Below are 57671 nucleotides of genomic sequence, written 5' to 3'. Positions count from 1 at the left end.
ACCGCCGTTCGCGCCCATGTGTCGGCAGCGGGCGGAAAAGGGGGACTCATCGACGCGCTCTTGGCCGCTCGCGGGGCGGGTTCACCAGTAAACTTCACTGCCTGGCTGATGCCCTCGGGCGACCACTCGTCTTCCATCTGACAGTCGGTGAGGCGGCAGACTGCAAAGCCTATGACGCCCTGATCGGCCTGCCCGAGCGAACGCCGGATGCTCTGCTTGCTGACAAGGGCTACGATGCCGACGCAATCCGCGCGGACCTTGCCGAACGGAAGATCGAGGCCGTCATTCCCGGCCGCTCAAACCGGCGCGTGAAAATCGAGCATGATCGAACGCTCTACAAGCAGCGCAACTGCATCGAGCGCATGTTCGGCCACCTCAAGATCAACCGCGCCATCGCCACCCGCTACGACCAGCTTGCCAACAGCTTCCTCGGAATGGTTCACATCGCCACGACCAGATATTGGCTCAAATTTGTCCACGCCGCCTAGCAGGCGATACGCAGCGGGGCCATCATGCGCCTGCCCGGCAGTCAGGTTGAGCCGGATCGGGAGCCCTTGCGCGTCGACGACCGCGTGGATTTTGGTCGTGAGCCCGCCCCGTGAGCGACCGAGACAATGATCTCGATCCCCCTTTTTGCCGTCGCGGCCTGCTGATGGGCGCGAACAGCGGTGCTGTCGATCATCTGGATCTCGCCGTCATGGGCGGTGGTGATGGCGTCCATCATTCGATCCCACACACCTGCTTTTCGCCATCGCGCGAAGCGTAGCAGGTCGTGCGCGGGCCATAACGATCGGGCAGGTCACGCCGCGGCGCACCGGATCGCAGCACCCAGAAGATGCCGTTCAGCACACGTCGGTCATCTACGCGGGGCACGCCTCGCGGCTTGTTGGGCAGCAGCGGCTCGATCACGCGCCATTCGAAGTCAGTCAGGTCATATCGGCTCATGCCGGTGCTGAATCAGTGTTCCGCTTGCGGGTAAAGCCTGGACTTGCCAAAGGCCGTGTCAGCCGGCAGCTTCAGCGCAGGGACCCTACTGCCTTCGTCGCGCGAATATGCGACCACTATGTCGATCAATTTCGCGCCTTCGCCGAACAGCAACGGGCAAGCTGCACTCGTGGGGCGTCCGAGGTAAAGATACAGCTAAGCGAGCAGAGTGAGTTGTTCGATAGGCTCTATTGCGTCGACTTCATCAAGAACGACGGCGCCCAAGAGATCGTAGAGCTTCAACCAGAGAACATTCTCACCTTCGAGCCGATCGTCGGCACATTCAGTAAAGCCTCTTTATCGATCGAGCATCTCCGGTGGGACGATGTGTTGATCCGCCATGATGTTGACGCCATCCCTTGCGATCCCCTGTCCCACTGGTTCCAGCTTTGGTTCGACCCCGAGGATGAACGTCACGATCCCAACGCCGAGTTGTCAGGGATCATCCATTCGATGCTCCTCCAGGCCCATTGCGTCAGCATCGATTTCGGTAGCGCCAGCCCAGATGCCTTTTGGGACATCCTCCAACTGCTCGAAGATGCGGAAGCATCACGGATCGAGGTTAGCAGCTCCCGAGCCGAGGCACCGACCGGAAATTAATGGGTTCACGACCTAGCAGGATGGGTCAATGCGCCTTAAAAATGGCGATAGTCCATTTGAATAGGTAAAGAATTCCGCGAATGTTGCGACATCCTGACAGCCATTTTCTACACAAATTGGCCGATGCAGCAGACGCGCAAACCCTGCCGCGGTTCAAATCCAGCTTTGTGGTTGACTGCAAGAATGATCCGAGGGGCGGCTTCGATCCAGTTACGGAAGCGGATCGCGCTGCTGAGGCAGCGATGAGAGACATTATCGCGCGCGATTTTCCTGAGCATGCGATTTTGGGTGAGGAATTTGGCGAGACCGGGAAAAGTGATGCGCAATGGGTCCTGGATCCCATAGATGGAACGCGCGCTTTTCTTTGTGGCATGCCAATGTGGGGCACGCTGATCGGCTTTATAGAACGTGGCCGCGCGATATCCGGCATGCTCAGCCAGCCATTCACGGGCGAACGCTTTTGGGCGGATGAAACAGGTGCATGGTCGGGTACAAAGGCCAAGCCCATGTCGTTAGCCACGAGCAAGGTCGATGACCTGTCTATGGCGATACTCCATACGACTTCGCCGGAGTATTTTGACGATACAAGCCGAGACGGCTTTACCCGGTTATCCAAATCCGTTCGGATGACTCGCTACGGGGGCGAATGCTACGCGACCGCCATGGTTGCAGCAGGCCACATTCATCTTAATTTCGAACCTGTGTTAGAATCCTATGACGTGGTGGCCTTGATCCCGATTGTCGAACGCGCTGGTGGCCTGATCACACGACTGGATGGCGGCCGTCCGGAAGTAGGGGGGGCCATATTAGCTTCGGCCAATGAGGCTCTTCACTATGCAGCCCTAGAACTGCTGAATTTTTAAACCGCCACCGACGGCATTAGATTTTTATGTCTATTACGTTATTCACATCGAACGTTCGAACATCGTGACCAGCGAAGATCACACCATTGAATAACGGGCATATGAAATAAATATCGCGATATGTCTGTTCATGCCGGTTGCGGATAGCGTGACTAACCGCCATCGAATAAACTGATGCATCCCGAAAAAAATATGTGCCTGCCGATGCGTTAGAAGAGATTATGCTCTTCTCTGCTGTTCTTATTGCTTTCCCATCAGTACCCAACTCAACGTAGCTGTAGATCGGATTATCAGCCCAAAATACGGGAACCATGCCTCCAAGATTGGGATCGACAGCGAAGATGCTTTCAGGCTCGCACGCCTCATCGTAAAGGATATCGGCAAGGTCGACACAAAGAAGTTTGGTGGGGTCGCAGACGGCTACCCCGGCAATAGCTGAAAACGCCGCCCCGGCAGTCGGATGGGAAAGGTACACTACACGAGCACCGGGGAACCATTTGAGCAAGCTGCGGGCAGAAAATGCTCGGCTGCATTCCGTATCTTTGAGCACAAAGATCAAGTCAGAGGCTGAAACTTCCCCGCGCCGCCACCATGAACGCGATGTCAGCGCGCGTACCAGCAGTGGCATGCCGTCAATGGTTATTTCAGCCTTCGTAAAGCCATCAGGACGCTCAAAGTCGGGACCGGCCAAGGGGACGACTATTTCCATGAGATCAAGCTGGCGCGTGCATTGATCGAGCGTTATCGCCCACAGTTCGCGTCAAATAGCTATCCAGATCCTCTGGTGTGCCCAATCCGGACATTGCCGCCGAAGGCACTTCGTAGACACCGATTTTAGCACCATTCTTGATCAAGTAGTTATAAACCGGGCAGGTATAGAACTCATTATTGACGCGATCATTATGAGCAATCATATCAACAGCGGCTCTGACAAATTCCGTTCCGTTCATGAACAGATAAATGCCGACAGTCGCCAAATCAGATATAGCCTTTTTTTCGGCCACTTCTGTCACATGGCCGTTTTCATCGAGCGCTGCGAATGACCATTTCGGATTGCGTTCAATATCCCGAAAAACAAGAATTGAACCATCAAGGCCCCGCTTACGGGCATCGTCAACAAAATCCTGACAGTCAAACTCAACCAACTGGTCCGAGTTCGCCACCAGCAGCGGCGCCGCCGTGTCAAAGTGCTTTCGCGCCAAAAGTAACGTACACGCTGTCCCTTCGGTAAGCTGGACTACTGGCACAATGGTAAGATCAACATCTCTTCCACCGCTAATGGTTCCGGCATATTGCGCCAGATGGTCTTCGCGGAGGAGCAACGTGAATTTAGCGTTCCGTACAGCGACATTTTCGATCACATGGGCGAGCATCGGCTTGCCAACCACATCAATGAAGGGCTTTGGCGCGGTATAGCCGGCCTTGGCAAAGCGTGAGCCTTCGCCAGCGGCAGGGATCACAACATTGACCATATTTGCTCCCCCCTCATCCCTGGCCTTGGCGGCAACGCCTTCAACTTGCAGCTCTTGCTCAAAGGCCTGAATACGAGCAGGCAGGAAGAAGCTATGCATTTTCGAATTGTCGCGCATCGGGATAGCAGCCACCCGCTTCCCTGCCAGCACTAGCTGGTTCAGCACTGGTGCGATGAAAAACTGCTCATCCACGCTATCATTGACGCGAATTGTTTCCAGCGCAGCAGCGATAAAGTCAGCGCCTCTAGCGAACCAATATACGCCGGCTATTGCTTGACGTGAAATTACCCGCTTCTCGGCAGCTTCAACGACCTCGGTGCCGCTCGTCTTCACATAAGACCAACGTGGATGGGTAGCATCGAAAGTCAGCACCCCTGCGTCTGCGCCCAGTTCCTCGAAGCGAGAAATCAGATCATGGAATTCCCCGTCAATAACCTGGTCGTAATTCGCAATTACTAGCGGCTCGTCTGGAGCGATATGCTCAATAGCCATAAGGCAACTGCACAAAGCGCCTGCCGTCCGAGCTGAGAGCTTTACAACCTCAGCATTATCTCCTGCCAAGAGGCGCAAGACATGTTCATATGAGTATTTGACGGCTTCGTCTTGCATAGTGACGAAGATAAACTTGCCCTTACCTTCCAATGCTTGCAGATTTTCAACCGCCCAGGCGATCATCGGCCGATTGGCAATTTCAATAAGCGGCTTTGGGAAGGGGAACTCCTCACTTGAAAAATAAGGCGTGGCACCAGCGACGGGGACAAGAATATTCACATTAATTTCCTTGAATGCTGGTTATAGCTGCGTTGATCCTGTCGAACGTAACATCTTCCGTTGTTCCGACGCGCATGACATGCCCGCCGCTGGCTTGCGCGGCCTGGAATCCATGATCATTATCTTCAACAATCAAGCATTCGTGGGGAGCCAAATCAAGGCGGCGCATAGCCTCCAAATAAATATCCGGGGCTGGCTTCGCCTTTTCAACATCCTCATTAGAAAGTTGAAAATCCAAATAGTGATCCAGCTTAGACAATTTCATCATCAATGAGACGGTAGCCCTAATCGAGTTGGAGCATACTGCAATCTTATACCCGTCCGCCTTTAATTTGCTAAGCGCGTATTGATGATGAAATGTAGGACGACAGCGCGAATAAACCAGCGTTTCAGTAAAACTTTGCTTCATTTCGTTAATAAAGCCATGAAGCCGGGCCGGCAATCCGTGAGTTATCCCAAGAATTTCCAATTTTCTTTTCGTTGGAAGCCCGTCGAAAGTGGCGAGGTGCGCATGACGATCTATCGGCATCCCAAACAAATCCAGGGCTTGATTCAGAGCCTCATAATGCCAATCTTTAGCTTCGATGAGAACACCGTCCATATCGAATAGTATTGCTTTAATTGTCATCACAAATCCTTGAAAAATTCCGCAGCTTCCCGTGGAAAATCTGTACATAGCATCAAGTTACTATTCAATATATCTGCGCCAAAATCGGATTTCTTAATCCAATCTTTTAAAATTTTCCAAAACCTTTGATAAATTTCGCGCTTGTGGAGTTCCGGAGAGACAATGGCTACCTTTTGCCCCTTTCTCACCCGCTCCATGATCGCATCAGGATCAACCCACGCATTTACAAAACAGTCCATCCACACGCCTTGGGACTGCATTTCAAGCGGCGGCAAGGGTTCATATTCACTATGTCTGGTAAAAACCTGCAATCCCTTGCCGAGATATTGAATAGTATCTGGAACAGACATATCAAATACGAACGCGTTTTGGCGCATGCCCGCAAAAGCGTCCAACTCCTCGATCAAGGCCGCGGTAAGACCGTCTGCCTTGACGTTTAGAGCCAACGGGCCCGGCCTTCCAGCAGTATCATAGTCAGCAAGCATGACGGACAGCGGAAGCGAATCCGGAGTAGCCATGTCATGGCTAATCACCAATCGCCCATCGAAATCACGAATGTCGGTTTCAACTCCGAAACCCAATTCGAACGCTGCCTTTAGAGCGGACCGACTGTTGCGCTCATCCAGCGCAGTCCATAAGCCACGATGCGCAAGAAAGAGCATTGAAACCCTTCACAAATTCGAATTTCAGTTACCTAACGTGTCAACCGCCCCCTTCTCAGATCACGATCGGAACGGCGGTGCGGAGGCATATACGCAAGTTCCGGTGGCGGCAAGAACATAGTCTGCACCACCTGCTCGCTCACCTCAGGTGAAGATTTGATCCGTAAATTGAAAGCGTCCAAGTCACAGGCCTAGGCGGCGTGGACAAATTTGAGTCAATATCTGGCGGTGGCGATATGAACCATTCCGAGGAAGCTGTGGGGCAGTTGGTCGAAGCGGGTAGCGATGGCGCGATTGATCTTGAGATGGCCGAACATGCGCTCGATGCAGTTGCGCTGCTTGTAGAGCGTTCGGTCATGTTCGATCTTCAAGCGACGGTTTGACCGGCCAGGAATGACGGCCTCGATATTCCGTTTTGCAAGGTCGGCACGGATCGCGTCGGCATCGTAGCCCTTATCGGCGAGCAAAGCGTCGGGTGCGCGCTCAGGCAAATCGATCAGCGCATCATACGCCTTACAGCGACGACGGACTCGCCTTCGATATCGAAGCACTCGCGGCGACGGTCATCCGAGAGGAAATGGAATATGGCGGCGTCCGTTTGAAGACTGCGGCCTACCGCGAAAAGACGCGCATCCCCGTCACAATCGACATCGGCTTCGGAAACGTCATGGCCGACGCGACGCAGCGGCTCGACTATCCAACCTTGCTGGATCTTCCCGTTCCGCGGGTACGTTCCTATCCACCTGCAACGGTGATCGCCGAGAAATTCCAGGCGATGGTGACGCTCGGCGTCCTCAACGGACGTATGAAGGACTATTACGATCTATGGGCGATCCCGCGCGCAATCGACATTTCTGGTGACGATCTGGACGCAGCCATCCGTGCGACGTTCGAGCGCCGTGGAACGCCGATCCCGAATGAACGTCCCCCAGGCCTGTCGGTCGAGATGGTCGGTGACGAAGGGAAGCAACGGCAGTGGCGTGCCTATGCAGCATCGCTCGGACTCGACAATGTCTCGTTGGAATCGATCATCGACGCGGTTTGGGAACTGGTAAGCCCGTCGTGTGCGCGGATCGTTGAAAAAATCGGGGATAAAGGATGGCGTAGGCCAATCCTCCCGTGAAGCATCACTATATCCCGTAGTTCCTGCTCGCTCATCGGGCGGTGAACCTCGGCAAGCTCTGACGCTTGGTGCCAACAAAGAATTCGGTGCTCAGAGCGGCGGTCAAAACGCGAAACTGGGCTTTCGGCTCGGCTGAAGGAACTTGCCGACATACTTGTGAAAGCCTTCCCTCGGCATCGCCCGATGCGCCCGAGGAAGCGTGGACTCTCACTACTTACGATGCATCAGTCATTCATATCCGGACGATCAGCGTTCCGGCATTGCGCCCGTTGAAAATGTCGACGAAGGCATCGGGGATGCGCTCGAACCCGTCCCGCACATCATAGCGATTGCGCAGCCGCCCTTCAGCTTCCCACCGCCGTATCGATGCGATTGCGGACGCATAGTCGTCGGCATAGTCCCCGACGACAAAGCCCTGCATCCGGATCCGTCCGTAGACCAGCTTCATCATATCCCTGGGGCCAGCGGCCGGGCTATTTGAATCATAGGCGGCCAGCTGACCGCAAAGCACGATGCGGCCATGGGGCGCCATCCGGTCGACCGCTGCCTGCAATATGTCCCCGCCGACATTGTCGAAAAAGATGTTGATGCCGTCGGGACTAGCGTCCCTCAAAGCCGCCGGAAGGTCTGCCGAGCGATAGTCGATCGCGACTTCCGCCCCGACCTCGTCTTCCAGCCCACGACATTTGTCCGGACCGCCCGCCACCGCAATGACCCGGCAGCCCGCGATGCGGGCCATCTGGCACACCATCGCGCCGACCGATCCCGCCGCACCGGACACGAGCACGGTCATGCCGGACTTAATCTCCCCCACCGCGAAGAGACCGAAATAGGCGGTCAGGCTATTGGGCGAGTAAAGCGTCATCGCGTCGACCGGGTCGATGTCCTCCTCAATAGCCTTGACGGGCACGGCCGCCGCATCCGGCCGCAGAACCGCATAGTCCTGCCATGGCGCGACTGCCGTCAACCATTGCCCCACCGCGAAATGCGCGTGACGAGACGCCAGCACTTCGACCGCCGCCATGCCCCGGATCGGATCACCGATGCCGATCGCGCCGCGATAGCTGCGTTCGGGTGGGTTCAGCCAGTTGCGGATCGTCGGCGCGCAGGAGATGATCCGCGTACGGACGAGAATGTCGCCTTCCTGCAGCGTGGGCGGATCGAACGCCTCCTCGCGATAGGCGAAGTCGCTGGCCCGCACCGCGCCTTCAGGCCTGCGCGCGAGCAGCCAGGCGCGGTTGAGGGTCACGACCTGTCGCCAAACCGCCGCCCCGCCTCGGCCAGCCGCACGAGCAGCGGCGCAGGGCGGAAGCTTTCGCCATGCACCGCTTCAAACCGGCGCATGTCCGCGACGATCCTCTCCAGCCCGACCTGATCTGCCCAGAAGAGCGGCCCGCCGCGATAGACTGGCCAGTTATAGCCAAGCACGGCCGCTATATCGATGTCGGAGGCGCGCAGCGCTATGCCTTCATCCAGTATCTTCGCGCCCTCGTTGACGACCGGATAGAGCAGCCGCGCGAGCAGCGCGTCGTCGCCCGACGTGGGGGCATGCGCAATGCCGTGGGCCGCGGCGACCTCCTTGATCAGGCCGTCTGTCACGTGCGAAGGACGCGAACGCCGCTTCTCGTCATAATCATAATAGCCCGCGCCGCGCTTCTGGCCCAGCCGACCGGCGGCGACCAGATCGCCCATCACGGTTCGCTCCGTCGCGTTCCGGCCGATGACGTCCAGGCCGACCAGATCCATCATCTGGAAATGGCCCATGGCAAAACCATAATCGACGAGCACGCGGTCGATCTCCGCGATCGGCGTGCCTTCCAGCATCATCGCTTCGGCCTGCCCGCCGCGAGGCGCCAGCAGCCGGTTGGCGATGAAGCCGTCGCATACGCCGCTCAACACCGCCACCTTGCCGATCCGCTTGGCGAGCCGCATAGCCGTGGCGACCACGGGCTTTGCCGTTGCCGCCCCGCGCACCACCTCCAGCAGGCGCATGACATTGGCCGGCGAAAAGAAATGAAGGCCGACGACCCATTCGGGCCGGCTGGTCGCCGCCGCGATGCGATTGAGGTCGAGGAAGGAGGTATTGGACGCCAGGATCGCTCCCTTTCTGGCAATCCGGTCAAGCCTGGCGAATATGTCCGTCTTGACGTCCATGCTCTCATAGACGGCTTCGATGATGAGATCGGCCTCGGCAAGCGCTGCGAGGTCGAGGCTGGGCGAGATGAGGCCCATCCGCTGCTCCATCTGCGCCGCCGTCATCCGCCCCTTGGCAGCCGTCGCCTCATAGTTGCGGCGGATGGTGGCGATACCGCGATCCAGCGCTTCCTGGCTGGTCTCCACCAGCGTGACGGGGATGCCGGCATTCAGGAAGTTCATCGTGATGCCGCCGCCCATCGTGCCCGCGCCGATGACGCCGACCGACCGGATGTCGATCACGGATATGTCAGGACCAATGTCTGGAACGCGGGCCGCCTCGCGTTCTGCAAAGAAGACATGGCGCTGGGCGGCCGATTCGGGACTGGCGACCAGCCGCTCGAACAGGGCGGTTTCCTTTGCCAGCCCTTCCTCGAAGGGGAGGGTCACTGCTGCCTCGACGGCCTCGATGATGGCGGCGGGCGCGGCGAACCCCTTGAACCGGCGCGCGTTCGCAGCGGCGAAGGCGGTGAACAGTTCCGGGCGATTCCGATCGCCCTCGAGTGTGTCGGCCCGGTCGCGTATCCGCGGCTTCGCACCGCCATCGGCCACGATCCGGCGCGCGAAGGCCAGCGCCTCTGCCTGCAAGGCCGCATCGTCGACCACGGCATCGACCAGCCCGAGCGAAAGGGCTTCGGCAGCCTTGATCTGTCGCCCCGAAGTGATGATCTCGAGCGCAGCTTCCGCGCCTACGGCCCGGGGCACGCGCTGGGTGCCGCCCGCGCCGGGAAGCAGGCCCAGGTGGACCTCCGGCAGGCCGACCTTCGCGCTCTGCGCCGCCACCCGATAGTGGCAGGCGAGCGCCAGTTCGAACCCGCCGCCCAGCGCCGTGCCATGAATGGCGGCGATGATGGGCTTGGGCGCGTCGTCCAGCATGGCGCACAGGTCGGGCAAGGATGGCGGCTGCCAGGGTTGGCCGAATTCGGTGATGTCCGCGCCGGCAATGAAGGTCCGTCCCGCGCAGAGCAAGACGATGGCGCCAACCGCCTCGTCGTCAAATGCCGTTTCAAGTTCGGCCTGCAGCCCTTGACGAAGGGACGCGGACAGCGCGTTTACCGGCGGATTGTCGAGCGTGATCAGAGCGACGCCGTCGGTGACGACGCTGGTTGCGGTCTGCTTCATGTCATGCATCCTGTCTGTTGGGCGGCGCCGCGCGTCTGCGGGCGACTTCGTCCACGGCGATGGCGGCCATCGCCTTCTTGTCGAGCTTGCCGGTGGCGGTGACGGCCATCGCCTCCACCAGCACCAGATGTTCGGGCCATTTCTTGCGGGACAGGCCCTGCTGAGAGAGATGGTCGAGCAGGGCGGGCAGGCCGATGCTCGCGTCGTCCGTTCGCAGACGACATACGGCGCAGGCCTGCTCACCCAGCTTGCGTTCGGGCACCGCGACCACCGCCACCTCCGCAACGGCGGGATGGCGCAGCAGGGCCGCCTCCACCTCGGCCGGGTCGATGTTGAAGCCGCCGCGAATGATCTGGTCCTTGATGCGGCCGACCACGCGGACGAAGCCCTCGTCATCCCGGATGATCTCGTCGCCAGTCAGGTAGAAGCCGTCGGGCGTCATGCGCTCCTGCCCCGCGCCCATGCCCTGCGCATAGCCCAGGAACAGCGAAGGTCCCCGCACGCCTGCCTGACCCCGGCTGCCGCGCGGCAGAGGGCGCAATTCGCCGTCGAAGGCCTCCTCCTGCGTGCCGGGAAACGGCATGCCGTCGAAGAGCTGGCGGCGTTCCAGCGAATGGGCGGGATTGGTGGAGGCATGGCCCATGCATTCGGACATGCCGAACATGCGCAGCGCCTTGAGGCCGAGCAGCCGATCGGCGTCCTCTATCAGTTCCGGCGTCATCGCGCTGCCGCCGACTGCCATTGCGCGCAGCGGCAGGCGACCGGTCCATTCGCCAAGCCGGGCGGCCTCCACCATCGTGAAAAGATGCGTCGGCACCGCGATCGCCCAGCCGCAGCCATAGCGTTCGGCCCGCCGCAGCGCCTCGGCGGGCACCCATGGATCGACCAGCACCAGGGGATGCCCCAATGACAGCGCGAAATGCGCCGTGAAAGTGAAGCCGGGCGCGCTATCGAGCGGGACGATGCCCAGAATCGCGTCGTCCGGTTGCAAACCCGCAATGGCCGCGCAGGCACGGGTCGCATAGTTCAGGGCTTCGGGTCCATGCATCACGCCCTTGGGGACGCCTGTGCTGCCTGAGGTGAAGCCGATGAGCGCGGTGTCGCGATCGCGCGGATCGGCCGACCGGTCGCCGGCGACGGCGGTCACCTCCGGCAAGGCGCTGCCGGCGCCACTCACTTTGGCGGCATGACCAAGCACGGATTCAAGCAGAGCGAGGTCGCCTGCTCCAAGCTTTGGCGATATCGGGCAGAAGGTCGCCTGCAGCGATGATATGGCAAGCGCCGTGGCGATCGTCGCGGGGCTTTTGTGCGCAGTGACGAGGACGCGGTCACCCGGCACGACACCCGCCACCTTCAGCAAGCCCGCGATCTCGCCCGCCTGCACGCGCAACTCTTCCCGGCTCCAGAGCCGGTCGGCGCAATCCGCCAGGGCAAGGGCGTCAGGCTCGGCCTCGGCAAGGCGGGCGAACTGCGGCCAGAGCCGCTCGGCATTCCATTCGAACGTCGGATGGCTTTGCTCTTCAGGCAAGGGATTGCCCTCCATCGACCAGAAAGGTCTGACCGGTGATGAAACTGCCCGCGTCTGACGCCAGCAAGGCCAGCGTGCCTGCCACTTCGTCCGGGCGACCGAAGCGGCGCATCAATATGCCCGCCCGCGTCTTTTCCTGAATGGCGGGATCGAGCGTTTCGGTCATCCCCGTCTCGATCGATCCGGGCGCGATGGCATTGACGCGGATATTGTGCCCCGCCCACTGCGCGGCGAGATCGCTGGTCAGGTGAACGATCGCCGCCTTGCTGGTGGTATAGGGAACGACTTGTCCGGCGTCCGGCTGGTAGGACAGGAATGCGCCCACCGACGCGATGTTGACGATGACGCCGCCGCCCGCCGCGATCATATGGCGCGCGGCGTGGCGGCAGGCGAGGAAGGTGCCGGTCACATTGACATCCATCACCTTTTGCCAGCCTTTGAGCGGGATGTCCTGCGGCAGGCCCCACCAGGAGGCGCCTGCATTGTTGATGAGGATGTCAAGCCCGCCGAGCCGATCGACCGTTCCAGCGATCGCCGCCTCCACCGATGCCTCGTCGGCGATGTTGCAGGAAAGGCCGACGGCCGGAACCCCGAACCGCTCGGCTATGCCGGCCGCAAGATCGGCGCAGTCGGCCTCGGTGCGGGACGCAAGGGCGACGGCGCAGCCCAGGTCCGCCAGCGTCGCGGCCATGACCTCGGCCAGCGCGCCGCGTCCGCCGGTTATGAGCGCGCGCTTGCCGTCCAGACGGAATTGCGCGGCGGTGAAACCGGGGTTCCAGTCAGCCATGTTTGTCTCCGGCAAGCAGATCGACCTCATCGGTGATGAGAATGATGCGCCGACCGCCCATGCCCTTTGTCTGGGCGGTCGCCGCCTTCCATTCGGGCGAGGCGAAGGCGGCGTCGAGCGCCGCCTGATCGGCGAAGGTCAGCACGGCGTGGCCGTCCCAGCCCGGCGCTTCCGGATTGTCATAATCCTTCGTCACCGCGCCGTGCCGATAGGCCCGAAGGCCCGGCAGCACCCTGGCGGCGTCGGCATGCGGCCCACGCCACCAGGTGGTGAACTGCTCGTGCGTCCAGTCCTGCGGCCGGCTGGCCAGGACGACCATGCTGACCGCCATGGCTTACTTGCCCGTCCAGACCGGCTGGCGCTTCTCGAGGAACGCCGCGACGCCTTCCTTCGCATCGGCGGAGTGATGCACCACGTTGCAGGTCATCGTCTCCAACGTGATGAGCGAGTTGGTGTCGGCATCCATGCCGCGGTTGACCGCCATCTTGGTCATCCACATGCAGAAGGGACTCTTGTCGATCAGCGGTGCGCAGAAATCCTGGATCAACTGCTCCAACTGGTCGCTGGGCGCCGAGGCATTGCACAGGCCCCATTCGACGCATTCCTTGCCGGACAAGAGCTTGCCGGTCAGCATCAGCTCCTTCGACTTGCGCATGCCGATGTAGCGCGGCAGACGATAGATCGGGCCGGCGCCGCCGAACAAAGCGCGGCGGATGTGGAAATCGCCGATCTTGGCGTCATCGGCGGCAATGCCGAAGTCGCAGGAGATGAAGAGCTCGAACCCGCCGGCGACGGCATAGCCCTCGACGCAGGCGATGGTCGGCTTCTTCATATTGTAGATCTTGTCATAGGTGCGCGCCGAGTCGATCGCGAGCTGAAGCGAGGTGCTGGTTTCATGCAGCACCGGACCCACGAGCTGCCCGAGGTCCGCACCGGCGCAGAAGGTGTTCCCGCGACCGCGGAAAACGACCGCCAGCACCGAATCGTCCTCGGCAGCCTTGTCGACCGCCGCTTCCAGATCGCGCAGAAGCTGGGGGCTCACGCAATTCTTCACATGGGGACGGTTGAGCCAGATCGTGCAGATGCCGTTGTCGGCCACTTCATATTGGATGACGTCCTTTTCCGGTTCCATGTAACTCTCTCCTTGGCAAAGATGTGAAAAAATTGGTCGTTTCAGCGGGCGATGCCGCCTTCTTCGGGCGGGGCAAGCATGCCGCCCACCGCCATCCAGGCGGCGATCCCCGCCGATGGAACGGCGCAGAGCACCGCTTCGGCAATTTCCTCGTCGGTGGCGCCGGCATTGCGCGCACCGCGCACATGGGTCGCGGCCATGGGGCTGTATCCGGCCGCCAATATGGCGAGCAGAAGCAGTTCGCCATATTTGGCTGATAACGGGTTGGCGTCGATGCTGCCCCGCCGCATGAGGTAGTAGGCGTCCGCCGCTTCGGGCACGAGACGCATCAGCGCGCCGAGCGGCGCCGGAATGCTTCCCGCCCAATAGGCCCGAAAATTGGCCTCCGCCTCTCCCTCCGCCGCCGTGGGCAGGGGTTGTGGGTCCGGCGCCTGGACGTCGCCGAAACTCTCATCGATGATCTGCGCGAAATCGAGCGCCGCAGCCTCGCCGCGGAGGCTGGACAACACGATGAGACCTGCGGTCGCCTCCTTGGAGGTCAGGCCAAGCGTCACGCCGCGTTCCAGCTCTCGGCGCGCAAGGGGCAGATGGCGGCGATCGACGGCAGCCACCGCTGCGAACAGCGCTTTCAGACGAGCGGGCACCGCACCGTCCGACTCGATCACCGATCGGAAAATGTCATATCCCGCAAGCGTATACGGCGCACAGCCCCGCAGCAGGGCGACTTCCATGATTGGGCTATTCGTCATCGCTTGCTCTCCTGCGATCCAGATGATCGACCGACTGGTCGGGCGTCAACCAAAAATTTCTCCCCTGACCAATTTGACAGCCGACCAGTCGGTCGACTATTTATCACTCGACCGATCGGTCGGGTGAGTATTAGAACAGGTGCAGGCCGGCTCGAATCCGGCGGCGTAATTGGAGCGGATGCGTGGATTTCGAACAGTCGGCCAAATCCAGGGAATGGATGGAGCGCGTACGGGCGTTTATGGAGGAGCACATCGTTCCTGCCGTTCCCGTCTATCACCGGCAGTCCGCCGCGATCGATCGCTGGACCGAGATTCCGCCAGTGTTCGACGAACTCAAGGACAGGGCGCGCGAAGCGGGACTTTGGAACATTTTCATGCCGCCATCTGAGCATGACGACGAGTTTTTCACCAGCGTAGGCCTCACCAACGTCGAATATGCGCCGATCGCCGAGCTGATGGGCCGGATTTCCTTTGCCAGCGAGGTGTTCAACTGCATGGCGCCCGACACCGGCAATTTCGAGGTGCTGCATCGCTATGGCACGGCCGAGCAGAAGCAGCGCTTCATGGTGCCGCTGCGTGACGGGAAGACCCGGTCCGCCTTCCTGATGACCGAACCGGCCGTCGCCTCCTCCGATGCGCGCAACATCCAGACCGACATTCGCCGCGACGGCAGTGATTATGTCATCAACGGCCGGAAATGGTGGTCGTCGGGCGCTGGCCATCCGCGTTGCGACTTCTTCATCGTCATGGGCAAGACCGACCCGGACGCCGCGCCCTACCGGCAGCAATCGATGATCCTGGTGCCGCGCGACACGCCCGGCGTGACGCTTGTGCGGCATCTGCCCGTCTTTGGTTACGATCACGCTCCGCACGGGCATTTCGAGGTGGCGCTGGAGAATGTCCGCGTGCCGGCGGAGAATATGTTGCTCGGCGAAGGCTGCGGCTTCGAGATCGCGCAGGGGCGGCTCGGGCCGGGGCGCATCCACCACACGATGCGCAACATCGCGACGATGGAAGTCGCGCTGGAGAAGATGTGCCGCCGCCTCCTTTCCCGCCGGACCTTCGGCAAAGTCATCGCCGAACATTCGGTCTGGGAGGAGCGGATTGCCCGCGCCCGCTGCGAGATCGAGATGGCGCGCCTGCTGTGCCTGAAGGCCGCGCATATGATGGACACGGTCGGCAACAAGGCCGCCCGCGCCGAAATCGCGATGATCAAGATCGCCGCCCCCAAAATGGCGCAGCAGATCGTCGACGACGCCATCCAGGCGCATGGCGGCGGCGGCGTCAGCGACGATTTCGGCCTGGCCGAACTTTGGGCGAATACGCGCATCGTGCGGCTGACGGATGGTCCCGACGAGGTCCATGAACGCCAGCTTGCCCGGATGGAGCTTGCCAAATATGCGGAAGGCGCAGCGTCGTGAGCGCCGCGCAGCCTGCCGCGACGATCGGCTCGACGGTCGATGTTGCCCTCAACAGTGCATTCGACGAAACCCGTCTTGCCGCTTATCTGGCGGGACGGATCGCCGATTTTTCCGGACCCATGCGTGTCCAGCGGTTCGAGGGCGGACAGTCCAATCCGACCTTCCTTCTGTCGACGCAGGACCAAAGCTATGTCCTGCGGCGCAAGCCCGCGGGCATATTGCTGAAATCTGCCCATGCGGTGGATCGCGAATATCGCATCACCATGGCGCTCCACGAAGCCGGGCTGCCCGTTGCCGAGCCGCTGCTGCTTTGCGAGGATGAGGATGTCATCGGCAGTATCTTCTATGTGATGCGCTACGTTCCGGGACGCAGCTTCTGGGACCCGCGCATGCCGGGCCTCGATCCGGCGGAGCGCGCCGCGATCTATGATTCCGCCAATGAAACGCTTGCCCGTCTGCATCTGGTCGACTTCGCGGCGCTCGGGCTCGCCGACTATGGCAAGCCGGGCAATTATTTTGCGCGGCAGATTTCGCGCTGGTCACGGCAATATGATGCCTCGCGCACCCGCGACATCCCTGAGATGGACCGGCTGGTAGACTGGTTGCCCGGCGCGATCCCACCCACCGAAGAACGCACCACCATCATCCATGGCGACTATTCCTTCCATAACCTGCTGGTCCATCCGACCGAGCCGCGCGTTTCCGCCGTTATAGACTGGGAGTTGTCGACCCTGGGCGATCCGCTCGGCGACCTCACCTATCATATGATGGAGTGGTTCAGGCCGGAGGGCGTCGATGTGCGCGGAACCCTGCGCGGCGCCGATCTTGCCGCGCTCGGCATTCCCACGGCCGAAGATTATGCCCGGCGCTATTGCGAGCGGACCGGCCTTCGCGGTGATCCGACGCACCCCTTCTATCGCGCCTTCAACCTGTTCCGGGTCGCCGCCATTCTGCAGGGCATCGCCGGCCGGGCGCGCGACGGCGTGCAGACCGCAAGCAATGCCGGCGACATCGTCACGCGGATCGAACCACTCGCCAGGGCCGCCTGGCTGGCAGCGCAGGAGGCCGGCGCAATCTGATCTTCTGACAGGATGAAACGAGATTTCAGGGCGAAAGACAAAATGGCCCTAATCAGAGGGAGAGAGATGATGACAAGGTTCAAGATTGGCCGATTGGCGCTCCTTTCGGGATGCGCGTTTGCCGGGATCATCGTGCCGGCCCATGCGCAGACAACGGCGACGGCGGCGACCGAACCGCAGTCGGCTGAGGATGCCGGCGCGCCTTCCACGCAAGACATCATCGTCACCGGAACACGCGTCGTGCGCGACGGCTACAATCAGCCGACACCGGTCACCGTCGCGCCCACCACGGAACTGGAGAAGGCGACGCCAACCAACCTCGCCGATGCGATCAACAAGCTGCCGCAGTTCGCCAACTCCGTGAGCCCACAGTCCAACAGCCAGTTGCAGGGTAATAGCGGCGAGCATGGCAATCTGCTCAACCTGCGCGGCGTCGGCCCGACGCGGGCGCTGATCCTCCTCGATGGCATCCGCGTGCCGCCCACGACCTTCCGCGGCGCGGTGGACGTCAACACTATCCCCCAGCTGCTGATCCAGCGGGTGGATGTCGTGACCGGCGGCGCATCGGCCGTCTACGGCTCCGACGCCGTCAGCGGCGCGGTCAACTTCGTCCTCGACAAGAAGTTCGAGGGCGTGAAGGGCGTCGCGCAGCGCGGCGTATCGACCCGGGGCGACCTCGGCAACTATCGCATCGGCATTGCGGGGGGCCTGAGCTTCGCAGGCGATCGCGGTCATATCCTTGCGTCAATCGAGCGCTTTCACAGCGATGGCATCAAGCGCAGTGCGCGCATTTACGGTGACGACGCTTATGCGGCCGTGGGCTCGGTCCCCGGATCGACCGCTGCGCCGGGTCGCGCGGCAAACCCGTTCATCTTCCTGCCAAACCTGCGGTTCACGACGAACGACTATAATAACGGCATCATCCTGACGAGCACCGTGCCCTCGCTTGCCAACAACATCTTTCTGCCCGGCGGCGCGGTACGCCCGATACAGCGCGGCACGCCGACCGGGACACCGGGCACCAACGTAGGCGGCGACGGCCTCTACATTCCCGGCTTCAACCAGTTGATCGCGCCGCTGACGACGACCCAGGGTTTTGGCCGGCTGGCCTACGATCTGACCGACGGGCTGACGGCGCATGTCCAGGGCAGCTACTCGCGCAGCGTCACCAGCTACGATACGCAGGCCCAGTCCGTGCTCGGCTTCCGCTTTTTCAGCGGCAACGCCTTCCTGAACCCGGCGGTCCAGGCGCAAATGGGACCGAATGACAGCTTCACCGTCTTCCGCTTCATCGCCGAGCAGGGACCGATCCCGACGCGGGAAGCAACCAATGCCTATCTCATCAACGGCGGCCTTGAGTGGAACCTTGGCGGATGGAACATCGCCGCCGACTACACCCATGGCAAGTCCGTCACCAAATTCGCCCAGACGCAGGTCGAGATTCCCAAGCTCGCAGCGGCACTGGACGCGGTTCGCGCGCCCAACGGCTCGATCGTCTGCCGCGTCACGCTGACCAACCCCGGCCTCTATCCGGGATGCACGCCGCTCAATGTCTTTGGCGCGGGAACGCCCACCACCGCCGATCTGCAAACCGTCCTAGGCGTATCCCGCTACCGCGCCATGAACTCGACCGACGATTTCGTCCTGTCGGCGCGCGGAGACCTTTTCGAGCTTCCGGCGGGCCCGGTCACCGTCGCCATTGGCGGGCAATATCGCAGGCAGAAGCTGGACCTGACGTCCAATTCCGATCCTGCGGTGCCCGTGGACTTTACCGGACTGCGGGGCATTCCGGCCAATCGCATGACCCGCTTCAACAACACCAATGTCGGCTCGGCCTTCGGCAAGCTGAACGTGAAGGAGGTATTTGCAGAAGCGCAGGTTCCGATATTCAAGGGCCAGCCCTTCTTTGAGGAACTGAGCCTCAACGGCGCTTTCCGCCTCACCGACTACAGCACAAGCGGAAGCGTCAAGACCTGGAAGGTGGGCGCGGTCTACAAGCCGATCCAGGATGTGATGTTCCGCGTCACGCGCTCGCACGACATTCGCGCACCTTCGCTGTTCGAACTGTTTGCAGGCATTCAGACCGCACCGGTGAACTTCAACGATCCTCATACGGGCCAGCCGGGCTCGATCCGTCAATTCAGCGGCGGCAATCCCGACCTCGATCCCGAAACGGGCGACACGTTCGCCGCGGGTGTGGTCCTCAGCCCCAGTTTCCTGCCCGGATTTGACGTTTCGGTCGATTATTACGACCTCAAGATCAAGGGCGCCATCGCCACCCAAGGGCTGAACGATGTCGTCAACGAGTGCGAAACGTCGAACGGCACGTCGCCGACCTGCGCTCTTATCGAAAGGCCACTGCCGTTCAGCGATCGCTCACCCGCCAACTATCCGATTTCGGTAAGCCTCATTACGCAGAATATCAGCTTCCTGAGGACCAGCGGTCTCGACATCACCATGTCGTACCGGACCAAGCTGGGCGATGGCGAACTCACGCTGCGCGCTTTCGCCAACTATCTCGATCGCTACAAGACGCAGACCAATTCCATCGCGCCGGTGATCGATTATGCCGGCCATGGCGTCAACAGCCAGACGGGCTATGCCTATCCCAAGTTCAGGGGCACGCTCAGCGCCAATTACACCAATGGGGGCCTGACCCTGTTCGTGCAGGAATCGATGATCGGCAAGGTGACCATCGGCAACCTCAAGAACGATCCGACGTCCTTTTATGATGTCCCGGCGATCAAGCCGGTATTCTATACCGACGCCACGGCATCCTATAAGTTCGACGTGCGCGGGGAGCCGGAGCTGTTCGTGACAGCCACCAACCTGTTCGACCGCAAGCCGCCGCTGGTCGCCGCAGCCGCCGCGCCGGGGCTTCTCTATCCGACCCTGTTCACGCTCTACAACGTCGCAGGGCGCACGCTCACGGCAGGGGTTCGTTTCAAGTTCTGATGGATTGCCAAGCGGACTGCCCGCAGGGAAGTTCGATAGTCCGCGGAGGCTCGCTCAAAGCGGGCCTCCCTTCAATCCAGGAGCCTTTCAAGAGGTAATCGCATGAACAGCCCTCCTATCGGACTCACCGCCCCGCCGACGACCTCCGCCGCCGGGTTGCGCCGTACGATGCTGGTCATGCTGGGCCTGGTTTCGATGTTCAACTATATCGATCGCACGGTCCTGTCGGTGCTTCAGGAGCCGATCAAGCGCGAGCTGGCGCTAAGCGACGGCCAGCTCGGGCTGCTCACCGGCCTTGCCTTTGCGCTGTTCTATGCGACGCTGTCTCTTCCGATCGCGCGTCTGGCGGATCGCTTCAATCGCCGCAACATCATCGCTGCCTCGCTCGCCACCTGGAGCGGCATGACGGCGCTCTCGGGCCTCGCGACCGGCTTTGGTTCCCTGGTCGCATTCCGCATCGGCGTCGCGCTGGGAGAAGCCGGTTCCGTGCCGGCTTCCCATTCCATCATCGCCGATTACTACCCGCCCGAAAAGCGGGTGACGGCGCTCGCCCTGTGGGGACTGGCGCTCCCGGCCGGCATCATGCTCGGCTATGCATCGGGCGGCTGGATAGCCGCGGCGCTGGGATGGCGTCTTGCCTTTGGGGTGATCGGGGTAGCGGGGCTGGCCCTGGCGCCGCTCGTCCTGCTGCTCGTGCGGGAGCCTGCGCGGACGGGGTCAGGCCCTTCGATCCGAACGGAAAAAGCGCCGCCCCTCGGCGAAGCCATGCGCTTCCTGTGGCGCTTGCGGACCTATCGCTACATGCTGATCGGCACGACCCTTCATGCCTTCGCCCAATATGCGATGATGAGCTGGTCCGCGCCCTTCTACATGCGCGTCCACCACATGCCGCTTGCCGACGTCGCCTCCTGGCTCGCGCTGATGAACGGGCTGGGCGGCGGCATCGGCATCTATCTGGGCGGCCGTCTGTCGGACGCGGCGGGATCGCGCAATCCGGCGGGCCGCGTGTGGGTGAGCGCCGCCGCGATGCTCCTGATGGTCCCCGCCGCGCTGGTCCAGTTCCTGATCCCTTCGCTGACGGCGTCGCTGGCGTTCGGCTTCTTGGCGACCATGCTGATGTTCTTCTATTACGGCCCGATCATAGGTGTCCCGCAGTCTGTCGTTCCGCCGCGCATCCGGGCACTTACGTCGGCCGTGACCCTGCTGGTGTTCAATCTGTTCGGGCTCGGTCTAGGGCCGGCGGTGACGGGATTCCTCAGCGATCATCTGTCGGCGGCGGGGATGGAAGACACATCGCTGCGTTACGCGCTATCGGCCGTGGTCCTGTTCTCGCTCGCAGGCGCCGGCAGCATCGCCTGGGCATCCCGCTTCTACGCAGGAGATCTTAAGGAGCATTGAACCGTCCATGCCGCCAATCCGTTCTCCCATGCTGTTGTTCGCCTTTCTGCTGAGCGTCGTTGCCCCGCAGCCGCTCAAGGCAGAGCCGCTCCAGAACGCGACGAACACGCGGCAGATATTTGCCGGCGCAAGCACCGACCCCTACACGCTGGCCGTCCGCGCCACTGTCTGGGGCTACCCCCTGGTTCGGGCGGCGGAGCTGCGGCAGAAGGCCACCCAGCCGGAGCATCCTTTCGCGCCCCGTCCGACAACGCTCGCCACGGCCCCGATCAACCGGATGGGGCAGGCGCGCGACCTTGCCGGACCCGACACGCGGATCGGTGTCGCGCCGAATAATGACACGCTTTACAGCCTCGCCTTTCTGGACATGCAGGCAGCGCCGTTTCAGCTCGATACGCCGGACTTTGGGACGCGCTACTACATCTTTCAGTTCGGCGACGCCGACAGCGAGACGCGGCAATCCCATGGTCAGAGCAGCCATGGCGGACGGCTTCCGCCGATTTTCATCGTCGGGCCGGACTATCGCGGAGAAATCCCGAAGGGCGTAAAAGTCGTCCGCAGCGCGCAGCGCTACCTCATGGTGGCGGGACGCCTCCTCGTCGACGGATCGCAGGACCTGCCGAACGCTCACCGGATTCAGGACGAGACAAGGCTGCGCCAATGGTCTGGCCCGGGACGCCTGGCCCAGGCGCCGAGAACATCGCAGCGCGCCCTGGCAGGCGACATGAAGGACGTACCCGATGGCCTGAAGCTTCTCGCCAATCTGGGCACCGTGCTTGAAGACTGGCGCGTGTCGAAAGAGGATGCTGGCCTGATCGCATCCCTGCGCCGGATCGGCCTCACCGTCGAAAACGGCTTCCGCTACGCGCATCTGTCGTCGGCAGAGCGCGCCGCCATTGAGCGTGGCGTCGCCGATGGCCTTGCCATCATTCGGGAGAAGACGCGCCATCTCGGCACGCTTTCGGGCGGCTGGTCGACCAGCTATGCCGGCTCCCGCTTCGGTCGGGACTACCTGTTGCGCGCAGCCGTGGCGATGGACCAGATTTATGTGCTGGACAAGGGCGAAGCGCTTTATCCGGTTGCCCATCTCGATGCGCAGGGGCGACAGCTCGACGGTCGGAACAACTATACCCTCTGCTTTCGCGAGCAGGATCTGCCGCCGGTGGACGGCTTCTGGTCCATCACGCTCTATTATGAGAAAGGCTTTCTGGCCGCCAATCCGATCGATCGCTACTCGATCGGCAACCGGACACCGGGCCTCGCCTATGGACCGGACGGATCGCTTCGCCTTGTCATCCAGAATGAAGATCCCGGCGCGGACAAGCGGGCGAACTGGCTGCCGGCACCGCGTGAGCCGTTCATGCTGATGATGCGCCTTTACCGACCCAAGGCAAAGGCGGCGGACGCGCGGTGGCATCCGCCAGCCGTCCAGCCGATTAGCACAAAAGTCCCGCCTGCCTCAGGAGGCTGTGAGGGCTCCTAGCATCAGGCCACCGTCCGGCCATTGTCGATCACGATCTCCGCACCGTTCAGCCGGGCGGACTCGTCCGACACCAAAAACAGGACCAGATCGGCGACATGCTCCGGCCGCCCCTCATGCCTTTGGGCGGCTTCGCGCAATTCGGGTGCGGCGAAACGATGGGCCTCGCGGACCATCTGCGTATCATGCGATCCGGGGAGAACCACATTCGCGCGAACGGGATAGCCCTGCTGCTGGCAGTGTACGATCAGGCTGCGCGTCATGGAGAGCACGGCGCCCTTGGCCGCGCTGTAGGCGAACACCGCCGGATTGCCCCGGATCGCAGCCACAGACGCGATGTTGACGATCGATCCCCCGCCACTCGCGACCAGCGCCGACAGGCAGGTCTTGCATCCCAGGAACGTCCCTTCCGCCGAAACGGACATCACGCGGCGGAATGCCTCCAACGACGACTGTTCGACCGTTTCAAAGGCGGCGATCCCCGCATTGTTGACCAATGCGTCGAGGCGGCCATAGGCTTGGATGATTTTCGTCACTGCGTGCTGCCATTGCGCTTCGCAGGTCACGTCCAGGCGGAGCGCCATCGCTGCCGGAAGCGTGTCGACGACCCGTTGCGCTTCCTCCTCGTCGATATCGGCGACGATCACGCGCGCACCCTCGCGCGCCAGCGCCTCGGCATCGGCCTTGCCCAGCCCATGCGCCGCGCCGGTCACAAGGACGACCTTCCCCTCAACCCTGCCTTTTGTCGCCATCGCTGATCCCTTCAGGCTGCCAGCGCGGCACGAGCGGCGATTCCACCGCCATGAAGGCGTGACAGGAGCAGCACGCGGCGCAGCCCACGCCCGACCGCAAGTTCGTCGGTCACACCCATGCCGCCATGCAACTGCACCGCCTCCTCCGCGAGTTTCAGGGCGGCGTCGCCGATATAGGCCCTTGCCGCCATCACCGCCCGGACCCGCGCTTCTTCCTCCACCATGGCCGCTTTCAAGAGCAGTGAGCGGGATTGCTCCAACCAGGTGTACATCCGGGCGCAGCGATGCTGGACAATTTGAAAGCTCGCGATCGGCTTGCCGAACTGGTGGCGCTGCCTGACATAATCGACGGTCAGGTCGAGCAGGGTCGCCATTGCGCCGACCAGTTCGGCGACGATCGACAGGCCGGTGAGAGCTTGCGCTTCTGCCCACATGTTCGCCGAAACCGTGAGCGGCTGGGCCTGGGCGGCATCGAAACGCACCTTGGCCGCCATGCTGCCGTCGACCAGACGAACCGGCTCCCTGCGAACGCCGCTTTCCTGACCATCAACCAGCAGAAGCCTGCCCGCTTCCGTTTCCACGACGAAGCCATCGGCTTCCATACCGTCCCGGACGATATCGACCAAACCGGAGAGCCGTCCATCCACGACCTTCCCGCCTTGCACGAACGTGAGCAAGGCGTCCCCCTGCATCAGTCTGTCGCTCCAGCTTCCGGCGGCCGGATCAGCGGCAAGCGCGCGGCCGCATAGCAGGATAGCCTCGGCCAGCGGCGTGATCGCAAGGGCGCGCCCCATCTCTTCGGAGACGATCATCACCTCCACCGCGCCGCCACCCAGGCCGCCTGCCTGTTCCGGCGTCAGCAAGGCAAAAAGGCCAAGTTCCCCCAGCGCGCGCCAGTCGTCGGGAGACATCGGCCCTTTCGCCATGGTCGCCGCGTCATAGCGGTCCGCCAGAAAGCGGCGGACCATGTCGCGGACCATTAGCTGCTCATCGCTGAGCGCGACGTTCATGGCTCAGAGCACCTCGATGATCGAGGCGTTGGCGATGCCGCCACCTTCACACATGGTCTGGAGACCGTAGCGCCGGCCGCGCGCCTTGAGCGCATGGATGAGCGTCGCCATCAGCTTCGTGCCGGTCGCGCCGAGCGGATGGCCGAGCGCAATCGCGCCCCCGTTGACGTTCAGCCTCTGCGGGTCAGCGTCGAGCGCCTTCATCCACGCCATGGGAATCGATGCGAAAGCTTCGTTCACTTCGAACAGATCGATGTCCTTCATCGTCATGCCGGCCCGCTCGAGAACCCGCCGCGTCGCCGGAATCGGCTCTTCCAGCATGATGACCGGGTCACCCGCCGTCACCGCCAGGTTGACGATGCGGGCGATGGGCGTCAGGCCGTGCGCCCTGACGGCCGCTTCGGACGCGACGAGCACGCCGCTCGCGCCGTCGCAAATCTGGCTTGCGGTCGCCGCGGAAAGCGTGCCGCCCTCGCTCAGCAGCTTGACCGACCCGATCGATTCCAGCGAGGAATCCGGGCGGACACCTTCGTCGCGGTCGTGGATCGCCTGCTCCCCTTCCGCCGTGACGATGGGAACCGGCACGATCTCCTTGTCGAACGCGCCGGCATCGGCTGCCGCCGCCGCCTTATGGTGGCTGGCGAGCGCAAACCGGTCATGGTCGTCGCGGGTGAAGCCATATTTGTCGGCGATCATCTGGGCGCCGTGGAACTGGCTGAACATCTCGACACCATAGCGCTTCTGGATTGCCTCGGAGAACGGATTGGCGCCGATGCCGCCGGCCTTTGCCAGCGTAATGGCGGACCCCATCGGCACGCGCGTCATACTTTCCACGCCGCCCGCAATAACGAGATCCTGAAGGCCCGACATGACGGCCTGGGCGGCGAAATGCACCGCCTGCTGGGACGAGCCGCACTGCCGGTCGATCGTCACCGCCGGCACGCTGTCAGGCAGGCTGGACGCGAGCACGATGTTGCGGCCGAAGGCGAAGGTCTGCTCGCCGACCTGGCTGACGCAGCCTATGATGACGTCGTCGATCGCGGCGGGATCGACCCCCGCGTCGGCGACCAGCGAGTCGAGCACCAGCGCGCCGAGATCGGCGGGGTGCCAGCCGGCAAGGCGGCCGTTACGGCGGCCACCCGCGGTGCGGCGTGCGGAAACGATATAGGCTTCAGGCATGATGCATCCTTCTTTTTCTAAAGGCCGAGCGCGGCCTTCGCGATGAGGGTGAGCTGGATTTCGCTCGTGCCGCCGAAGATCGACCAGGCGCGGGCGTTGAGGTAGCGCGCCGCCGCGACCTGCGCTTGCGCCGAACCAATCGGTGCAGGGATGGCGTCACCGTAGAAAGGACGCTCGATCGGGAATTGCAGGCCAGCGAGACCGAAAGCGTCGACCGCGAGCGCTTCCACCCCCTGCCGGATTTCGGAGGCCAGCAGCTTGGTGGTGAGGCTGCGCGGGTCGGGCGCGGCGCCATGCTCGATCTCGATCAGCGTCCGCAGCTCGGTCATCTCCAGCGCTTCCGCCTCCAGCTTGAGCCGGAGAGCGCGATCCGCCAGTTCGCCGGTCAGGGAGCCCACCGATGTCCGCAATCGGGCAAGATCAGCCAGGATCGCCGGGGCGAAGCTGGACCCGCCCCGCTCATTTTCCAGCAGGAACTTGGCGATCGACCAGCCTTGCCCTTCGTCGCCGACACGTTCCGAGACCGGCACCCGTACCTCATCGAGGAAGACCTCGTTCAGCTCATGGTCGCCCGATGCGCTGAGGATCGGCTTGACCGTCACGCCGGGCAGCGCCATGTCGATCAGCAGGAAGCTGATGCCCTGCTGCGGCTTCACCTCCGCATCGGTCCGGACGAGGGCGAACAGCCGGTTCGCAAACTGGGCCTGGGTCGTCCAGATCTTGTGTCCCGACACGATATAATGGTCGCCGTCGCGCACGGCGCGGGTCCGCAGGCTCGCGAGATCGGAGCCGGAACCTGGTTCCGAAAAACCCTGCGCCCAAACATGCTCTGCCGTACGGAGGCGCGGGAGATAATGATCCTTCTGCGCCGGGGTCCCATAGGTGTAAAGCACCGGCCCCACCAGCTTCAGACCCATCCCGGGCAGAACCGGAGCGCCCGCCTCCCCGCATTCCTTCTCGAAGATCCAGCGCTGGACCGGCGTCCATCCGGGTCCGCCCGCATGGTCCGGCCAGTGATAGACGAGCCATCCCTTCGCTTCCAATATCGCCTGCCATTCGCGTGCGATATCGGGTTCGGCGAAGACACCGGATGTCAGCGCGGCACCGCGCCGAAGCTCGGGCGAAAGCGACGCGGCGAGGAAAGCGCGCACCTCCTCACGGAACGCATGCTGCTCTGTGGTAAGTGCCAGGTCCATGGCGTCAGCGCTCCACGATAGCGACGGCGGAGACGCCCGGTGCGCCATAGACATGGCTGTAGCCCAGGCGCAGCTTGCCCGGTGCCTGTCGCGCGCCCGCCAGCCCCATCAGTTGCACATAATTTTCGTAGACCTGACGAAGCCCCGATGCGCCGATCGGCTCCCCGCAGGCAAGACACCCGCCATCGGTATTGACCGGCAGGCTGCCGTCGATCCGCGTGCGGCCCTCGGCGATCCACGCGGTCTGCTCGCCATCGGCGCAGAACCCGTTTTCGGCCATGTGCATGATCTCGGCCCCTGCCTCCGTGTCCTGAAGCTGCGCGATGTCGATGTCCTCGGGGCCGACGCCCGCCATGTCGTAGGCCGCCTGAGACGCGACGCTGGTTGGCGAACCGCCACGCTCCAGATCAAGCGCTGGCGAAAAGACCTCGAACGAACCGGGGGGCCGGGTGCGGACGGCTGCGGCACGCAATCGTACCGCTGGCAGGCCGAGTTCGCGCGCTTTCCTGCCGCTCGCGAGCAACAGTGCCACGCCGCCCTCTCCCGGCGAGCAGAACATGAATTTGGTGAGCGGATCGCTGACCATCTGCGAATGGAGGATGGTGTCGATATCAACCGTCTCGCGCCGCCAGGCATGATCAGCCAGAACACCATTGGCGAAGGCCTTTTCGGCGACAGCGCCCAGCGTGTGCGGGGTGATGCCGTAGAGGCTCATATAGCGCTGGATCTTCATGGCGAAGAACTGGGTGGTCAGCATCAGCCCCGTCTCGCCATACCAGTCCGGCAACCCCCAGTCCGCCGGCAGGGGCGAGAAGGAGCCGCGCGGGTGCTTGTCGAAACCCACCGCAAGGCCCAGGTCGAACTCGCCGGACTTGATCGTGCTGTAGGCGCCGAACATGGCCGAACCGCCAGTCGCGCATCCGTTTGCGACGTTGATGAAGGGAATGCCGGTAAGCCCCAGTTCCGACACCATCGTGTCCGCATTCCCGGCGGCATCCGATCCGCCGAAGGCGAACTGGATATCGCGCCATGCGAGCCCCGCGCGTTCGAGCGCCTGGCGGACGGCGAAGACGCCCTGCTGCAGGCCCGAAAGGCCTGGCGTGCGGCCGAAGGGATGAATGCCCGCGCCGACGATGAAGACGTCTTCGCTCATGCCCCAACCCCCTTGTCCGGCGCGAAGCCGAAGCTGGTGCGCAGCGCTCCGTCCGTCATTTCGAAGGGCAGCGGCACGACGCGCATCGCCATGCCGATCGCCAGATCATCGAACGCCACATCGACCAGTCGGCCCTCGACGATCAGCGCCCCATCCAGCTCGACATAGCCCACGGCATAGGGCTCGAAAGCTTCCGGGCCGGCATAGGGCGGCGACTTGGGTCGGAAGCGCTGGACAGTCCACGACCACAGCCGGCCGGTGCGGGGCAGCACGACGCGGTCGTGGCGCGGGTCATATTCCGGCCGCGCGGGAAAGCACAGGCGATTGGTTGCCCGCTCTCTGGAGGCAAGCAGCGCAATGCCGTCTGCATCGGGGCAGATGAGGCCGTCAGCTATCGGAACGGGCAGGGTGTCGGGCATCGCTTATCTCCTGCCGAAGACATAGCACCCGACCGTTCGGTCGGCTTCTGACCAATGCGACAGGGGCTAGTTTATCATGCCCAGGAAGCCGAGCTGCGCCGCCTTGAACATCGTCTGGTCGCGGTTGACCGCGTCCAACTTCACCGACGCCGATCGGATATGGAACCGCACCGTTGTGCGTTGCAGGCCCAGGATGATGCCGATTTCCTCGTTCGTCTTTCCGGCAGCCGCCCAGCGCAGGCATTCCACCTCACGCTTGGTCAACGATATGCTCCCCAGACCGGGGCGCGACCGCGCCGTTACCTTGACATAGCTTTGCACGAAGGCGCGCGCGAGCACGGCCAGAGCGTCCGCGGCACAGGCATAGGCATCGGACAGGTCATTGGCCTCGGGCTCGGGCGAGAGGAAGCTCGCCGCGCCGATCTGCCCGAACGGCAGGTGGATCGGGACCACGATCGCGGCCGCCGTCATGGCCCGGATGCGGAAATCGTGCAGGTCGATCACATCGAGCAGCGGGTTGGGCAGGCGGGTGCGAAAGCCATGCGCGTTACACCAGAAGGGTTCGGCTTCCACCCGGCAGGCGTGAACGATGGGCGAGGAAAGGGCAAGCTGAGGCACCTCCCACCAGCGCGACTCTTCACCGCGAAATCCGAAAACCTCGCTTGCCAGCACAGCGCCATTCCCGTCGCGCATCGGTTCTCGGGAGGCCACATTATGCGTGACCGCCGTGCGTAGCCCGCAAAGGTCCATCACCGCATCACGCAGCCGCTCCGCCGCCGGCCCTATGCCCCCTGGTTCCGAAAAGCGGACCGCGTCGATCAAGGCAACGGACGGCATCGTGCAGGAGTGGCCGGCGACGGACATGATCAGCAGCCCTTCAGGCTCAACCCCTCGAAAAAGGGTTGGCAGATCGCGTCGGCGACGTCCTCCGGCGTTCTGCGCTTCGCCAGAGGAGGATACCATTTATAGGCCCAGTTGCACATGCCGAGGAAACCGAGAGTGGTGAGCTCCGGGTCGCACGGGCGGAAATGGCCGTTCGCGATCCCCTGCTCGATGATACTGCGCACCCTCTGCAGATAGGCATTGCGTTGCGCTCGGATATGATCGCGCATCTTGCCTTCCAGATCTTCATAATGGTCCATGAACGCCCGGACATAACCCGGATGCTCCGCAATCTGCCGCAGGATGTCGATACATGCCGCGCGCAGGCGGCCTAGCGGATCGTCCGATCCCCCTTCCTCGTCGAGGCCGGCCAGCAGCGCGCTCATATGGGCGTCGTGCATCGCGAAAAGGATGGCGTTCTTGCTCGGAAAATAATGATAGAGCGTGGGCTTGCCGAGGCCCACCTCATCCGCCAGCATCTGCATCGACGCCTTGTGACGGTCGAACAGCGTCGCACAATGTCTCAATATCTCATTGCGCTTCTCGTCATGCGCTTCGGTCTTCTGCCGTTTCTTTCCTGCTTCTCGCGCCATTGCCGGCTCTTTTCCCTGTTCTGCGTCCTACCTCTCACAAAGGTAAGTCGACCGTCTGGTCGGTTCCTCCTAGGGATAGGACTGGATGACAAGAATGCAAGCGCGAGGGAGCGGACAATGCAAGTTGAGGGCAAGACAGCGCTGATCACCGGGGCAAGTTCGGGTTTGGGCCGTCATTTCGCTCGCCTGCTGGCGCGGGAAGGGGCGAGGGTCGTGACAGCGGCGCGCCGAGTCGATGCCCTCGCTGCGCTCTGCGATGAAATTGGGCGGGAGGGCGGCACATGCATTCCCGTGGCTATGGATGTGACCGATCCGGCAGCCGTAGCGGCAGCCTTCCAGCAAATCGAGCGCGACCTTGCGGCGCCTCTCTCAATCCTCGTCAACAATGCAGGCGTAGCTCACACGCGCGCGGCGATCGATCTCAGCCCGACCGAGTGGTCGCAGGTGCTCCAGCCTAATCTGACCGGCGCCTTCCTCGTGGCTCAGCAGGCAGCGCGCATGATGCGGGATGGAGGCGGGACGATCGTCAACGTCGCCTCAATCCTGGGAGAACGCGTGTCCAAGGGGCTGGCGGCCTATGCCGCCAGCAAGGCAGGCCTCATCCAGTTGACGAAGGCGCTTGCCCTCGAATGGGCGGCGTTCGACATCCGGGTCAACGCGCTCGCGCCCGGCTATATCGAGACGGACCTCAACCGGGACTTCTTCGCTTCCGACGCCGGCCAACGACTGGTCTCGCGCATACCGCAGAAGCGACTCGGCCAGATGCATGACCTGGACGGGCCGCTCCTGCTGCTATGCTCCGATCAGTCGCGCTACATGACCGGTGCGGTCATCGCGGTGGATGGCGGGCACCTCGTCAGCGGTCTTTAAGGGCGGGCAGCCCTTAAGCATCCATCGCTGTCGCGCCGATGACCCAGGCCGACAGGCCTGCGGCCGGCACGGCGCAGATCACCGCTTCGGCCACTGCTTCCTCGCTGGCGCCGGCGGTGCGCGCGCCCTTCATATGGACGGACGCCCATGAACTATAGTCGGCGACCAGGACGGTGACGAGCAGCAGTTCCGCATGCACGGGACCCAGCGCAGTCCCCGACAAAGTCCCCTCACGCATGAGATAATAGGCCTCGGCGCCAAGGGGCTTGAGCTCGAACAGCTTGCCCAGCGAAGGGGGCATAGTGCCGAAATATTGAAGGAAATTGGCCTCCGCGGCGCCATCTTCCACGACCAGGTCGTCGTCGGGCCAGGCGGGATCGGTGGCTTCGGGGTAAATCTCCCGGAAAAGATCATGGAAACGCAGCGACGCCCCCTCGCCGCGCACGCTTGCCAGGATCGCGATCGCCGCTCCGGCCTCCGCCTCGGTGAGACCGGCCGCCCGGGCTTCGGCCAGTTCCCGCATTGCAAGTTCCCGATAGCCCTTCATCGTGGCGGCGCAGGCGACGAACAATCGCTTCACCCTGGCAGGAACAGCGCCATCGGTATCGATGATCGTGCGCCAGCGACGAAAACCCGCGACGGTCTTCGGGGCGTCGCGACGCAGGCGGCCAAGACTGGCGAGCGGGGGCAGAAGATCAGTCATCGTCTCTCCGATAGTATATGGACCGTCCGGTCGGTTGAATATCGCTATGCCGCTTCGCGATCGCGGTCAACTGCCGATAAAGAGTTGACGTCCGACCGGACGGTCGACTAAATCCCACCATGATAAAGGCCGATCCCGGTTCGGCAGATGCGAGAGGAGCGCGCCCCTATGAGGGACTTCAAGGGCAGGACGGCAGTCATTACTGGGGCAGGCAGCGGCATTGGCGCGGCCCTCGCGCATCTGGCCGCGCGGGAGGGGATGAATCTGGTCCTTGCCGACATCAATCTTGCCGACCTTGAGGCGGTTGCCGACACCATCGACAGTCCGGCAATCGCGCTCCACAGAACCGATGTGGCCGATCCGGAGGCGGTACAGGCCATGGCCGACCTTGCATGGTCGCGCTTCGGTGAGGTGTCCCTGCTGTGCAACAATGCCGGCGTCGTCCCCGGCGGCCGTCACCGGCTTGTCTGGGAATATGCGCTGGAGGATTGGCGCTGGGCTTTCGGCGTCAACATGGACGGCGTGGTCAACGGCATCCGCAGCTTCGTGCCCAGAATGCTGGCCGAAGGGCGGCCGGGGCATATTCTCAACACCGCGTCCGTCGCCGGCTTCGTGAGCGGCGAAGGCTCTGCAGTCTACGGCGCGTCCAAACATGCCGTCGTCCGCATCACCGAAGCCCTCTATGCAGGCCTGCGCGGGCGGAACGCCCCGATCGGCGTTACGATGCTGTGCCCCGGCCTGGTCGCAACGCGTATTTATGAGGGCGAACGATCCCGGCCGGCTCATCTGCAATCGAGCGACGGGCCGCCAGAGGAAGCGGCCGAGTTCCGGTCGATTTCGGACAATCTGTTCCAGAACGCCCCCTCACCTGAGGAAGTGGCCGCGCAGGCTTTCGAGGGCATCCGCAAGGATCAGTTCTACGTCTTCACTTCGTCCCGGTACGACCAGGTGATAGCGCAACGGACGCAGGCCATCCTTGCCCGGGAAAATCCGGTCTTCGACAGCCTGATTTCGCTCAGCAAGGGCAAGGCTGACGCAGCGGAGGAAAGGGCGTGAGCAGGCTTCAGGCGCGGATTGCGCTCATTACCGGCGCCGCTTCCGGCATCGGGCTCGCCACCGCACGGCGCTTCGCGGCGGAGGGAGCGACGCTCATCCTGGCGGATCGCAATGGGGATGCCCTGTCGGATGCGGCCAAGTCCCTGTCGGGCTACGGTCATGAGGTCACCGTCATGGACGTTACCGATGAGCAGGCATGGGCTGCGCTGGCGGATCGGATACAAACACGGTTCGGCACGCTCGACATCCTTGTAAACAATGCCGGCTTCGGCAAGTTCGCGTCGATCGCGGACACGACCCTGGCGCAATGGCGTTCGATCATCGCCGTCAATCTCGACAGTGTATTTCTGGGGACCAAATATATGATGCCTCTGCTCGCCGCCTCCGGCCGGGGGGCGATCATCAACATGTCCTCCATTCGCGGTATTGTAGGAGGCGCGAACGCCGGGTCCTACAGCGCAGCGAAAGGCGGCGTTCGACTGTTCACCAAGGCGAGTGCGATCGAATGCGCGGAGGCCCACAATGGCGTGCGCGTGAACTCCATTCACCCCGGTCACATCGCGACGCCGCTGACCGCACCTGCCTATGCCGATGCGGAAATAGCCAGGAGCCTGCTGGCGGATGTCCCGCTCGGCCGGATCGGGCAAGCGGAGGAGATCGCGGATGGAATCCTGTTCCTGGCAAGCGACGAGTCCCGCTACATGACGGGCGCCGAACTCGTGATCGACGGCGGGAGCACCGCGCAATGACCGAGCGAGCCACCGCGATAGCCGCCAAGGTGGAAGCCTTCGTCCGGAACATGGTCATTCCCTATGAAAAGGACAGCCGCCTCGGCTTTCATGGCCCGGAAGACGCGCTCGTCGGGGAGCTACGCGCAAAAGCGCGCGAAGCAGGCGTACTGACCCCGCATATCCTGCATGACGGATCGCATCTGACGCAGCGGGAAACGGCCATCGTCCTCATCAAGACGGGCCTGTCGCCGCTCGGCCCCCTCGCCTGCAACACCGCCGCGCCTGACGAGGGCAATATGTATCTGCTCGGGAAGGTCGGCAGTGCCGGGCAGAAGTCCCGCTTCCTCGACCCGCTGGTGAGGGGCGAAGCGCGCTCCGCTTTCTTCATGACCGAGCCTGCCGAAACCGGCGGCGCGGGGTCGGATCCGTCGATGATGCAGACGACCTGCCGCCTTGACGGCAACCATTGGGTCATCAACGGCCGCAAGAAGTTCATCACCGGGGCGGAAGGCGCGCGCGTTGGCATCGTCATGGCCCGGTCCAACGAGGGCGCATGCATGTTCCTTGTAGACCTGCCCGACCCGGCGATCCGGACGGTGCGCGTGATCGACACGATCGACAGCTCGATGCCCGGCGGTCACGCGGAGGTCGACATCGTCGATCTGCGCGTTCCGGCGGACCAGATGCTGGGCACGAGCGGGGAAGGCTTTTCCTACGCGCAGATACGCCTCAGCCCTGCCCGCCTGTCCCACTGCATGCGCTGGCTCGGCCTTGCAACGCGCGCGCAGGAAATCGCCGCCGATTATGCCTGCCGCCGCCACGCCTTCGGCAAGCCGCTGGTCGACCATGAAGGCGTCGGTTTCATGCTGGCGGACAATCTCATCGACCTGAAGCAGGCCGAACGCATGATCGACTGGTGCGCGGCCGTTCTCGACACGGGGTCGCTCGGCACGGCGGAAAGCTCCATGGCCAAGGTCGCGGTGTCCGACGCATTGTTCCGCGTGGCCGACCGCTGCGTTCAGGTGATGGGCGGGACGGGCGTGTCCGGCGACACCATCGTCGAGCAGGCGTTCCGGGAAATCCGCGCCTTCCGCATCTATGACGGTCCGACCGAGGTTCATAAGTGGAGCCTGGCCAAGAAGATCAAGCGCGACTGGAAGGCGGCGCAGGGATGAGCGCTCGACAATCGATTTCAGTGGTGCGGCCGATGCTGGCCCTCCTCCCGCTCATCATGTCGACCGCCGGACATGCCCAGCCAGCGAACTTCGCGGCGCCCGAGGCACCTACTTCGCAAGCCGGTTATGGCGAGGACATGCTGCCCAAGGACGAGAAGGATCGCGCCAACCTGCTCCGGACCGTCGCGTTCGAAGCGACCATCTATGGCATGGCTGCCTATCTGCACTATGAGCAACTCTATCGGCAGGTGTTCGATCGAAGCTCGAACAATTACACCGGATTCAACCGCTTTGCGCATGAGAGAAACCTTGCGGGACCGGACTATGCGACGTTCAAGGTGCCAAATACGGACACGCTTTACTCCACGGCCTGGATAGACCTGAGCAAGGGGCCGGTCGAAATCGACATCCCGGCCACGCAGCTCAAATATTTCACGCTCAACATCTTCGATATCTTCGGCAATCCCGGCAATCTCAGCAATCGTACCATCGGCGTCAAAGGCGGTCGCTTCCTGCTGGTGCCGCGCGGCTGGCGCGGAATACCTCCCGCCGGGGTCACGGTTTATCCAGCCTCCACGACCCAGCTCTGGATCCTCATGCGCGCCTTCGCCCAGTCCGACGCCGACGTCAGGACCGCGCGTGCTTTTCAGGACACGGTCCGGATCATCGCTCCGGAAGGCGAAGGGACGGCGAGCCCTGATGGCAACGCGTCGCCACCACCACCCACCCCTGGCGCTGTCGGCTATTTTCGGGCGCTCGACCATGTGCTTCGGGCCAATGGCTGTCAGCCCGGCGAGGAGGCGCTCGTGTCGCGTTTCCGAGCGCTGGGCCTAGGGAGCACCCGCCCGTTCGATCCCGATAGTCTGACCCCGGCCACGCGAGCCGCGATCGAAAGCGGCTATGCGGACGCGCTGGACATGCTCACACGCGCCAAGTCGCAATTGGGCGAACCCACCGGCACGGGCTGGATGAAGGTCAACAAGGGTGTCTACGGGTTCAATTATCTGCGCCGGTCCGTCATCAACATGGCGGGCCTCGGCGCGAATGTGCGGGAGGAAAATGCCTCCTACACGACGTTCGCGGACGGCAAGGGCGCGGTGCTGGACGGCGCATCGTCGCGCTACATGCTCCGGCTGCAGACGCCTCCGCCCATCAACAGTTTCTGGTCCGTCACCCTCTACGACGCGAAGACCTTCGCCCTCCATCCCAATCCGCTCCGCCGCTATCTGGTGAGCGATCGGACAAAGGGCTTGAAGGTGAAGAAGGATGGTTCGATCGAAATCCGCATACAACACGCCGCATCATCTGATGGAAACTGGCTTCCCGCACCGGCGGGACCATTTTTCGTCGTGATCCGCGCCTATGGACCGAAGCCCGACATGCTGAACGGCCAATGGCTGCCCCCGCCCATTTCAAGGGAAGGCGACGCACGATGAATGCCCTGGTCGAAGACAATAGCGGGACTGCGGCCGTCCGCCCCGGCCATGAGCTGGATCTGGGAGCGCTGGACGCCTGGATGCGCGCCAATGTCCCCGATTATGCCGGGCCGCTCACGGTCGAGCAGTTCAAGGGCGGACAGTCCAATCCGACCTACAAGCTGATCACGCCCGGCAAGACCTATGTCCTGCGTAAGCAGCCGCCCGGTCCCTTGCTCAAGGGCGCCCATGCGCTCGACCGGGAGGCGAAAGTGCTCGCCGGCCTCTCCCGGGCGGGCTTCCCGGTCGCCGCCGTCCATGGCCTGTGCACCGATCCCGCGGTCATCGGCACGATCTTCTACATCATGGACATGGTGGAGGGTCGCATCTTCTGGAATGCCGCGATTCCCGACGTGCCTTCTGCGGAAAGAGCCGCGCTCTTCGACGCGATGAACGCGGCGATCGCCGATCTTCATAGCATCGATCATGTGGCCGTCGGCCTTGCGGACTATGGCCGACCGGGAAACTATTTCGAACGGCAGATAGCGCGCTGGTCCCGCCAATATCTTGAGGACGCAGAGGCGGGTCGTGATCCCTATATGGACCGGCTGGTCGAATGGCTCCCCGCGCATATTCCGCCGGGCGAGGAAACGAGCATCGTTCATGGCGATTTCCGCATCGACAATCTGATCTTCCACCCGACGCAGCCGCGGGTGCTGGCCGTGCTCGACTGGGAGCTTTCGACGCTGGGCCATCCGGCGGCCGACTTCGCCTATCACGCGATGATGTATCGGATGCCGCCGCACATCGTCGCCGGCCTCGGCGGAAGCGACCCCGCCGCGCTTGGAATCGCCGACGAGGAAGCCTATCTCGCTGCCTATTGCAGGCGCAGGGGGCTGGCGGGCATGCCGGGTTACGACTTCTATATCGCCTTCAACTTCTTTCGGCTCGCGGCCATTTTCCATGGCATCAAAGGCCGGGTGATCCGCGGTAACGCCTCCTCCTCGCAGGCGCGCGAGCGCGTCACGGTACTCCCCGAACTCATGCATCTCGCATGGCGGCAGGCAGAAAAGGCTGACGCCCGATGAACAGCCCGTCCATCACGCTCGATATCGAGGACGGCATCGCCTGGCTGACACTGGCACGCCCCGAAAAGCGCAACTCCGTCGATCCTGAATTCGCATTCCGCCTTCATGAGCTGGCGGAGCGATGCGCGGCGGACCAGCAAATACGCTGCGTCGTCCTCACCGGAAGCGGCAAATTCTTCTGCGTCGGTGGCGACATCGATGCCTTCTCTGCCGCCGGGGAGGATGCCGAAGCGGCGGTCGGCTCCCTCGCACGCAGTTTCCACGCCGGTATCCATCGACTCGCCACGATGGAAAAGCCTCTGGTCACCGCGATCAACGGCCCCGCGGCCGGCGCGGGACTCAGCCTTGCGATATTGGGAGATATTGCGCTTGCAGCCGCTTCCGCGCATTTCACTTCGGCCTATAGCGCCGTTGGATTGACGCCGGATGGTGGCGCATCATGGTGGTTGCCGCGCCTGATCGGGATGCGCCGGGCGCAGGAGATGCTGCTCACCAATCGACGGATCGGGGCGGAGGAGGCGGCGCACATCGGCCTCGTGACCCGCGTGGTTACCGACGATGCGCTCCATGCCGAGGCGTCGACCGTCGCGTCAGCGCTCGCGAAGGGGCCAGTTCGCGCGCTCGCCAGATGTCGCGCTTTGCTGGTGGAATCGGCAAACACCGACTTTCTCACCCAGCTGGATCGCGAAGCCACATCGATCGCCCAGTCCGCCGGTGCAGCCGAAGGGCGGGAAGGAGTTGCCGCTTTCCTGGCGAAGCGATCGCCGCGTTTCGTGTGACCGCAGGTTGATGGACAAGGCGCGCTACAAGCCGCATGAACGTCGCAGCCCCGTCGGAAGGTCCGCGCCCTTGCCATGAGACCCGAACAACTCAACTTTCCACCCAATCCGGATTACGGGACCGGCTCCACCATTCGTCGCGTGTCCCTGCATGCGCAGGCCAATCGGGTCGACGGCCATCTCCTCGACAATTTTCATGAGATGCGCTGCTCCATCGTGCACGATGGCACCATCGTGACCGCCGTCGCGGGGCAAAGCGTCCGCATTCCCACCACGGCATGCCCTGGCGCAGTCGACCAGCTTCAGTCCCTGGCAGGGCTGCCGATCAGCACGCCAACGCGCGACTTCTACGCCGGGGGTATCGCGCGCCATCATTGCACCCACCTTCTGGACCTGGCGGTCATGGCAATTGGCCATGCTCAAAGACCATCGACGGAGATGCTCTATGAAGCGGAGGTCCCTGACGAAGTCGAATTGCCCGTCCCCATCACGATCTGGCGAAATGGTCGGCTGGTCTGTCGCTGGCTTGTCCAGCAGGGCGCTATCCTCGAGCCGCGGGAACTTCGGGGCAGGCCGCTCGGAGCAGGCTTTGCCGCATGGGCCAGTCTCGCTTTCGAGCAGGATCAACTTGAAGCCGCCACCATCCTGGCGCGTACCTGGCTCATAGCCATCGGCCGGCGCTACCGCCCATCACAAGCTGCGGGTCGGCCTGCTCGCGACAATCCGGAGATGCTCGGACGGTGTTACGCTTACGGCGCAGGGCAAGTAAAAACTGCGGTCATGACCGGAGAGAAAGAAGTTCATTTGCGCCATCTCCGGCATAAAGCGAGGTAGCCTTTTACAATCAGGGAATGGATGCCATTCGAGCCCTTCGGCTACGACGAACACCACGTCGCCCGTGCGCGTCTGGTCGGCGTGCTGCGCGGATCGTTCACCGATCCTGGGCTTACCAGGAGAAAGCACTCGGTCGGTGTTGCCCTGCGACGCTGTGGTGGCAAGAGAGCGATAATCCGGATTATCGACGGCAAAATAATCGCGTCTACAGGTGACGCACTGCATCCATCCGTTGATGCAGGATGCGGATGATCGCGATGCCATAGCTGGTTTGCTGGAAATAGATCATGTGATGCTCGGTGCCGCGCCGCCTATACCCAAGCCGAATATTGGTGCAGCCCTGTCCCTGTTGGGGGGCATCGGCCAGCTTGGCGAACATGGCTTTGAGACCAAGCGTGTAGCGGTTCGCCTGCTCCTTGCCCCATTGCTTATTAGTGTAACGCCAAATGTCCGCCAGATCGCGCTCGGCCGCAGGACTGAGACGATATTCAGGCATTTTCCGCATTCATCCGGCGCAGGAAATCGTCAAAATCGAAGGGCTGCGGCTCCCCGCTCTTTTCGCCCTCGATCAACGCCTGGCGGATCGTGTCGATTTCAAAGCTACGCTCCTGCTCACGCCGGATAAGATCGCGTATGGCTTCACTGTCATTGGTATATTGCCCCGCTTCGATCTGCGAAGCGATCCAGGCATCTTGCTGGTCGGTAAGGGTGATTGTCTTACGCACCGTTCCCATGACTGACACCCTCCGGAATTTGCTATCAAGGATTTGATAAAAATCATACTATTGGTGCAATATAGCGTCTCATCGTCATGCAGCAAGTCATTACTCATGATTGTGCCGCTGCGCCCTGACACGTGCCGGATGAATATCGGCTTCCCGACCACCGACGAGACCGATCCCGAAAGAAGCATAGAGCGCTATTAAAAATCGGGCATCGGGAAGCGTCAGATACCAAATTTCGGTGATGAAAGTGCCAACAAACGCCTAAACTCTTGACGAACCCAAAATTGTTGCAAATGAAGGTGACGTTTTGGGACGATTTTATCTTTCAGCCGTACCGGGCAAATTCTGGGCAGCCACGCCAGACCGAAGCGCTATTGGCTTGATTTCAAGCGGAAAAGTTGCCGACGCCCGCCGCCTTGACATCGCAGGGTGCAAGTTCAATCCTTGCCCCGAACCTGTGCAAACTCCATCCAGCTTCATTCTGCAGCTTTTCTATTCCCTTTCATGACGGCGCCCAAATACAGTTCAGTCGGCAGCCGCTGGCCTGTAAGGAGCAACGGATAGCGGGCTGAAAACCCCGCCGATATGTGAAGATGCACAAAACCGGACAATCCGATCGCCGGGCATTGCCCGGAGCCGCGCCACTTTCCACTTGAGACGGCATGGCCGATATGGTTGGAAAGCGCCAATGAACGCAGAATCGATGCTGGCCGGGGTAGAGCTCGGCGGAACCAAGGTCTTTGTGCTACGTGCCCGCGGCCGCACTATTCTGGATCGGGAGATGATCCCCACCACCACTCCGGTCGAAACCCTTGGACGGGCAGTGGAGGTACTGAAGAGCTGGGATGTCGAGGCACCGTTCGCGGCCATGGGCATTGGCAGCTTCGGACCGGTCCGACTGGACCCGCACGCCCCGGATTTCGGCATCATGCTGCCCACGCCAAAGCCGGGTTGGGCCGGGGCCGACATTTTCGGCACATTGACGGCGCCCTTTGACTGCCCGGCGGAGATCGATACCGACGTCAATGGCGCGGCGCTGGCTGAACTGCGCTGGGGCGCCGGGGCGCAGGAACCAGTGCCGTCGGACAGCCTGTGCTACATCACGATCGGAACCGGCGTAGGCGGCGGCTTCGCGTTCAACGGCCGGACGCTGCACGGCGCCATGCATCCGGAAATCGGCCATATCCGCGTTCCTCGCGCGGCAGGCGACAGCTTTGCCGGAAATTGCCCTTTCCATGGCGACTGCATCGAGGGACTCGTTTCCGGCCCCGCCCTTGCCAAGCGCTTTGGCGTGCCCGGTCATGAAATCGATCCCGACGATCCGCGCTGGGACGATGTGGCGAGCGACATCGCCCATCTGGTTTCCACCATCCTGCTCGGCACCGCGGCGCGGCAGGTGTTGATCGGCGGCGGCGTCGGCATGGGGCGGCCCGGCCTGCTCGATCAGGTGCGGAAAAAGGTCGTGGCGCAACTGGGCGGATATCTGCCGCATGTCGATGATCGCAGCATCGGCCGTATCGTCGCCGCGCCGCTGCTGGGCGATCAGGCAGGCCCACTTGGCGCAGTGGCGCTCGCGATGGACGCACTGGAGAGCAAGGGGTCAGTTGCCCCCCTCACGGCGGAGAAGCGGTAGGAACATCATCGGCACCACCATGACGATGACGCCTGCAACCAACAGATCATCCACCATCCCGTAAATGATGCTGAAAAACAGCATTACGGCCACTGCCGCCGCGACCGGAAGCAACAGCTTCGCCAATCTTTCCTCAACCTGCGCCGCCATGCGCGGCATCGCGGCGGGACCGAAATCTTGAATGGCATGCGTGATTGGCCGGTTCACGGGCTTGTCCTTGGCTGATGCAGTCTCGTTGCATATAGCAACCAAAATGCCAGCTTCCAGATGCCAATCCGGCTACGGATTGTTTCCGATCGCGACAGGATCAGCTCAAGTCCCGCTCAGCGGGTGAGTCCGTGCCCCAGTATATGAAGGGTGCGCGCATCGACCTGCACGAAAGCCCGCACGCAGCTGACCTCCGCAAGATGTGCCACGCTCGTCTCGCTCGCCAGTTCAATGCGAAGTCGCCCGGCAACCATCTGTGCCCTGCGGATCGCATCCCGACCGCCCAGTGCGTCGACGATTTCCGATGCCGGTTCGACGCAAGCCGCCGGGGACAGAATCGATGCCTGTTCGGCGACAGGCCCGTGATGCGCTGCGGCCTGTCGGATTTCTTCGGAAATCTGGTCCGCCATCGGGCCGATGATGACCTGCACCGCCTGCGCCGACGGGCGGAGCACGGCCACCGCGCCCAGCGCCTTGAGCGACGCTTCGTCGATCGCCGCCTGATCCTGCACCACCAGCCGCAGCCGCGTCGTGCAGGCGCCGATCGTGTGAAGATTGGCCGCGCCGCCCAACGCCCTGAGATAGGCGGCGCCACGCTGGCCCTCTGCCGTATCCGCGACCGCTTCCTGACCGGGCTGGCGCCCCGGCGTCGCAAGGTTGAAGCGCTGGATGGCGAAGCGGAACACGCCGTAATAGACAGCGAAATAGGCCAGACCCACGGGCAGAAGCATCCACGGCCGCGTCGCCCGCCCATAGTTCAGCACATAGTCAAACAGGCCAGCCGAAAAGCCGAAACCCAGCTTGACGCCCAGCAGGTCCATCAGCACCATCGACAGGCCGGTCAGCACCGCATGGATGGCGTAGAGCAGCGGCGCGAGGAACATGAAGCTGAACTCGATCGGCTCGGTTACGCCGGTCAGGAAAGAGGTTAGCGCCAGGCTGAGCAGCATGCTGCCCACCGCCTGCTTCTGGTCCGGCAGGGCCGAGCGATACATGGCAAGACAGGCCGCGGGCAGACCGAACATCATGACAGGGAAAAAACCCGCCATGAAGGCGCCCGCATGCGGATCGCCTGCGAAGAAGCGACGCAGATCGCCGGTGGTTCCGGCATAATCGCCAAGCACGAACCAGGCGACATTGTTGAGGATATGGTGCAGCCCCGTCACCAGCAGTAGCCGGTTGAGCAGACCGAAACCGAACAGGCCGAAGCTGCCCGACGCGACGAGGCCCCTGCTCGCAAGGCTGAGGCCCGCGTCAAGCGCGCTGTAGCTCGCGCCGACGAGCAGCGCCATCAGCACACCCGCCCCCCCCGCGACGATGGGTACGAACCGGCGTCCGCCGAAAAAGGAGAGATAGGCCGGCACCTCGATCGTCGCATAGCGATTGTAAAGCGCGCCGCCAATCAGGCCCGCGCTGATGCCGATCGGTACGTCGAGCCGGGCGAAGGCCTTGATCTTCCATGCGTCGGCGACGGTTTGCGCAACGGCATCCGCCAACCCCGCGGTCACTTCGGGCGGGACGTCGAGAAGCACCCGCCCGCCATGCATGGCGACCAGATAGCAGACCACGCCCGCCAGCCCCGCGGCGCCATTGCCGTCGCGCGATATGCCGGTGGCGACACCGATGGCAAAGAGCAGGCCAAGGCTGGAAAACAGCGCATCGCCGGACGCCGCGAGCAGAGGGATGCCGAGCAGATCGGGCTGGCCCAGACGCAGCAGCAGGCCCGCCACCGGCAGCACCGCGATCGGCAGCATCAAGGCGCGGCCAATGGGCTGAAGCGCTCCGATGATGGTCCTCATGCCAGAAACTCCTCTTCAAAGCGGCGCGCCAGCGCCCGCACCTCGGCTGCCGATTCCAGTTGCAAGGCCCGCACGGCGTGGGCACGGCAGTCCGCAATGGACAGCCGCCGCACCAGCGCTTTCAGATCAGGCACAAAGCGCGGTGCGGCCGACAATTCGGTCACGCCCAGCCCCAGCAGCAGCGGGATCGCCAGCCGGTCCGATGCAAGACCGCCACATACGCCGACCCAACGCTTGTGGGCCTGCGCGCCCTGCGTGGTGAGCGCGATCAATTGCAGGACCGCCGGATGCAGCCCGTCGATCCCGGCTGCCACCGCCGGATTACCGCGATCCATCGCCAGCGCATATTGGGTGAGGTCATTGGTTCCGATCGACAGGAAATCGGCATGGCGCGCCAGCGTCCCGGCGGTCACGGCAGCAGCGGGCGTTTCCACCATGATCCCGACTTCGGGACGGTAAGACAGGACCATTTCATCGGCGATCGCGGCGACCCGCTCGCGCACCTTCAACAATTCGGCAACACTGGCGACCATCGGCACCATGATCCGGCACTGGCCGTGCGGCGTCACTGAAAGGATGGCCCGCAGTTGCTCATCCAGGACATCGGGCATGGCCAGCCCGACGCGAATACCGCGCAGACCCAGTGCCGGATTTTCCTCCGCCGCAATCGGCAGATAGGAGGCCGGCTTGTCGCCGCCAATGTCGAGCAGGCGCACAATAAGCGGCCGGCCCTCCAGCTTCGCGGCCACGGCGCCATAGAGCGCGGCCTGTTCCGCCACGGTGGGCGCGGTGTCGCGCTCCAGAAACAGAAATTCGGTGCGCAGCAGCCCCGATCCCTCGGCGCCGTGCGCCATGGCGATCGCCGCGTCCTCGACCGAACCGAGATTGGCAAAGGCCTCTATCCGCACGCCGTCACGGCTGACGCAGTTTTCGGCCGCCGCCGCCACCGCCGCTTCCCGCGCCGCCGAACGCCGCACGACCTCGGCCTTGGCCGACGTCCAATGCTCCGCCGCCGGATCGGCATGGACGAGTCCGCCATCTGCATCGAGGATCAGCGTCGTGCCATCGACGATTCCTGCCAGGGCAGGACCTACTGCGACCAGGGCAGGCAGGCCCATGGTGGCCGCCAGAATCGCGACATGCGAGGTCGGCCCGCCCCGTTCCAGCACAAGGCCGATGACATTGGGATCCAGCGCCATCACCTGAGACGGCAGCAATTCGTCGGCCAGCAATATGGTGCCCGGAGCGAAGCTCAGCGCCTCTTCCTGCGTCCCGGTCAGGATGCGCAGCATCTGCCGCTCCAGATCGATCAGATCGTCGGCCCGCTCGGCAAAGCGAGCATCGCCCATGGCACGCATCGTGGCGGCCGTAGCCCGGCACGCCTGCCGCCACGCATGGCCTGCATCCCGCCCCTGCCCGATCCGTGCATAAGCATCGAGTTGCAGCGCCGGATCTTCCAGAAAGGCCATATGCGCGCGGCGGATCGCGACGCCCGTCTCATCGCCCGAAGCATCGGAGAGTCGCTGACGCATGATGTCCAGCGCGGCGTTCAGCCGCTCCGTCTCGCGCTCCGGACCCTGCCCGTCGCGCGGCACGTCTATATCGATGACCCGAAGCCAGCACGCCTGCCCGACCGCATAACCCGGCGCCGCGAGCGTCCCGGCCAGAGCGCCTTCCGGGATTTCGACCGCAACGGGTTCCGACCTCGTGACAGGCGCGGATTCGGCCTGGTCATGCTCGTCCATCCCGCCTTCGATCAGCGCGACGAGGGCGGCAACCGCCGCTTCGGCGTCCGCGCCGCTCGCGACCACATCCACCTCGTCATGAAGACGGATGCCGAGCTTCAGCAACGCAATGGGAGAACGGGTCGAGGCTTCACAGCCATCCTTGACGATCCAGCTTTCCGCGACGAAGGCCCGCGCCGCCTCCCCGACCCGAGCGGCCGGCCGCGCATGGATGCCATGCACCATCGGCACGCGAACCTTGCCGCTGACCCGATCGCCCCGATCATCGCGCTTCACTTCGACGACCGCTTCGGCGGGTTCAAGGTAGATCAGCCCTTCGCCCACGCCGACCAGCTTCCCGGTTTCGGTGCGGGTGATGCGGAACTGCTCGGTATTGGTGACGATCACGGGCGTCATCAGCGACGGCACGGATTGCGCCACGCCATCCAGGTCGAAGCGCACCAAGGGCTGACCGCGCGTCACGGCATCGCCCACGGCGACCAGCGGTTCAAAGCCTTTGCCGCCCAGCGCCACCGTATCGATGCCCAGATGCATCAGCACCTCGACCCCGCCTTCGCCGCGCAGCGTGACCGCATGATGGCTCGCTTGGAGCGTCAGCACCTCGCCGTCGCAAGGGGCATGCAGCACATTGCCGATCGGATCGATGGCCACGCCATCGCCCAGCATCCGGCTGGAAAAAACAGCGTCAGGCACATCGTCGATGGCCGCGGCCCAGCCCTGCAAGGGCGAAGTGAGGATGATCGAACCCATTGCGTCCCCTTAGAGCATTTTCGAGTGGCCCGTTGACGGTCAACGGCCCGGAAAATGCAGCATCGAAAAAGCGTCCCGGTCGTGCTGCCGGGGAACGTCAAAACCACGGCGGCAGGGGGCGCGCTCAGGCGACCCGCTTGCCGCCGATCCAGGTGCCGCGAACGTTCAGATCGCGATCCAGCCACACGAAATCCGCGCGCAGGCCCAGCGCCAGCACGCCCTGCACCGCACCCAGACCAAGAAAAGCCGCCGGATTGGCCGCCGCCATCGCCACGGCCTGTTCCAGCGGCAGGCCCAGCGCATGAATGTTGCGCACCGCCCGCGCCATGTCGAGGTCCGACCCGGCCAGTGTCCCGGCCTCGTTGACGCACACGCCATCCTGGACGGTGATGCGCTCGCCGTTCAGCACGAATGTCCTGTCGGAGCTGCCGACGCTCGGCATGGCATCCGTCACCAGCAGGAAGCGGTCGAGCGGCCGCGCGCCCAGGGCGATCCGCGTCGCGGCCGGGTGCATATGCGCGCCATCGATGATGAGACCGCAATAAAGGCTCCGGTCCTCCAGCGCCGCACCGACGACGCCCGGTTCGCGATGGTGCAGCGGCGACATGGCGTTGAAGAGATGAGTCACGCCCGTCGCGCCCGCTTCGATCGCTGCTCGCGCCTGCGCATAGGTCGCATTGCTGTGGCCGATGCTGACGATCACTCCCGCCTCGACCAGTGCGCGGATCGCCGCAACGTCATTCTGCTCCGGGGCCAGCGTGACCAGCACCTTCCCCTTGCGCGGCGCGGTCAACAGGGCCAGCGCTTCCGCGTCCAGCGGACGGAAATTTCCGGCATCATGAATGCCTTTGCGCTCGGCGTTCAGGAACGGCCCCTCGATATGGATGCCGACCACGCCGGGCACGCCCTGCCCGATCGCCTGATCCACCGCATCCAGCGCCCGCGCGATCACCGGCAGGCGGCAGCTGATCAGCGTCGGCAGGAAAGCGGTCGTGCCATAGGGCGCATGGGCCGCGCCGATCCGGGCGATCGCATCGACATCGGGCTGGTCGTTGAACAGCACGCCGCCACCGCCATTGACCTGCGTGTCGATGAAGCCGGGGACGATCCAGCCGCCCTCCAGATCAAGCGCACCGTCGCCAGCCTCGCTGATCGCGCCGATCCGGGCGCCGTCCAGTTTGAAGGCGCCACCGTCCAGCACGGCATCGCGGGTCAAAATCTGCCCGTTGCGAAAGCCGATCACACTCATCGCGTTTCGGTGACCTTGCGCAGGAAAGGCGGCTGGTCGGGATCAAGACCGCGGGTCCGGGCCAGCTTTTCCGCCGCGCCGTAGAAAGACTGGATCATCAGGACAGGTTCCAGCACCGGGTGGGCCGACAGCACCGGCAACGTGCCCTTAGGATCCGCCAGCAGGACATCGGCGCCGCGCTGGGCAAATTCCGCCGCGGCCTGCCGCACATCGTCACCCGACCTGTCGCTGGTCGCGAAGGCCAGCACGGGGAAGCCATTGCGCACGATCGCCATCGGGCCGTGCCGAACTTCGGCGCTGGAAAATCCCTCGGCGTGCAGGCCGCAGGTCTCCTTGAGTTTGAGCGCGGCTTCCTGCGTCACCGACAGGCCATAGCCGCGCCCGACGATGAAAAGGTTGCGCGCATGGGCCAGCGTCTCGATCATCGGCGTCCAGTCCAGCGCATAGGCCTGTTCGAGCTGCGCGGGCAGCCCGTCCAGCGCTTCGAGCAGCGCCGCATCCTCGCTCCAGTAGGCGGCAAGTGCAGCAAGGCCGGCGATCGAGGTGATGAAGGACTTGGTCGCCGCGACCGAGGTTTCCGTTCCCGCGCAAAGCGGCAACAGCGTGTCGGCCATGGCAGCCAGCGGCGACGTCTCGTCATTCACCAGCACGACCACATAGGCGCCCGCCCGCTTGTAGCGCTCGACGGCGGAAAGCAGGTCCGGACTGCGGCCCGACTGCGAAATGGCGATCAGCAGCGCGCCGGTCTGCTGGAACTCGGTCGCGAATACCGAAGTGACGGAGGGCGCCGCCGAAGCGACTGGCAGTCCCAGCAGAGTCTCGATCAGATATTTGCCATAGGTCGCGGCATGGTCTGAAGACCCCCGTGCGCAGGTAACGACAAAGGCTGGGGGATTGGCGCGCAGATGCGCGCCCAGTTGGCGCAGCGTATCGGCATTGCGATTCAGGAAACGGGCGAAGGATGGGCCACTTTCGCCGGCTTCCCGGCGCATCGCGGAGGAGCCTTGCTCCACAGTCACATCTGGCATTTGATCCCCTTGGGCCCGGACCTGCCGGGCTAACTGGCGTTTAGTTCCGCAACGACGTCGTAGGCATCGCCGCGATAATAGCTCTGGGTGAACTCCACGGCCTCGCCATCGGCCAGGAAACCGCGTCGTTCGATGAACAGCCCCGCATGGCCGGTTTCGACACCGAGCCGCTTCGACTGTTCGGACGGAAAATGCATTGCACGCAGTCGCTGCAACGCCCGCACCGGACGGCAGCCATTGGCCTCCAGCGCAGCGTAGAGCGAATCGACCACCGCATCGAGCGAGGGCAGGCAATGACCCACGATGGTCGAATATTCGACCGCCATCGGCACATCGTCGGCAAAGCGCATGCGCTGGAAGCGATAGACCCGCGTTCCGGGCGACAGCCCCAGCGACAGCGATTCTTCCGGCGTCACCGACCCCACCGATTTGGACAGCCATTCGCTGCCCGGCCGGCGGCCACGGGCCATCATGTCCTCCGAGAAGGAAGATAGCTTGGAAAAGCTCTTGTCGACACGCGCCGCAACGAAGGTTCCCGCACCGCGCCGCCGCACCAGCAGCCCTTCCTGCGCCAGCCCGTCGATCGCCTTGCGCACGGTAATGCGCGAGACACCATATTCCTCGGCCAGATCGCGTTCGGCCGGGATGACATCATCCTGGACGAGCACACGACTCTGGATCGCCTGTCGCACGAGTTGCTGCAACTGAAGGTAAAGCGGAACCCGCAGGTCTTCCTGAAGCAGACCAATACGATCGGAAAAAGACGTCATACCCCCCTCATTCGAAACGCAGCCGTTGGGCAGGGAGCGTAAAGGAGGGGTGCGCATATCACAATGAGGGTGATAGGTTATAGATTGGTATTCTTCAAGCCGTAAAAGCAGGACCAATTTTACGAAACTCCGGGCAAACCTGTCTCGCGCGTCCGCCCAGCGTTGGAGCGGACGCCCCGATGCCTCCCGTTATCGGACTGAGTCAGTCTTCCTGAAAGGCGCCTTGGCGATTCGATAAGGCAACCCGATCGCCGCTGATGAAATAACCAAAAGGATACCAATGGCCGCACCCGCCCCGCAAAAATATCGCCTTTTTTCATATATTTATCAGTTTTATCGTTTAATTTTTCTAAGAGTTTCATTTTTGTGTAGATTTTATGATGGTAGCGTATAACAATAACAGGACCAAATAAGAGAATAAAAATACCTGCATAGGACCAAATTTAGCGCGGACGGATCAGCCAGGCACGGCGGACGGACCAAAGGTAACAAGGGTAGCGCCCCGCTGGGGCGCCAGTTAGGGGATCATATCATGGCATTGCGACGGACCGTATTTCTCGCCACCAGCGCGCTCGCGGCGCTTCCAGCCGCAGCTTTCGCCCAGATTAGCGCTGGGTCCGACACACAGCCCGGTTCTCAGGCTCCCGTTTCCGACAATGGCGAGATTGTCGTTACCGGCATCCGCGCATCGTTGCGCAACGCGATCAACGTCAAGAAAGAGGCCAATGCCGTCGTCGACGTGATCAGTGCGGAAGACATCGGCAAATTCCCCGACCGCAACGTCGCTGAATCCCTGTCCCACATCCCCGGTGTATCGATCGACCGCCGCTTCGGCGAAGGCGAGAAGGTCGCGATCCACGGCACCGATCCGGCCCTCAATCGCATGCTGCTCGATGGCCACGCCGTCGCTTCGGCCGACTGGGGCGGGAACGACAACGATCCGACCAGCCGTACCTTCAACTATTCGCTGCTGGCGCCCGAACTGGTCGATCGCCTGGAAGTCTACAAGTCGCCCGAACCGCGCCTGGAAGAAGGCAGCATCGGCGGCACCGTGATCGTGCGCACCCGCAAGCCGCTCGACACGCCCGCAAACAGCATCTTCGCATCGGGCGGCTACAGCTATAACGACCGTGCCGAAAAGGGCAGCGTCCGCGCTTCGGGCCTCTACAGCTGGAAGAACAAGGACGAGACGTTCGGCGTGCTCGTCGCCGCCACCTATGACAAGCAGCGGATGACGCGCGCGGGCGTCGAATTTTTCGGCTTTGAAAATGCGGGCAGCCGTTTCTTCGAAACCGACACGAACGGCGACCTGGTACGCGACGGCAGCGGCCAGCCGGTTCTGAAAAACCCGTCGGCCACCGTCACAGGCGGTTCGCTGGACGATCTGGCCAATGCCAAGATTCCCTTCGGCATCAACTATGCCTATTTCACCCAGACCCGCCGGCGCATCAGCTACAACGGCACGGTGCAGTATAAGCCCACGGACACGGTGACGCTGACCCTCAACGCGCTGCACATCGACGGCCAGTATAACAACTCCAGCCAATCCATGTATGTCATTCCCGGCGCGTGGAGCGGCGGCTCCCTGACGTCGGCGACGATCGACAATGGCGTCGTGACCTCGGCCAGCTTCGGCGCGGCCCAGACCAACAACGGCAATGCCCAGCTCGACCTCCTGATCCGCAAGACGAAGCTCACCACCAACAACATCAATTTCGAGGGCGAGTGGAAGGGCGACAGCGGCGCCAGCTTCACGGTCAGCGGCGGCTGGAGCAAGGCGATCGGCGGCAAGAACCCCGAATATCTGCTCGATGTAAAGACCGACCTGCCCTACAGCTACAGCTTCACGCCCACCAGCGCGACGGTGAATTATGACGGCGATCTGACCGATCCCGCCAATTACCGCCGTTCGAACACCCCGCAGCTTCAGACCATCGACGGCCAGCCGCTGATGTATAACGGCTCGCAGCTCTATGCGGCCCGCGCAGGCGGCATCGACTATTCCAAGACCATCGATCGCGATGTCTATGCCGGCTATGACGCCGTCATACCGATCGAATTCGGCCCCTTCACCGAATTCCGCGTCGGGGGCAAATATACCAAGCACCGCAACCGCCTGAACGCCAAGGGCGTCAACAATTACGACCTGTCCGGCGGCTACACGCTCGACAGTCTGGGCGTGCCCACCACCCTGACGCCGAGCGGCGTGTTCAACGGCACGGGCGGTTCGGGTAACGCGACCCAATATATCAACCTGCCCGCCCAGTCGGTCATCGACATCCTCGCGGACTCGGTGAACATCTATATCGACAAGCCGACAGCCTCCTACATCGTGGATGAAGAGGTTGCCGCCAACTATCTCCAGTTCAACTTCGAACAGGGCGGTTTCCGCGGCAATATCGGCGGTCGTCTGGTCTACACCCAGAACCGGTCGAGCTACACCAGCCAGGTGTCCGGCACCGATGGCACGCTGCCCACGCTGGTCCCCGAAACCGTGTCCAACGACTATCTGAAGTTCCTGCCGAGCTTCAACATCGCCTATGACACCGGATCGAACCTGATCTTCCGCGGCAGCATCGCCAAGGTGATCGCCCGCCCCCGCTACGAACAGCTGGGCGGCTCGATCAGCCGCAACGACATCACGCTGGATGCCAGCGGCGGCAATCCGAACCTGAAGCCCTATCAGTCGACCAATTATGAACTGTCGGCCGAATGGTATCCCAAGGCCGGCATGCTCTTCTCGGTGGAACTGTTCCGCCGCGAGGTGAAGGATTATATCTATAACGCACTGACGCAGCAGACCTTCTTCAACGAGCTGAACCAGGCCAACGCGACCTACAACGTCTCGCAGCCGATCAATGGCGGCAAGGCAAAGGTCAACGGCATTCTGGTCGCAGGTCAGGCGGAAATCTGGGGCGGCTTCGGTATTCAGGCCAACTACAGCTTTGCCGACAGCTCGACCGACGCGGGCCTCAACCTGCCCTATCTGTCGAAGCACACCGTCAACATCATTCCCTATTTCGAAAGCGGTCCGTTTCAGGCGCGCGTCAGCTACAATTACCGCTCGGCCTATTTCCGCGCGATCGGTCGCCTGAACTCGGTGGACATGGTGGCACCCTACAGCCAGCTGGACGCATCGGTCAGCTATGCGATCACGCCGAACATCACCTTTACGGCCAATGCGCAGAACCTGCTGGATGAAACCTACATCCAGTATGCCGGCACCCGCGCAACCCCGACCGCCTTCTACAAGAACGGCCGGACCTTCGTGGGCAACGTCAGCGTCCGCTTCTGATCGACCTTCGGCCATGCTCCTGCCCCCCAGGATCATGGCCCGGGAACTGGCCCGGCATACCCCCCATCCCTCCCCGCCGGGCCAGTTCCACCCCCTCTCTCCGTCCGTCAGCCCTTGCAGGGCAGACGGGCTCCATGGCAGGAAACTGCCGCGGGCGGCCCACTGCACGGGGTCGCCCGTCCCTTTTCATGACGGTGCGCTGACCGCCGCGTCGGCCAAACAGGGAGCCAAAGCCAATGCGCAGCCTTCTCGCGATCCCTCTCGCGCTGACCGCCATCCCCGCTCAGGCTCAAGCCAGCCTTCCGCTGATCCCCTTCCCCGCTTCGGTGACGCCTGCGACCGGCACGCTGTTGATTGCCAATGGCGCGACCGTTTCCGCCAGCGACGGAGACAGGGGCGCCGCCATGGCCGCCCAGCTGCTGATCGACCGGGTCAAGATCGACCGCGGTCTGATGCTCGCCAAAGCAGCAACCGGCACGATCCGCATCGAGCGCGACGCCGCCATCGCGGGCGAGGAAGCCTATAGGCTCGACATCGACACGAAGGGCGCGACCGTCCGCGCGAGCGGCGATCGCGGCCTTATCTGGGGCGCGATGACGCTGGCGCAATTGCTCTCCCCCGACGCGCAGTTCGGCAAGCCCGTCACCCTTTCCGCCCTTTCGATTAGTGATGCGCCGCGGTTCCGCTGGCGCGGGCTGATGATGGACGTGGCGCGTCATTTCCAGCCGGTCGAGACGCTCTACACCATAGTCGACGCCATGGCGGCGCAGAAGCTGAACACGCTGCACCTGCATCTGACCGACGACCAGGGCTGGCGGGTCGAGATCAAGCGCTATCCCAAGCTCACCGAAATCGGTGGCTGGCGAACGCCGCCTTCCTCCGGCGGCGCGCCGGGGGAGAAAGTCGGCGGCTTCTACACACAGGAGCAACTGAAGGCGCTGGTCGCCTATGCCGCGGATCGCGGCATCACCATCGTTCCCGAAATCGACATGCCCGGCCACGCGCAGGCGGCGGTGGCCGCCTATCCGCAGGAGATCGGGGTGCTGGGCGACCGGCCGGAAACCGGCCATGACTGGGGCATCAATCCCTGGCTCTTTTCGCCCGGCCCGCGCTCGATGGCCTTCATCGAAAATGTGCTGGATGAGCTGATTGCCATTTTCCCGTCCGAGTTCATCCATGTGGGCGGCGACGAGGCGGTGAAGGACCAGTGGCAACGCTCGCCGGAGGTGCAGGCGCAGATGAAGGCGCTGGGGCTGACAACCGAGAACCAGATGCAGGGCTGGATGATCGGGGAACTGGGCAAATATCTCGCCTCCAGGAACCGCCGCCTGATCGGCTGGGACGAAATTCTTGAAGGCGATGTGCCGACCAGCGCGTCGGTCATGTCCTGGCGCGGCGAAAAGGGCGCGGTCGAGGCGGCGAACAAGGGGCATGATGTGGTGCTCGCGCCCGCGCCGGTCCTCTATTTCGACAGCCTCCAGTCAGACCGCAGCGACGAACCGCCGGGCCGCCTGTCGATCCAGACGCTGGAACAGGTCTATGCCTTCGACCCGGTGCCAGCCGGCATCGATGCCGGGCGCGTAAAGCATGTCCTGGGCGCGCAGGCGACTTCCTTCGCGGAATATCTCGCCACGCCCAAACAGAAGGAACATGCGATCTTCCCGCGCCTGTCGGCCATATCGGAACTGACATGGTCGCCCAGAGACAAGCGCGATTTCAAGGACTTTGTGAACCGGCTCGACCCCCAGATGCTGCGCTATGCCCATGAAGGCATCGCCGCCGCCGACAGCGCCTTTGCCGTCAATTTCCGGATGCAGGGCAAGCGCGGCGACGCGCTGCGCGGCGGCAGGCTGACCCTCGCCATGGACACGCAAACCGGCGCGGGCACGATCCGTTATGGCGCCAAGGCCGGTGCGAAGGCACGCGCCTATACCGTGCCGATCACGATCAGGACCGGCACAACGCTCGAAGCCGCCGCTTATTACAAGGACGGTCGCGCCACTGCGGCACCGCGCCGCTTCGATGCTTCGCGGACGGCTCTCCTGACGGCGGCGCCAACCGATCTGGCCGCCTGCCCCAAGGGCGCGCTCGGCCTGCGCGTGCCGCTCAACTCCGGGCAGAGCGAGGACGCTCCCGCGTTCAACGTCAACATCTTCGACACCTGCACGCAATGGCCCGACGCGCCGCTGGGCGAGGCCAAGGCCTTCGCCATCGATGTTGCCCGCCTGCCGCGCCACTATGGCCTTGCGCATGAGGAAAGCGCGCTGCGCGCCCATTATGCCGTCACCGCCCATGGTGAGCTGGTCGTGCGCGCCGGCGGCTGCGAGGGGAGCGTGATCGGCACCTTCCCGCTGCCCGATCCCCGGACCGCACCCAACCGGATGCGCTTCAGCGCAGCGCTGCAGGACCAAAAGGGCGACGCGAACCTTTGCTTCCAGTTCACCTCCCCATTGTCCGACCCGTTCTATGCCGTAGAAAAGGTCATATTGGAGGACCGTCGCTGATGATCCGTCGCGCCGCAGCCCTCCTACTGGCGGTCGCTCCCGCTGCCCTGATCGCCGCTCCGCGCACCAGCATCCCGCTTGACCGGAACTGGCAGCTTCGCCTTGCCCCCGGCGAGGGCGAAGCTGCCAGGGCGCACCCCAAGGCCGCTAAATGGCTGCCCGCCAGCGTCCCCGGCGCGGTCCAGACCGATCTTGTGGCGCAAAAGCTGACGCCCGATCCCTATGTCGGGCTTAACGAAGCGACCATCCAGTGGGTCGGCCGCAGCGACTGGGACTATCGCGGGCGGATCGACGCGACGCCGCAGCTGCTTGCCCGCGAGCATATCGACCTCGTGTTTGACGGCCTCGACACCTATGCCGAAGTAAAGGTGAACGGCCAGACCATCCTGTCCGCCGACAATGCCCATCGCCGCTGGCGCGTGGACGTCAAGACGCTGCTGAAGCCCGGCGTCAACGAAATCACCATCCATTTCCAAAGTCCGCTGAAGGCCCTGCAACCCAAGGTGCTGGCGCTCGCCAACCCCCTGCCGGGCGAATATGACAGCGTCTTTGGCGATGAACCGGAAGCGCGCCAGACCTCCCCCTACATCCGCAAGCCCAAATATCATTATGGCTGGGATTGGGGTCCACGCATCCTCGCCATCGGGCCGAACGGTCCGATCCATATCGACGCGTGGGACGCCGCCCGGATCGAATCGCTAAGGGTCGTGCAGGAAGCGGTGACCAAGGCGGAAGCCCGCATCGCCGCAAATGTCGAGCTGATCGCCGGTCGCGATGGCCGCGCTCAGGTGGAGGTGGAGGTGAAGGGGCCGGACGGCCGCACCATTAGCTCCATGCGCGACGTGACGCTGACCGCGGGCGTCAATCAGATCGCCGTCCCGGTCACCCTGTCCGATCCGCAGCTCTGGTATCCGGCGGGCTATGGCGCGCAGCCGCTCTACAACGTCACCACCAAGGTCCGCTTCGAGGGCGAGGAAGCCGACACCGCCGCCCGCTCCACCGGCCTGCGCACGGTCGAACTGGTGCGCGAGGCTGACGCCAAGGGGCGCGGTTTCCAGCTGCGGATCAACGGCCTCCCCATCTTCATGAAGGGCGCTAACATCATCCCCTTCGACATGTTTCCGACCCGCGTGAAGCCGGAGACGATGGCGGGCCTGCTCAGCGATGCCCGCGACGCGAATATGAACATGGTGCGCATCTGGGGTGGCGGATATTACCTCCCCGACAGCTTCTATGATGCGGCCGACCGGCTGGGGCTGATGGTGTGGCAGGACTTCATGTTCGGCGGCGCCGTCACCCCTTATGACCGCGAGTTCCGCGAGAATGTGCGGATCGAAGCGGAGGAGCAGGTCGACCGGGTGCAGGCGCATCCCTCGATCGTCCTGTGGTCCGGCAACAACGAAGTCCTCTCCGGCTGGGAAAGCTGGTCCGACCGCATCGCCTACAAGAAGAAAGTGGGCGCGGACGAGCAGGAGAAGATCGGCGTCGGCCTTGCGATCCTGTTCAACCAGGTTCTGCGCGATGCCGCCGAACGACGCGATCCCGATGTGCCCTATTGGCCCGGATCGCCCAGCAGCAATTATGAGGGCAAGCCCGATCAGGACGCCGATGGCGACCGCCATTATTGGGACGTCTGGGGCGGCAAGAAGCCGGTGAGTGCCTATCTGGAAAGCTGCCCCCGCTTCATGTCCGAATATGGATTGCAAGGCATGCCGGTCATGCCGACCATCGACGCCTTCGCGGCGCCAAAGGATCGCAGCATCACCTCGCCTGTGATGCGCGCCCATCAGAAATTCCTGAAGGGTGAAGGGCAGGAACGGCTGCTCCTCTATATCGAGCAGCGCTATCGCACCCCCCGCGATTTCGCGGATTTCGTCTATCTGAGCCAGGCCATGCAGGCGGACGGCATCGCTCTGGGCGCGCTGCACCACCGCGCCTGCCGCCCGGAAACCACCGGATCGCTCTTTTGGCAGCTCAATGACGTATGGCCCGGCGCCTCATGGTCCAGCATTGACTATTATGGCCGCTGGAAGGCCCTGCACTATGCCGCACGCCGCTTCTTCGCCCCCGTCGCCATCTCGGCGGGTCGGCGTGAGAACGGCGCCACCGAAATCTCGCTGATCTCCGACAAGGCTGCGCCCGTCGCCGCTCATTGGCGCATCCGCCTGATCGACGTGGACGGCAAGGACAGCATCGTCAAGGAAGGCGACGCCACCCTTGCCCCGCTTTCCGCCACGAAGATTGGCGACCTCACCGACGACTCCCTTTTCGGCAGCGCCGACAAGGCCCGGACCTTTGCAGTCGCGGAACTGCTGGTCGACGGCAGACTCGCCTCCCGCGCACTCGTCTCCGCTTTGCCGGAAAAGGCCATGCCGCTGCCCGATCCGGGCTTCGCGGCCAGTTGGACCACCGCCCCGGACGGCAAGCCGCAACTCACCGTCAAGGCCAGCCGTCTCGCCCGTGGCCTGTGGATCGGCTTCGGCAGAGTCGATGCCAGCGCCTCCGACAATTATGTCGACCTGCTCCCCGGTGAAAGCGTGACCGTCTCAATCAGCTCCAACGACAGCCTTGCCAAGCTCAAGGCCGCCCTCGAACTGCGCCATCTGGGAGCCGGGCAATGAGCGCCCTCCTCTTCCTGCTCGCAGCCTCCGCCGATCCCGCGATCGAGGCGAAGATCGCGAGCATGACCCCGGCGCAAAAGGCGGCCCAGCTTCAGTCCGGCGCACCCCGGGACGGCGACGACCTCCCGGCCTATGATTATTGGAACGAGGCGCTGCACGGACTTGCACGCAATGGCATCGCCACCGTCTTTCCGCAGGCGATCGGCCTCGGCGCGACGTGGGACCCCGACCTCATGGAGCGCATCGGAACAGCCGTCTCCACCGAAGCGCGCGCCAAATATAACGGCCTCTCCGGCAAGGACCGGCGGCGCTATCAGGGCCTCACCATCTGGTCGCCCAATATCAACATCTTCCGCGATCCGCGCTGGGGCCGGGGGCAGGAGACCTATGGCGAAGACCCGCTGCTGACCGGCAGCCTCGCAGTCGGCTACGTGCGCGGCCTGCAAGGACCTGACCTCAGCCAGCCCCGCGTCATCGCCACGCCCAAGCATCTGGTCGCCCATAGCGGCCCCGAAGCCGGGCGCGACAGTTTCAACGTCCAGTCCAGCGCCTATGATATGGAG

50 protein-coding genes and 2 pseudogenes (1 of these 52 only partly in view) are annotated in these 57671 nt (G+C 63.1%); 22 read left to right on the top strand and 30 right to left on the bottom strand.

Annotated features, from left to right (window positions below; all coding sequences use genetic code 11):
• Window positions 1-77: 77 nt before the first annotated feature.
• A pseudogene (locus tag ACFC3J_RS01760) lies at window positions 78-488 on the top strand (IS5 family transposase); the annotation flags it as partial.
• On the opposite strand, the pseudogene ACFC3J_RS01755 reads toward ACFC3J_RS01760, so the two are convergent.
• Window positions 471-945: pseudogene (locus tag ACFC3J_RS01755) on the bottom strand (IS5 family transposase); the annotation flags it as partial. The pseudogenes ACFC3J_RS01760 and ACFC3J_RS01755 sit on opposite strands and share 18 nt — an antisense overlap.
• Before the next feature lie 24 nt (window positions 946-969).
• On the opposite strand from ACFC3J_RS01755, the gene ACFC3J_RS01750 reads away from it, so the two are divergent.
• Together ACFC3J_RS01750 and hisN are read left to right on the top strand one after the other, a co-directional pair.
• A complete protein-coding gene (locus ACFC3J_RS01750; RefSeq protein ID WP_375194490.1) occupies window positions 970-1584 on the top strand; it encodes a hypothetical protein in 615 nt (204 codons plus the stop codon).
• An 80-nt stretch (window positions 1585-1664) separates the two neighbouring features.
• The gene (gene hisN, locus ACFC3J_RS01745; protein WP_375194489.1) at window positions 1665-2447 is read left to right on the top strand and encodes a histidinol-phosphatase; all 783 of its coding nucleotides are present in this window, start codon (window positions 1665-1667) and stop codon (window positions 2445-2447) included.
• 16 nt (window positions 2448-2463) lie between these two features.
• Here hisN and ACFC3J_RS01740 read toward each other — a convergent pair whose 3' ends face one another.
• The 5 genes from ACFC3J_RS01740 to ACFC3J_RS01720 all read right to left on the bottom strand — a co-directional run bounded on the left by ACFC3J_RS01740 (window position 2464) and on the right by ACFC3J_RS01720 (window position 6447).
• A complete protein-coding gene (locus ACFC3J_RS01740) occupies window positions 2464-3138 on the bottom strand; it encodes a hypothetical protein (protein ID WP_375194488.1) in 675 nt (224 codons plus the stop codon).
• A gap of 22 nt (window positions 3139-3160) precedes the next feature.
• A complete protein-coding gene (locus tag ACFC3J_RS01735) occupies window positions 3161-4690 on the bottom strand; it encodes a glycosyltransferase family 2 protein (RefSeq protein ID WP_375194487.1) in 1530 nt (509 codons plus the stop codon).
• A gap of 1 nt (window position 4691) precedes the next feature.
• Window positions 4692-5318 (bottom strand): HAD family hydrolase, encoded by a 627-nt coding sequence (locus ACFC3J_RS01730; RefSeq protein ID WP_375194486.1) that lies wholly within the window; start codon window positions 5316-5318, stop codon window positions 4692-4694.
• Window positions 5318-5980, bottom strand: coding sequence for a hypothetical protein (locus ACFC3J_RS01725; protein WP_375194485.1), 663 nt, complete (start codon window positions 5978-5980; stop codon window positions 5318-5320). Before ACFC3J_RS01725 ends, ACFC3J_RS01730 begins: the two co-directional genes overlap by 1 nt.
• A 215-nt stretch (window positions 5981-6195) precedes the next feature.
• Window positions 6196-6447 carry a transposase gene (locus ACFC3J_RS01720; protein WP_375194484.1) on the bottom strand — a complete coding sequence of 84 codons (252 nt, stop codon included), beginning with the start codon at window positions 6445-6447 and terminating at the stop codon, window positions 6196-6198.
• 8 nt (window positions 6448-6455) lie between these two features.
• Between ACFC3J_RS01720 and ACFC3J_RS01715 the strand changes: the two genes are divergently transcribed.
• The gene (locus ACFC3J_RS01715) at window positions 6456-7103 is read left to right on the top strand and encodes a nucleotidyl transferase AbiEii/AbiGii toxin family protein (RefSeq protein WP_375194483.1); all 648 of its coding nucleotides are present in this window, start codon (window positions 6456-6458) and stop codon (window positions 7101-7103) included.
• Window positions 7104-7335: 232 nt separating this feature from the next.
• Here the strand turns inward: ACFC3J_RS01715 and ACFC3J_RS01710 are convergent, their stop codons facing one another.
• From ACFC3J_RS01710 to ACFC3J_RS01680, 7 genes are read right to left on the bottom strand one after another with little or no spacing between them, the layout of a single operon-like run.
• Window positions 7336-8352 (bottom strand): NADP-dependent oxidoreductase, encoded by a 1017-nt coding sequence (locus ACFC3J_RS01710; RefSeq protein WP_375194482.1) that lies wholly within the window; start codon window positions 8350-8352, stop codon window positions 7336-7338.
• Entirely contained in the window at window positions 8349-10418 is a 2070-nt protein-coding gene (locus tag ACFC3J_RS01705) for a 3-hydroxyacyl-CoA dehydrogenase NAD-binding domain-containing protein (protein ID WP_375194481.1), read from the bottom strand. Before ACFC3J_RS01705 ends, ACFC3J_RS01710 begins: the two co-directional genes overlap by 4 nt.
• Window position 10419: 1 nt before the next feature.
• On the bottom strand, window positions 10420-11961 hold the full coding sequence (locus ACFC3J_RS01700) for a class I adenylate-forming enzyme family protein (protein ID WP_375194480.1): 1542 nt from the start codon (window positions 11959-11961) through the stop codon (window positions 10420-10422).
• On the bottom strand, window positions 11939-12733 hold the full coding sequence (locus tag ACFC3J_RS01695) for an SDR family NAD(P)-dependent oxidoreductase (protein ID WP_375194479.1): 795 nt from the start codon (window positions 12731-12733) through the stop codon (window positions 11939-11941). Before ACFC3J_RS01695 ends, ACFC3J_RS01700 begins: the two co-directional genes overlap by 23 nt.
• Window positions 12726-13064, bottom strand: coding sequence for an EthD family reductase (locus ACFC3J_RS01690; protein WP_375194478.1), 339 nt, complete (start codon window positions 13062-13064; stop codon window positions 12726-12728). The genes ACFC3J_RS01695 and ACFC3J_RS01690 overlap by 8 nt, the downstream gene beginning before the upstream one ends.
• A 3-nt stretch (window positions 13065-13067) precedes the next feature.
• Complete coding sequence (locus ACFC3J_RS01685) at window positions 13068-13865, bottom strand: enoyl-CoA hydratase/isomerase family protein (protein ID WP_375194477.1); 798 nt, start codon at window positions 13863-13865, stop codon at window positions 13068-13070.
• 41 nt (window positions 13866-13906) lie between these two features.
• Window positions 13907-14614, bottom strand: coding sequence for a carboxymuconolactone decarboxylase family protein (locus ACFC3J_RS01680; protein WP_375194476.1), 708 nt, complete (start codon window positions 14612-14614; stop codon window positions 13907-13909).
• Window positions 14615-14796: 182 nt separating this feature from the next.
• On the opposite strand from ACFC3J_RS01680, the gene ACFC3J_RS01675 reads away from it, so the two are divergent.
• The 5 genes from ACFC3J_RS01675 to ACFC3J_RS01655 all read left to right on the top strand — a co-directional run bounded on the left by ACFC3J_RS01675 (window position 14797) and on the right by ACFC3J_RS01655 (window position 22950).
• A complete protein-coding gene (locus tag ACFC3J_RS01675; RefSeq protein ID WP_375194475.1) occupies window positions 14797-16035 on the top strand; it encodes an acyl-CoA dehydrogenase family protein in 1239 nt (412 codons plus the stop codon).
• Entirely contained in the window at window positions 16032-17114 is a 1083-nt protein-coding gene (locus ACFC3J_RS01670; RefSeq protein WP_375194474.1) for a phosphotransferase family protein, read from the top strand. The genes ACFC3J_RS01675 and ACFC3J_RS01670 overlap by 4 nt, the downstream gene beginning before the upstream one ends.
• Window positions 17115-17180: 66 nt before the next feature.
• Window positions 17181-20069, top strand: a complete 2889-nt coding sequence (locus tag ACFC3J_RS01665) for a TonB-dependent receptor plug domain-containing protein (RefSeq protein ID WP_375194473.1) — start codon at window positions 17181-17183, stop codon at window positions 20067-20069.
• A 102-nt stretch (window positions 20070-20171) separates the two neighbouring features.
• A complete protein-coding gene (locus tag ACFC3J_RS01660; protein WP_375194472.1) occupies window positions 20172-21467 on the top strand; it encodes a spinster family MFS transporter in 1296 nt (431 codons plus the stop codon).
• 7 nt (window positions 21468-21474) lie between these two features.
• On the top strand, window positions 21475-22950 hold the full coding sequence (locus ACFC3J_RS01655; protein WP_375194471.1) for a DUF1254 domain-containing protein: 1476 nt from the start codon (window positions 21475-21477) through the stop codon (window positions 22948-22950).
• A gap of 2 nt (window positions 22951-22952) precedes the next feature.
• On the opposite strand, the gene ACFC3J_RS01650 is transcribed toward ACFC3J_RS01655, so the two are convergent.
• From ACFC3J_RS01650 to ACFC3J_RS01615, 8 genes are all read right to left on the bottom strand, one after another.
• On the bottom strand, window positions 22953-23699 hold the full coding sequence (locus ACFC3J_RS01650; RefSeq protein WP_375194470.1) for an SDR family oxidoreductase: 747 nt from the start codon (window positions 23697-23699) through the stop codon (window positions 22953-22955).
• Between the two features lie 11 nt (window positions 23700-23710).
• Window positions 23711-24709: an acyl-CoA dehydrogenase family protein gene (locus ACFC3J_RS01645; protein ID WP_375194469.1), complete on the bottom strand. Its 999-nt coding sequence runs from the start codon at window positions 24707-24709 to the stop codon at window positions 23711-23713.
• 3 nt (window positions 24710-24712) lie between these two features.
• Complete coding sequence (locus ACFC3J_RS01640; RefSeq protein ID WP_375194468.1) at window positions 24713-25888, bottom strand: acetyl-CoA C-acetyltransferase; 1176 nt, start codon at window positions 25886-25888, stop codon at window positions 24713-24715.
• Between the two features lie 17 nt (window positions 25889-25905).
• Window positions 25906-27084 (bottom strand): acyl-CoA dehydrogenase family protein, encoded by a 1179-nt coding sequence (locus ACFC3J_RS01635; protein ID WP_375194467.1) that lies wholly within the window; start codon window positions 27082-27084, stop codon window positions 25906-25908.
• A 4-nt stretch (window positions 27085-27088) separates the two neighbouring features.
• Complete coding sequence (locus tag ACFC3J_RS01630) at window positions 27089-28237, bottom strand: thiolase family protein (protein WP_375194466.1); 1149 nt, start codon at window positions 28235-28237, stop codon at window positions 27089-27091.
• Window positions 28234-28656 carry a Zn-ribbon domain-containing OB-fold protein gene (locus tag ACFC3J_RS01625; RefSeq protein WP_375194465.1) on the bottom strand — a complete coding sequence of 141 codons (423 nt, stop codon included), beginning with the start codon at window positions 28654-28656 and terminating at the stop codon, window positions 28234-28236. Before ACFC3J_RS01625 ends, ACFC3J_RS01630 begins: the two co-directional genes overlap by 4 nt.
• Window positions 28657-28722: 66 nt before the next feature.
• Window positions 28723-29520, bottom strand: coding sequence for a helix-turn-helix transcriptional regulator (locus ACFC3J_RS01620; RefSeq protein WP_375194464.1), 798 nt, complete (start codon window positions 29518-29520; stop codon window positions 28723-28725).
• 2 nt (window positions 29521-29522) lie between these two features.
• A complete protein-coding gene (locus ACFC3J_RS01615) occupies window positions 29523-30131 on the bottom strand; it encodes a TetR/AcrR family transcriptional regulator (RefSeq protein WP_375194463.1) in 609 nt (202 codons plus the stop codon).
• A gap of 117 nt (window positions 30132-30248) precedes the next feature.
• Between ACFC3J_RS01615 and ACFC3J_RS01610 the strand changes: the two genes are divergently transcribed.
• Entirely contained in the window at window positions 30249-31001 is a 753-nt protein-coding gene (locus tag ACFC3J_RS01610) for an SDR family NAD(P)-dependent oxidoreductase (protein WP_375194462.1), read from the top strand.
• Window positions 31002-31014: 13 nt separating this feature from the next.
• Here ACFC3J_RS01610 and ACFC3J_RS01605 read toward each other — a convergent pair whose 3' ends face one another.
• Window positions 31015-31704: a carboxymuconolactone decarboxylase family protein gene (locus tag ACFC3J_RS01605; protein ID WP_375194461.1), complete on the bottom strand. Its 690-nt coding sequence runs from the start codon at window positions 31702-31704 to the stop codon at window positions 31015-31017.
• Between the two features lie 168 nt (window positions 31705-31872).
• On the opposite strand from ACFC3J_RS01605, the gene ACFC3J_RS01600 reads away from it, so the two are divergent.
• From ACFC3J_RS01600 to ACFC3J_RS01570, 7 genes are all read left to right on the top strand, one after another.
• The gene (locus ACFC3J_RS01600) at window positions 31873-32760 is read left to right on the top strand and encodes an SDR family NAD(P)-dependent oxidoreductase (protein WP_375194460.1); all 888 of its coding nucleotides are present in this window, start codon (window positions 31873-31875) and stop codon (window positions 32758-32760) included.
• On the top strand, window positions 32757-33509 hold the full coding sequence (locus tag ACFC3J_RS01595; RefSeq protein ID WP_375194459.1) for an SDR family NAD(P)-dependent oxidoreductase: 753 nt from the start codon (window positions 32757-32759) through the stop codon (window positions 33507-33509). Before ACFC3J_RS01600 ends, ACFC3J_RS01595 begins: the two co-directional genes overlap by 4 nt.
• A complete protein-coding gene (locus ACFC3J_RS01590) occupies window positions 33506-34666 on the top strand; it encodes an acyl-CoA dehydrogenase family protein (RefSeq protein WP_375194458.1) in 1161 nt (386 codons plus the stop codon). The genes ACFC3J_RS01595 and ACFC3J_RS01590 overlap by 4 nt, the downstream gene beginning before the upstream one ends.
• Complete coding sequence (locus ACFC3J_RS01585; protein ID WP_375194457.1) at window positions 34663-36102, top strand: DUF1254 domain-containing protein; 1440 nt, start codon at window positions 34663-34665, stop codon at window positions 36100-36102. Before ACFC3J_RS01590 ends, ACFC3J_RS01585 begins: the two co-directional genes overlap by 4 nt.
• Entirely contained in the window at window positions 36099-37169 is a 1071-nt protein-coding gene (locus tag ACFC3J_RS01580; RefSeq protein WP_375194456.1) for a phosphotransferase, read from the top strand. Before ACFC3J_RS01585 ends, ACFC3J_RS01580 begins: the two co-directional genes overlap by 4 nt.
• Entirely contained in the window at window positions 37166-37948 is a 783-nt protein-coding gene (locus tag ACFC3J_RS01575) for an enoyl-CoA hydratase/isomerase family protein (protein WP_375194455.1), read from the top strand. The genes ACFC3J_RS01580 and ACFC3J_RS01575 overlap by 4 nt, the downstream gene beginning before the upstream one ends.
• A gap of 141 nt (window positions 37949-38089) precedes the next feature.
• Complete coding sequence (locus ACFC3J_RS01570) at window positions 38090-38782, top strand: DUF2889 domain-containing protein (protein ID WP_375194454.1); 693 nt, start codon at window positions 38090-38092, stop codon at window positions 38780-38782.
• A gap of 205 nt (window positions 38783-38987) precedes the next feature.
• On the opposite strand, the gene ACFC3J_RS01565 is transcribed toward ACFC3J_RS01570, so the two are convergent.
• The gene (locus ACFC3J_RS01565; protein WP_375194453.1) at window positions 38988-39278 is read right to left on the bottom strand and encodes a type II toxin-antitoxin system RelE/ParE family toxin; all 291 of its coding nucleotides are present in this window, start codon (window positions 39276-39278) and stop codon (window positions 38988-38990) included.
• Entirely contained in the window at window positions 39271-39516 is a 246-nt protein-coding gene (locus tag ACFC3J_RS01560) for a type II toxin-antitoxin system ParD family antitoxin (protein WP_375194452.1), read from the bottom strand. Before ACFC3J_RS01560 ends, ACFC3J_RS01565 begins: the two co-directional genes overlap by 8 nt.
• Before the next feature lie 694 nt (window positions 39517-40210).
• Here ACFC3J_RS01560 and ACFC3J_RS01555 point away from each other — a divergent pair.
• Entirely contained in the window at window positions 40211-41140 is a 930-nt protein-coding gene (locus ACFC3J_RS01555; RefSeq protein ID WP_375194502.1) for an ROK family protein, read from the top strand.
• Here ACFC3J_RS01555 and ACFC3J_RS01550 read toward each other — a convergent pair.
• The 6 genes from ACFC3J_RS01550 to ACFC3J_RS01525 all read right to left on the bottom strand — a co-directional run bounded on the left by ACFC3J_RS01550 (window position 41108) and on the right by ACFC3J_RS01525 (window position 48688).
• Complete coding sequence (locus tag ACFC3J_RS01550) at window positions 41108-41347, bottom strand: hypothetical protein (RefSeq protein WP_375194451.1); 240 nt, start codon at window positions 41345-41347, stop codon at window positions 41108-41110. The genes ACFC3J_RS01555 and ACFC3J_RS01550 overlap by 33 nt on opposite strands.
• A 116-nt stretch (window positions 41348-41463) precedes the next feature.
• Window positions 41464-43146: an N-acetylglucosamine-specific PTS transporter subunit IIBC gene (gene nagE, locus ACFC3J_RS01545; protein WP_375194450.1), complete on the bottom strand. Its 1683-nt coding sequence runs from the start codon at window positions 43144-43146 to the stop codon at window positions 41464-41466.
• On the bottom strand, window positions 43143-45641 hold the full coding sequence (ptsP, locus tag ACFC3J_RS01540; protein WP_375194449.1) for a phosphoenolpyruvate--protein phosphotransferase: 2499 nt from the start codon (window positions 45639-45641) through the stop codon (window positions 43143-43145). Before ptsP ends, nagE begins: the two co-directional genes overlap by 4 nt.
• A 124-nt stretch (window positions 45642-45765) precedes the next feature.
• Window positions 45766-46890 (bottom strand): N-acetylglucosamine-6-phosphate deacetylase, encoded by a 1125-nt coding sequence (nagA, locus tag ACFC3J_RS01535; RefSeq protein ID WP_375194448.1) that lies wholly within the window; start codon window positions 46888-46890, stop codon window positions 45766-45768.
• Window positions 46887-47918, bottom strand: a complete 1032-nt coding sequence (locus tag ACFC3J_RS01530; protein ID WP_375194447.1) for an SIS domain-containing protein — start codon at window positions 47916-47918, stop codon at window positions 46887-46889. The genes nagA and ACFC3J_RS01530 overlap by 4 nt, the downstream gene beginning before the upstream one ends.
• A 29-nt stretch (window positions 47919-47947) precedes the next feature.
• Entirely contained in the window at window positions 47948-48688 is a 741-nt protein-coding gene (locus ACFC3J_RS01525; RefSeq protein WP_375194446.1) for a GntR family transcriptional regulator, read from the bottom strand.
• Between the two features lie 532 nt (window positions 48689-49220).
• Between ACFC3J_RS01525 and ACFC3J_RS01520 the strand changes: the two genes are divergently transcribed.
• The 4 genes from ACFC3J_RS01520 to ACFC3J_RS01505 all read left to right on the top strand — a co-directional run.
• Window positions 49221-51983, top strand: a complete 2763-nt coding sequence (locus ACFC3J_RS01520; protein WP_375194445.1) for a TonB-dependent receptor — start codon at window positions 49221-49223, stop codon at window positions 51981-51983.
• 236 nt (window positions 51984-52219) lie between these two features.
• Window positions 52220-54487: a beta-N-acetylhexosaminidase gene (locus ACFC3J_RS01515; protein WP_375194444.1), complete on the top strand. Its 2268-nt coding sequence runs from the start codon at window positions 52220-52222 to the stop codon at window positions 54485-54487.
• The gene (locus tag ACFC3J_RS01510) at window positions 54487-57108 is read left to right on the top strand and encodes a glycoside hydrolase family 2 protein (protein WP_375194443.1); all 2622 of its coding nucleotides are present in this window, start codon (window positions 54487-54489) and stop codon (window positions 57106-57108) included. Before ACFC3J_RS01515 ends, ACFC3J_RS01510 begins: the two co-directional genes overlap by 1 nt.
• Window positions 57105-57671, top strand: the 5' portion of a protein-coding gene (locus ACFC3J_RS01505; protein WP_375194442.1) for a glycoside hydrolase family 3 C-terminal domain-containing protein. The gene runs 1974 nt beyond the window's last position; the window shows 567 of its 2541 coding nt (coding positions 1-567); it begins with the start codon at window positions 57105-57107; the stop codon falls past the right edge of the window. The genes ACFC3J_RS01510 and ACFC3J_RS01505 overlap by 4 nt, the downstream gene beginning before the upstream one ends.

Source organism: Sphingobium sp., from assembly GCF_041987595.1.
Taxonomy (GTDB): Bacteria; Pseudomonadota; Alphaproteobacteria; order Sphingomonadales; family Sphingomonadaceae; genus Sphingobium.
The sequence above is the reverse complement of the archived record's forward strand: the minus strand, read 5'-3'. Positions and strand labels throughout refer to the sequence as shown.

What these genes read in the sequence shown, in the direction of transcription:
- hisN (WP_375194489.1), top strand. Translation starts at nt 1,665, where the DNA reads ATGTTGCGACATCCTGACAGCCATTTTCTACACAAATTGGCCGATGCA.
- ACFC3J_RS01730 (WP_375194486.1), bottom strand. Translation starts at nt 5,318, where the DNA reads ATGACAATTAAAGCAATACTATTCGATATGGACGGTGTTCTCATCGAA.
- ACFC3J_RS01725 (WP_375194485.1), bottom strand. Translation starts at nt 5,980, where the DNA reads ATGCTCTTTCTTGCGCATCGTGGCTTATGGACTGCGCTGGATGAGCGC.
- ACFC3J_RS01705 (WP_375194481.1), bottom strand. Translation starts at nt 10,418, where the DNA reads ATGAAGCAGACCGCAACCAGCGTCGTCACCGACGGCGTCGCTCTGATC.
- ACFC3J_RS01700 (WP_375194480.1), bottom strand. Translation starts at nt 11,961, where the DNA reads ATGGAGGGCAATCCCTTGCCTGAAGAGCAAAGCCATCCGACGTTCGAA.
- ACFC3J_RS01695 (WP_375194479.1), bottom strand. Translation starts at nt 12,733, where the DNA reads ATGGCTGACTGGAACCCCGGTTTCACCGCCGCGCAATTCCGTCTGGAC.
- ACFC3J_RS01690 (WP_375194478.1), bottom strand. Translation starts at nt 13,064, where the DNA reads ATGGCGGTCAGCATGGTCGTCCTGGCCAGCCGGCCGCAGGACTGGACG.
- ACFC3J_RS01685 (WP_375194477.1), bottom strand. Translation starts at nt 13,865, where the DNA reads ATGGAACCGGAAAAGGACGTCATCCAATATGAAGTGGCCGACAACGGC.
- ACFC3J_RS01680 (WP_375194476.1), bottom strand. Translation starts at nt 14,614, where the DNA reads ATGACGAATAGCCCAATCATGGAAGTCGCCCTGCTGCGGGGCTGTGCG.
- ACFC3J_RS01665 (WP_375194473.1), top strand. Translation starts at nt 17,181, where the DNA reads ATGATGACAAGGTTCAAGATTGGCCGATTGGCGCTCCTTTCGGGATGC.
- ACFC3J_RS01660 (WP_375194472.1), top strand. Translation starts at nt 20,172, where the DNA reads ATGAACAGCCCTCCTATCGGACTCACCGCCCCGCCGACGACCTCCGCC.
- ACFC3J_RS01655 (WP_375194471.1), top strand. Translation starts at nt 21,475, where the DNA reads ATGCCGCCAATCCGTTCTCCCATGCTGTTGTTCGCCTTTCTGCTGAGC.
- ACFC3J_RS01650 (WP_375194470.1), bottom strand. Translation starts at nt 23,699, where the DNA reads ATGGCGACAAAAGGCAGGGTTGAGGGGAAGGTCGTCCTTGTGACCGGC.
- ACFC3J_RS01645 (WP_375194469.1), bottom strand. Translation starts at nt 24,709, where the DNA reads ATGAACGTCGCGCTCAGCGATGAGCAGCTAATGGTCCGCGACATGGTC.
- ACFC3J_RS01640 (WP_375194468.1), bottom strand. Translation starts at nt 25,888, where the DNA reads ATGCCTGAAGCCTATATCGTTTCCGCACGCCGCACCGCGGGTGGCCGC.
- ACFC3J_RS01635 (WP_375194467.1), bottom strand. Translation starts at nt 27,084, where the DNA reads ATGGACCTGGCACTTACCACAGAGCAGCATGCGTTCCGTGAGGAGGTG.
- ACFC3J_RS01630 (WP_375194466.1), bottom strand. Translation starts at nt 28,237, where the DNA reads ATGAGCGAAGACGTCTTCATCGTCGGCGCGGGCATTCATCCCTTCGGC.
- ACFC3J_RS01625 (WP_375194465.1), bottom strand. Translation starts at nt 28,656, where the DNA reads ATGCCCGACACCCTGCCCGTTCCGATAGCTGACGGCCTCATCTGCCCC.
- ACFC3J_RS01620 (WP_375194464.1), bottom strand. Translation starts at nt 29,520, where the DNA reads ATGTCCGTCGCCGGCCACTCCTGCACGATGCCGTCCGTTGCCTTGATC.
- ACFC3J_RS01615 (WP_375194463.1), bottom strand. Translation starts at nt 30,131, where the DNA reads ATGGCGCGAGAAGCAGGAAAGAAACGGCAGAAGACCGAAGCGCATGAC.
- ACFC3J_RS01610 (WP_375194462.1), top strand. Translation starts at nt 30,249, where the DNA reads ATGCAAGTTGAGGGCAAGACAGCGCTGATCACCGGGGCAAGTTCGGGT.
- ACFC3J_RS01605 (WP_375194461.1), bottom strand. Translation starts at nt 31,704, where the DNA reads ATGACTGATCTTCTGCCCCCGCTCGCCAGTCTTGGCCGCCTGCGTCGC.
- ACFC3J_RS01600 (WP_375194460.1), top strand. Translation starts at nt 31,873, where the DNA reads ATGAGGGACTTCAAGGGCAGGACGGCAGTCATTACTGGGGCAGGCAGC.
- ACFC3J_RS01590 (WP_375194458.1), top strand. Translation starts at nt 33,506, where the DNA reads ATGACCGAGCGAGCCACCGCGATAGCCGCCAAGGTGGAAGCCTTCGTC.
- ACFC3J_RS01585 (WP_375194457.1), top strand. Translation starts at nt 34,663, where the DNA reads ATGAGCGCTCGACAATCGATTTCAGTGGTGCGGCCGATGCTGGCCCTC.
- ACFC3J_RS01580 (WP_375194456.1), top strand. Translation starts at nt 36,099, where the DNA reads ATGAATGCCCTGGTCGAAGACAATAGCGGGACTGCGGCCGTCCGCCCC.
- ACFC3J_RS01575 (WP_375194455.1), top strand. Translation starts at nt 37,166, where the DNA reads ATGAACAGCCCGTCCATCACGCTCGATATCGAGGACGGCATCGCCTGG.
- ACFC3J_RS01565 (WP_375194453.1), bottom strand. Translation starts at nt 39,278, where the DNA reads ATGCCTGAATATCGTCTCAGTCCTGCGGCCGAGCGCGATCTGGCGGAC.
- ACFC3J_RS01560 (WP_375194452.1), bottom strand. Translation starts at nt 39,516, where the DNA reads ATGGGAACGGTGCGTAAGACAATCACCCTTACCGACCAGCAAGATGCC.
- ACFC3J_RS01555 (WP_375194502.1), top strand. Translation starts at nt 40,211, where the DNA reads ATGCTGGCCGGGGTAGAGCTCGGCGGAACCAAGGTCTTTGTGCTACGT.
- nagE (WP_375194450.1), bottom strand. Translation starts at nt 43,146, where the DNA reads ATGAGGACCATCATCGGAGCGCTTCAGCCCATTGGCCGCGCCTTGATG.
- ptsP (WP_375194449.1), bottom strand. Translation starts at nt 45,641, where the DNA reads ATGGGTTCGATCATCCTCACTTCGCCCTTGCAGGGCTGGGCCGCGGCC.
- nagA (WP_375194448.1), bottom strand. Translation starts at nt 46,890, where the DNA reads ATGAGTGTGATCGGCTTTCGCAACGGGCAGATTTTGACCCGCGATGCC.
- ACFC3J_RS01530 (WP_375194447.1), bottom strand. Translation starts at nt 47,918, where the DNA reads ATGCCAGATGTGACTGTGGAGCAAGGCTCCTCCGCGATGCGCCGGGAA.
- ACFC3J_RS01525 (WP_375194446.1), bottom strand. Translation starts at nt 48,688, where the DNA reads ATGACGTCTTTTTCCGATCGTATTGGTCTGCTTCAGGAAGACCTGCGG.
- ACFC3J_RS01520 (WP_375194445.1), top strand. Translation starts at nt 49,221, where the DNA reads ATGGCATTGCGACGGACCGTATTTCTCGCCACCAGCGCGCTCGCGGCG.
- ACFC3J_RS01515 (WP_375194444.1), top strand. Translation starts at nt 52,220, where the DNA reads ATGCGCAGCCTTCTCGCGATCCCTCTCGCGCTGACCGCCATCCCCGCT.
- ACFC3J_RS01510 (WP_375194443.1), top strand. Translation starts at nt 54,487, where the DNA reads ATGATCCGTCGCGCCGCAGCCCTCCTACTGGCGGTCGCTCCCGCTGCC.